At 72.3% G+C, this 56703-nt stretch carries 48 protein-coding genes (1 of these 48 only partly in view); 20 read left to right on the top strand and 28 right to left on the bottom strand.

Annotated features, from left to right (window positions below):
- On the top strand, window positions 1-812 hold the 3' portion of the coding sequence (locus ACQKQD_RS00240) for a hypothetical protein (protein WP_020091038.1). The gene continues 49 nt to the left of window position 1, outside the view; 812 of the gene's 861 nt are visible here — the last part of the coding sequence; its start codon lies beyond the left edge, outside the window; the stop codon is at window positions 810-812.
- Window positions 813-827: 15 nt separating this feature from the next.
- Here ACQKQD_RS00240 and ACQKQD_RS00235 read toward each other — a convergent pair whose 3' ends face one another.
- From ACQKQD_RS00235 to ACQKQD_RS00210, 6 genes are all read right to left on the bottom strand, one after another.
- On the bottom strand, window positions 828-1208 hold the full coding sequence (locus ACQKQD_RS00235) for a response regulator (protein WP_427507180.1): 381 nt from the start codon (window positions 1206-1208) through the stop codon (window positions 828-830).
- Between the two features lie 128 nt (window positions 1209-1336).
- Window positions 1337-2701, bottom strand: a complete 1365-nt coding sequence (locus ACQKQD_RS00230) for an LLM class flavin-dependent oxidoreductase (RefSeq protein ID WP_427507179.1) — start codon at window positions 2699-2701, stop codon at window positions 1337-1339.
- Window positions 2702-2720: 19 nt separating this feature from the next.
- Window positions 2721-3281 carry a cupin domain-containing protein gene (locus tag ACQKQD_RS00225; protein WP_100251562.1) on the bottom strand — a complete coding sequence of 187 codons (561 nt, stop codon included), beginning with the start codon at window positions 3279-3281 and terminating at the stop codon, window positions 2721-2723.
- 19 nt (window positions 3282-3300) lie between these two features.
- Window positions 3301-4239, bottom strand: a complete 939-nt coding sequence (locus tag ACQKQD_RS00220; RefSeq protein ID WP_427507178.1) for an ABC transporter substrate-binding protein — start codon at window positions 4237-4239, stop codon at window positions 3301-3303.
- A complete protein-coding gene (locus ACQKQD_RS00215) occupies window positions 4239-5333 on the bottom strand; it encodes an LLM class flavin-dependent oxidoreductase (protein ID WP_427507177.1) in 1095 nt (364 codons plus the stop codon). Before ACQKQD_RS00215 ends, ACQKQD_RS00220 begins: the two co-directional genes overlap by 1 nt.
- 27 nt (window positions 5334-5360) lie before the next feature.
- Complete coding sequence (locus ACQKQD_RS00210) at window positions 5361-6506, bottom strand: acyl-CoA dehydrogenase (protein ID WP_427507176.1); 1146 nt, start codon at window positions 6504-6506, stop codon at window positions 5361-5363.
- 490 nt (window positions 6507-6996) lie between these two features.
- Between ACQKQD_RS00210 and ACQKQD_RS00205 the strand changes: the two genes are divergently transcribed.
- The 3 genes from ACQKQD_RS00205 to ACQKQD_RS00195 are packed head-to-tail and all read left to right on the top strand — an operon-like array spanning window position 6997 to window position 9895.
- Window positions 6997-8097, top strand: a complete 1101-nt coding sequence (locus tag ACQKQD_RS00205) for an ABC transporter substrate-binding protein (RefSeq protein WP_427507175.1) — start codon at window positions 6997-6999, stop codon at window positions 8095-8097.
- 8 nt (window positions 8098-8105) lie between these two features.
- Window positions 8106-9110, top strand: a complete 1005-nt coding sequence (locus ACQKQD_RS00200) for an ABC transporter permease (RefSeq protein ID WP_091977921.1) — start codon at window positions 8106-8108, stop codon at window positions 9108-9110.
- Window positions 9104-9895, top strand: a complete 792-nt coding sequence (locus ACQKQD_RS00195; RefSeq protein ID WP_056522794.1) for an ABC transporter ATP-binding protein — start codon at window positions 9104-9106, stop codon at window positions 9893-9895. The genes ACQKQD_RS00200 and ACQKQD_RS00195 overlap by 7 nt, the downstream gene beginning before the upstream one ends.
- A gap of 12 nt (window positions 9896-9907) precedes the next feature.
- On the opposite strand, the gene ACQKQD_RS00190 is transcribed toward ACQKQD_RS00195, so the two are convergent.
- The 4 genes from ACQKQD_RS00190 to ACQKQD_RS00175 all read right to left on the bottom strand — a co-directional run bounded on the left by ACQKQD_RS00190 (window position 9908) and on the right by ACQKQD_RS00175 (window position 14279).
- Window positions 9908-11266, bottom strand: a complete 1359-nt coding sequence (locus ACQKQD_RS00190) for an MFS transporter (RefSeq protein WP_056522792.1) — start codon at window positions 11264-11266, stop codon at window positions 9908-9910.
- Between the two features lie 40 nt (window positions 11267-11306).
- Window positions 11307-12212: an amidohydrolase family protein gene (locus ACQKQD_RS00185; protein ID WP_427507174.1), complete on the bottom strand. Its 906-nt coding sequence runs from the start codon at window positions 12210-12212 to the stop codon at window positions 11307-11309.
- 4 nt (window positions 12213-12216) lie between these two features.
- On the bottom strand, window positions 12217-13452 hold the full coding sequence (locus tag ACQKQD_RS00180) for an MFS transporter (RefSeq protein ID WP_427507173.1): 1236 nt from the start codon (window positions 13450-13452) through the stop codon (window positions 12217-12219).
- Between the two features lie 86 nt (window positions 13453-13538).
- Window positions 13539-14279, bottom strand: a complete 741-nt coding sequence (locus ACQKQD_RS00175) for a GntR family transcriptional regulator (protein WP_100251555.1) — start codon at window positions 14277-14279, stop codon at window positions 13539-13541.
- A 223-nt stretch (window positions 14280-14502) separates the two neighbouring features.
- On the opposite strand from ACQKQD_RS00175, the gene ACQKQD_RS00170 reads away from it, so the two are divergent.
- Both ACQKQD_RS00170 and katG read left to right on the top strand, forming a co-directional pair.
- Complete coding sequence (locus ACQKQD_RS00170; protein WP_234081819.1) at window positions 14503-14682, top strand: hypothetical protein; 180 nt, start codon at window positions 14503-14505, stop codon at window positions 14680-14682.
- Between the two features lie 408 nt (window positions 14683-15090).
- Window positions 15091-17409, top strand: coding sequence for a catalase/peroxidase HPI (gene katG / locus ACQKQD_RS00165; protein WP_427507172.1), 2319 nt, complete (start codon window positions 15091-15093; stop codon window positions 17407-17409).
- 61 nt (window positions 17410-17470) lie between these two features.
- On the opposite strand, the gene ACQKQD_RS00160 is transcribed toward katG, so the two are convergent.
- From ACQKQD_RS00160 to ACQKQD_RS00130, 7 genes are all read right to left on the bottom strand, one after another.
- The gene (locus ACQKQD_RS00160) at window positions 17471-18625 is read right to left on the bottom strand and encodes a M20 aminoacylase family protein (RefSeq protein WP_427507171.1); all 1155 of its coding nucleotides are present in this window, start codon (window positions 18623-18625) and stop codon (window positions 17471-17473) included.
- 79 nt (window positions 18626-18704) lie between these two features.
- On the bottom strand, window positions 18705-20075 hold the full coding sequence (locus ACQKQD_RS00155; RefSeq protein ID WP_427507170.1) for a DUF3100 domain-containing protein: 1371 nt from the start codon (window positions 20073-20075) through the stop codon (window positions 18705-18707).
- 107 nt (window positions 20076-20182) lie between these two features.
- Window positions 20183-21721: an aldehyde dehydrogenase family protein gene (locus ACQKQD_RS00150; protein WP_427507169.1), complete on the bottom strand. Its 1539-nt coding sequence runs from the start codon at window positions 21719-21721 to the stop codon at window positions 20183-20185.
- Window positions 21721-22605 (bottom strand): NAD(P)-dependent oxidoreductase, encoded by an 885-nt coding sequence (locus ACQKQD_RS00145; protein WP_427507168.1) that lies wholly within the window; start codon window positions 22603-22605, stop codon window positions 21721-21723. The genes ACQKQD_RS00150 and ACQKQD_RS00145 overlap by 1 nt, the downstream gene beginning before the upstream one ends.
- A 101-nt stretch (window positions 22606-22706) precedes the next feature.
- Window positions 22707-23618, bottom strand: coding sequence for a LysR family transcriptional regulator (locus tag ACQKQD_RS00140; protein ID WP_020091058.1), 912 nt, complete (start codon window positions 23616-23618; stop codon window positions 22707-22709).
- On the bottom strand, window positions 23615-24856 hold the full coding sequence (locus ACQKQD_RS00135) for an amidohydrolase (protein WP_427507167.1): 1242 nt from the start codon (window positions 24854-24856) through the stop codon (window positions 23615-23617). The genes ACQKQD_RS00140 and ACQKQD_RS00135 overlap by 4 nt, the downstream gene beginning before the upstream one ends.
- 13 nt (window positions 24857-24869) lie before the next feature.
- On the bottom strand, window positions 24870-25319 hold the full coding sequence (locus ACQKQD_RS00130) for an Lrp/AsnC family transcriptional regulator (RefSeq protein WP_427507166.1): 450 nt from the start codon (window positions 25317-25319) through the stop codon (window positions 24870-24872).
- Here ACQKQD_RS00130 and alr point away from each other — a divergent pair.
- From alr to ACQKQD_RS00115, 3 genes are all read left to right on the top strand, one after another.
- Window positions 25215-26600 carry an alanine racemase gene (gene alr, locus ACQKQD_RS00125; protein ID WP_427507165.1) on the top strand — a complete coding sequence of 462 codons (1386 nt, stop codon included), beginning with the start codon at window positions 25215-25217 and terminating at the stop codon, window positions 26598-26600. The genes ACQKQD_RS00130 and alr overlap by 105 nt on opposite strands.
- An 8-nt stretch (window positions 26601-26608) precedes the next feature.
- A complete protein-coding gene (locus ACQKQD_RS00120) occupies window positions 26609-27868 on the top strand; it encodes a D-amino acid dehydrogenase (protein WP_331300150.1) in 1260 nt (419 codons plus the stop codon).
- A gap of 343 nt (window positions 27869-28211) precedes the next feature.
- Window positions 28212-28547: a hypothetical protein gene (locus ACQKQD_RS00115; protein ID WP_427507164.1), complete on the top strand. Its 336-nt coding sequence runs from the start codon at window positions 28212-28214 to the stop codon at window positions 28545-28547.
- A gap of 25 nt (window positions 28548-28572) precedes the next feature.
- Here ACQKQD_RS00115 and ACQKQD_RS00110 read toward each other — a convergent pair whose 3' ends face one another.
- The 7 genes from ACQKQD_RS00110 to ACQKQD_RS00080 form a co-directional block, all read right to left on the bottom strand.
- Window positions 28573-29658, bottom strand: coding sequence for a chemotaxis response regulator protein-glutamate methylesterase (locus ACQKQD_RS00110; protein ID WP_331300146.1), 1086 nt, complete (start codon window positions 29656-29658; stop codon window positions 28573-28575).
- The gene (locus tag ACQKQD_RS00105; RefSeq protein ID WP_020091065.1) at window positions 29655-30503 is read right to left on the bottom strand and encodes a CheR family methyltransferase; all 849 of its coding nucleotides are present in this window, start codon (window positions 30501-30503) and stop codon (window positions 29655-29657) included. The genes ACQKQD_RS00110 and ACQKQD_RS00105 overlap by 4 nt, the downstream gene beginning before the upstream one ends.
- A gap of 13 nt (window positions 30504-30516) precedes the next feature.
- Window positions 30517-30990: a chemotaxis protein CheW gene (locus ACQKQD_RS00100; protein ID WP_103984596.1), complete on the bottom strand. Its 474-nt coding sequence runs from the start codon at window positions 30988-30990 to the stop codon at window positions 30517-30519.
- Between the two features lie 115 nt (window positions 30991-31105).
- Window positions 31106-33298 carry a HAMP domain-containing methyl-accepting chemotaxis protein gene (locus tag ACQKQD_RS00095; protein ID WP_091977937.1) on the bottom strand — a complete coding sequence of 731 codons (2193 nt, stop codon included), beginning with the start codon at window positions 33296-33298 and terminating at the stop codon, window positions 31106-31108.
- Window positions 33299-33350: 52 nt separating this feature from the next.
- The gene (locus ACQKQD_RS00090; protein WP_427507163.1) at window positions 33351-33860 is read right to left on the bottom strand and encodes a chemotaxis protein CheW; all 510 of its coding nucleotides are present in this window, start codon (window positions 33858-33860) and stop codon (window positions 33351-33353) included.
- The gene (locus ACQKQD_RS00085) at window positions 33860-35983 is read right to left on the bottom strand and encodes a chemotaxis protein CheA (RefSeq protein WP_427507162.1); all 2124 of its coding nucleotides are present in this window, start codon (window positions 35981-35983) and stop codon (window positions 33860-33862) included. Before ACQKQD_RS00085 ends, ACQKQD_RS00090 begins: the two co-directional genes overlap by 1 nt.
- A 629-nt stretch (window positions 35984-36612) precedes the next feature.
- Window positions 36613-37860: a methyl-accepting chemotaxis protein gene (locus ACQKQD_RS00080; protein ID WP_427507161.1), complete on the bottom strand. Its 1248-nt coding sequence runs from the start codon at window positions 37858-37860 to the stop codon at window positions 36613-36615.
- Between the two features lie 319 nt (window positions 37861-38179).
- On the opposite strand from ACQKQD_RS00080, the gene ACQKQD_RS00075 reads away from it, so the two are divergent.
- Both ACQKQD_RS00075 and ACQKQD_RS00070 read left to right on the top strand, forming a co-directional pair.
- The gene (locus ACQKQD_RS00075; protein ID WP_427507160.1) at window positions 38180-38461 is read left to right on the top strand and encodes an STAS domain-containing protein; all 282 of its coding nucleotides are present in this window, start codon (window positions 38180-38182) and stop codon (window positions 38459-38461) included.
- A 33-nt stretch (window positions 38462-38494) separates the two neighbouring features.
- Complete coding sequence (locus ACQKQD_RS00070) at window positions 38495-38860, top strand: response regulator (protein WP_427507159.1); 366 nt, start codon at window positions 38495-38497, stop codon at window positions 38858-38860.
- A gap of 64 nt (window positions 38861-38924) precedes the next feature.
- On the opposite strand, the gene ACQKQD_RS00065 is transcribed toward ACQKQD_RS00070, so the two are convergent.
- Both ACQKQD_RS00065 and ACQKQD_RS00060 read right to left on the bottom strand, forming a co-directional pair.
- Window positions 38925-40049: a hypothetical protein gene (locus ACQKQD_RS00065; protein ID WP_427507158.1), complete on the bottom strand. Its 1125-nt coding sequence runs from the start codon at window positions 40047-40049 to the stop codon at window positions 38925-38927.
- A 77-nt stretch (window positions 40050-40126) separates the two neighbouring features.
- Entirely contained in the window at window positions 40127-41083 is a 957-nt protein-coding gene (locus tag ACQKQD_RS00060) for an antibiotic biosynthesis monooxygenase (protein WP_427507157.1), read from the bottom strand.
- A gap of 1138 nt (window positions 41084-42221) precedes the next feature.
- Here ACQKQD_RS00060 and ACQKQD_RS00055 point away from each other — a divergent pair.
- Together ACQKQD_RS00055 and ACQKQD_RS00050 are read left to right on the top strand one after the other, a co-directional pair.
- Entirely contained in the window at window positions 42222-42704 is a 483-nt protein-coding gene (locus ACQKQD_RS00055; protein WP_056529845.1) for a nucleoside deaminase, read from the top strand.
- 87 nt (window positions 42705-42791) lie between these two features.
- Window positions 42792-44180: an FAD-binding oxidoreductase gene (locus ACQKQD_RS00050; RefSeq protein WP_056529842.1), complete on the top strand. Its 1389-nt coding sequence runs from the start codon at window positions 42792-42794 to the stop codon at window positions 44178-44180.
- A gap of 12 nt (window positions 44181-44192) precedes the next feature.
- On the opposite strand, the gene ACQKQD_RS00045 is transcribed toward ACQKQD_RS00050, so the two are convergent.
- Window positions 44193-45287 carry a DUF4272 domain-containing protein gene (locus ACQKQD_RS00045; protein ID WP_091977941.1) on the bottom strand — a complete coding sequence of 365 codons (1095 nt, stop codon included), beginning with the start codon at window positions 45285-45287 and terminating at the stop codon, window positions 44193-44195.
- A 458-nt stretch (window positions 45288-45745) separates the two neighbouring features.
- On the opposite strand from ACQKQD_RS00045, the gene ACQKQD_RS00040 reads away from it, so the two are divergent.
- From ACQKQD_RS00040 to ACQKQD_RS00010, 7 genes are all read left to right on the top strand, one after another.
- Window positions 45746-47866, top strand: a complete 2121-nt coding sequence (locus ACQKQD_RS00040; protein ID WP_427507156.1) for a M48 family metalloprotease — start codon at window positions 45746-45748, stop codon at window positions 47864-47866.
- Between the two features lie 7 nt (window positions 47867-47873).
- Window positions 47874-48380: a hypothetical protein gene (locus ACQKQD_RS00035; protein WP_427507155.1), complete on the top strand. Its 507-nt coding sequence runs from the start codon at window positions 47874-47876 to the stop codon at window positions 48378-48380.
- A gap of 175 nt (window positions 48381-48555) precedes the next feature.
- Window positions 48556-48831, top strand: a complete 276-nt coding sequence (locus tag ACQKQD_RS00030; protein ID WP_427507154.1) for a CsbD family protein — start codon at window positions 48556-48558, stop codon at window positions 48829-48831.
- A 567-nt stretch (window positions 48832-49398) separates the two neighbouring features.
- Window positions 49399-49677, top strand: coding sequence for a hypothetical protein (locus ACQKQD_RS00025; protein WP_244534873.1), 279 nt, complete (start codon window positions 49399-49401; stop codon window positions 49675-49677).
- A gap of 65 nt (window positions 49678-49742) precedes the next feature.
- Window positions 49743-50915 (top strand): efflux RND transporter periplasmic adaptor subunit, encoded by a 1173-nt coding sequence (locus ACQKQD_RS00020; RefSeq protein WP_427507458.1) that lies wholly within the window; start codon window positions 49743-49745, stop codon window positions 50913-50915.
- Window positions 50916-51046: 131 nt separating this feature from the next.
- Window positions 51047-54235: an efflux RND transporter permease subunit gene (locus tag ACQKQD_RS00015; protein WP_427507153.1), complete on the top strand. Its 3189-nt coding sequence runs from the start codon at window positions 51047-51049 to the stop codon at window positions 54233-54235.
- A 211-nt stretch (window positions 54236-54446) separates the two neighbouring features.
- Window positions 54447-55394: a hypothetical protein gene (locus ACQKQD_RS00010; protein WP_427507152.1), complete on the top strand. Its 948-nt coding sequence runs from the start codon at window positions 54447-54449 to the stop codon at window positions 55392-55394.
- Window positions 55395-55573: 179 nt separating this feature from the next.
- Here the strand turns inward: ACQKQD_RS00010 and ACQKQD_RS00005 are convergent, their stop codons facing one another.
- Window positions 55574-56542, bottom strand: a complete 969-nt coding sequence (locus ACQKQD_RS00005; RefSeq protein WP_427507151.1) for a family 16 glycosylhydrolase — start codon at window positions 56540-56542, stop codon at window positions 55574-55576.
- Window positions 56543-56703: the final 161 nt, after the last annotated feature.

The raw sequence follows: 56703 nt of genomic DNA, 5'->3' as shown, positions 1-56703 counted from the left end.
CCCTGACCTACCAGCGGACCTTCGGCAGCCGGGAGCCGCGCTACGCCGAGATCATCGAGGCCGCGGCGCGCCTGACGATCGAGCGGATCGTCGGGAGCGACGCCCTCTACCATGACGGCGACCACACGGCCCTCGTCACCCTGGTCGCCCAGGACATCCTCCGCGGCCGCTTCCTGCAGCAGGGCATCACGCCCGAGGACTGGCTGCACATGATCCTGGCCGCCCTCTACCACGACATCGGCTACGTGCGCGGCGTCTGCGCCGGAGACCGGCTGCAGGCCTTCGTCATCGACGCGCAGGGCACGACCGTCAGCCTGCCCCGGGGCGCCTCTGACGCGGCGCTGGCACCCTACCACGTGGAGCGCTCGAAGCTGGCCGTGCAGGAGCGCTTCGGCACGCACGATCTCGTCGACGCGTCCCGGGTCATCCGGGCGATCGAGCTGACCCGCTTCCCGGTCCCCGAGGACGATTCCCATCGCGAGACCGGGACCGAGGCCGGCCTGCTGCGGGCGGCCGACCTGATCGGTCAGCTCGGCGACCCGCTCTACCCGCGCAAATTGAACGCCCTGTTCCACGAATTCGCCGAGATCGGCGTCAACGCGGAACTCGGCTACGACAGCCCGGCCGACCTCGCGGAGCGCTACCCGTCGTTCTTCTGGGGCAAGATCGAGCCCGTGATCGGAGACGCGATCCGGTTCCTCGACCTCACGGTCGAGGGGCGGGGCTGGGTCGCGAACCTCTACGCCCACGTCTTCGCCATCGAGCACGACCGCCGGCGCATGGGCCCGCATCCCGGGCCGGGCCCTCTCTGAGGCGGCGCGGCGGCCTCAGGCGGCCGCGACGAGCCTGGTCACGGCCCGGACCAGCTCCGCCGCCACGAAGGGCTTCTCCAGGATGGGCCGGCTCGCCTCGGCCGGGGCGCCGGTAACCCGCACGTCGCCGGTGGCGAACAGGTACGGCACGCCGAGGACGCCGAGACGCTCGGCGACCGGATAGACGCTGTTCCCGTCGCCCAGATTCACGTCGAGCACCGCGGCGTGGGGCGTCTGCTCGGCGATCAGGTCCAGGGCGAGATCCGCGCGCGGGACCGGGCCGATCACCTCGGCCCCGGCGCTGTGCAACCAGCGCTTGACCTCGCTGGCGATGAGATACTCGTCCTCGACGACGAGGACGCGGCACCCGGACAGGGGCGGAACAGCCTCGGGCACGATCCCCTCCCATCGGCGCGCGACGATCCGAGAATAACCGCGCGACACGACCGGAGGTTCGCGCCGTTCGCATGATCCGCCACGCACCCCGACGGCGCGGGACCGCGCCGGCCCGCGCGGCGGGTCGATCAGCCCCCTGGCCGAGCCGGGGCGTCGGGCGGGGCGTCGGGCGGGAAGAAGCGGTTGGCCGGCCGCGCGAGGCCGAGATGGTCGCGCAGCGTCGTCCCCGCGTAGTCCCGGCGGAACAGCCCGCGCCGCTGCAGCTCCGGCACCAGCCGGTCGACCACGTCGTCGAGACCCTCGGGCACGAACGGGAACATCACGTTGAAGCCGTCGCAGGCGCGGGTCTCCAGCCACTCCTCCATCCGGTCGGCCACCTGCGCGGGCGTGCCGACCATCTGCAGGCCGCCGTAGCCGCCGACCTTGCGGGCGAGTTCCCGCACGGTCGCGCCGGTGCGCCGGGCGTAGTCGACGATCTGGGCCTGCCCGCTCTTGCTGGCGTTGCTCTCGGGGAGCTCCGGGAGCGGCGCGTCGAGGTCGAAGCCGGTCGCGTCGACGCCGAGGCGGACCGAGAGGTTGGCGAGGCCGCTGTCGGGATGGACGAGGTCGTCGAGGCGCGCCTTCTTGGCCTGCGCCTCGGCCTCCGTCTCGCCCAGGACGATGAAGCAGCCGGGCAGGATCTTGAGCTGGTCCGGGTCGCGCCCCGCCGCCGGCATCCGCCCCTTCACGTCGGCGTAGAAGGCCCGCGCCGCCTCCAGGGTCGAGGCCGCGCCGAACACCATCTCGGCGGTCTCGGCGGCGATCTGCTTGCCGGCCTCGGAGGCGCCGGCCTGGACGATCACCGGCCAGCCCTGCACCGGCCGGGCGACGTTGAGCGGCCCCTTCACCTTCAGGAAGTCGCCGCGGTGGTCGAGGACGCGCATCTTCGCCGGGTCGAAGAACAGGCCGCTCTCCGGATCCATCGTGAAGGCGTCGTCGGCGAAGGAATCCCACAGGCCGGTCACCACGTCGAAGAACTCGCGCGCCCGGGCGTAGCGGGTGGCGTGCTCCAGATGCGCGTCGCGGCCGAAGTTCAGGGCCTCGTCCGGGTTGCCGGAGGTGACGAGGTTCCAGCCGGCCCGCCCCTTCGAGATGTGGTCGAGCGAGGCGAACTTGCGGGCGACGTGGTAGGGCTCGTTGTAGGTGGTCGACGCGGTGGCGATCAGGCCGATCCGCTCGGTGAGCACGGCGAGCGCCGGCAGCAGGGTCAGCGGGTCGAACGACGTCACGGTGGCCGAGCGGCGGAGCGCCGCCACCGGCATGTTCATCACCGCGAGGTGGTCGGCCATGAAGAACGCGTCGAACTTCGCGGCCTCCAGCCGCCGGGCGAAGTGCGCCAAGTGCTCGAAGTTGAAGTTCGCGTCCGGATAGCCGCCCGGATAGCGCCACCACGCGGTGTGGATGCCGACCGGGCGCATGAAGGCGCCGAGATGCAGCTGGCGGTCCCGGCTCATCGCTGCCGTCTCCGGTCTCTCACGGATGCTTGTGGATCGGGTCGACCCAGTACACCGTCTCGGGCGCCTCGGCGGCCTCGACGTCGGGCAGGTTGACCACCACCGCCTCGTTGTCGGAGCGCACCAGCACGCAGTGCAGCGGCTCGTCGGTCGAGGCGTTGATCTCCTGGTGCGGCACGAAGGGCGGCACGAAGATGAAGTCGCCCGGCCCGGCCTCGGCGACGTATTCGAGCCTGTCGCCCCAGCGCATCCGGGCGCGGCCCGAGACCACGTAGATCACGCTCTCCAGTTCGCCGTGGTGGTGCACGCCGGTCTTGGCGTCGGGCTGGATCGCCACCGTGCCGGCCCAGATCTTCTGGGCGCCGACCCGGGCGGCGTTGATCGCGGCCTGCCGGTACATGCCGGGCGTCTGCGCGGTGTTGGCGTCGAGCCGGTCGCCGGGGATCACCCGAACGCCGTCGTGCTTCCAGCGCTCGGACGCCCCGTGATCGTGGGCGTGAGCATGGGCGTGAGCATGGGCGTGATCGTGGGCGTGGCCATGATCGTGGCTGTGGCCGTGGTCGTCGCCGTGGTCGTGCATGTCGGGTCCTCCCGCGCCATCATTGCACGGCGGCGGCGGTTTGCGAGACGCTCGTGTCGAGGATCGCCTCGGCCCGCGGCGCGCGGGCCTTCGGGATCAGCCCGGCGCGGACGTAGAGATCGATGTTGCGCTGCTCGTCGGCGATCACGGACGCGTCGATCGGGACGGCCCGGTAGGCGGCGCGGCCGAACCAGCGCAGCGGCACCGCCTCCGGCAGGCCGATGAGCTTCGACCAGACGGACGCGTAGGGCGCCGGATCCTTCAGGGCCCAGGCCCGGGCGCGGGCGAGGCGCGAGCCGAAATCGGCGAGCAGCGCCCGCTTGATCCGGATCGCGTCGTCGCTCGCCACCGCGAAGGTCAGGCCCGGGGTGATGCCGTTGCCGTCGCGGATCACCCGGACGAGGCCGGCGAGCTCCGCCGTGGAGGTGTAGGGCTCCCAGGTCGCCCAGGCGTCGACCGCCCCGGAAGCCAGCGCGATCTTGGCGTCGGCCGGCGGCAGGAAGCTGAAGGTCACGCTGTCGGCGGGCAGCCCCGCCTCCTCCAGCGCCGCCAGGACCACCTGATGGCCGATCGAGCCGCGGTTCGTCGCGACGCGCTTGCCCTTCAGGTCCGCCACGGTGCGGAGGGGCGATTCCTTGAGCGCCAGGATCGCCAGCCCGTCCTGCCGGTTGCGGAAGGCCAGGAACGCCTTCACCGGCACCCCGGCGGCCGCCGCGAAGGTGAAGGGCGCGTCGCCGACGCCGCCCGCGTCGATCGCGCCGGCGTTCAGCGCCTCGAGCAGGGGCGCGGCCGCCGGGAACTCGCTCCAGTCGAGCCGGTAGGGCAGCCCGTCGAGCACGCCGGCCGCCTCCATCAGCGCGCGGGCGTTGCCGCGCTGGTCGCCGACCCGCAGCACCTCCTGCGCGTGCGCCGGCCGGACCACCAGGAGCGCCAGCAAGGCGAGGATGACGGCGCGCATCAGGCGGCCTCGGCGGCGCCGCGGCGCCCGAGGGCGGCGCGGACGGCGGGCAGCAGCGACCGGCCGTACTGGAGCGCGTCCTCCAGCGGGTCGAAGCCGCGGATCAGGAAGGTCCGCACGCCCAGGTCGTGATAGTCGAGCAGGGCGTCGGCGACCTGCTCGGGGGTGCCGACCAGGGCGGTCGAGTTGCCCGCCGCCCCGGTCTCGGCCGCGATGGCGGTGAACAGGCGCTTGTCGTGGCGCGGCCCCGCGGCCGCGGCCGCGAGGAGCCGCCGGGAGCCCTCGTTCTGCGGCGTCGCCGCCGGGCCGAGGCCCTTGGCGGCCCGGACGGCCCGGGTCCGGGCCAGGATGTCCTCGGCGCGCTCCCAGGCCCGCGCCTCGGTCTCGGCGAGGATCGGCCGGACCGACAGGCTGAAGCGCGGCGCCCGCCCGTGGGCCGCGGCCGCCGCCCGCACCCGGGCGATCAGCTCGGCGACCTGCGCGTGCGTCTCGCCCCAGAGGGCGTAGGTGTCGGCGTGGCGGCCGGCCACCGCCAGCGCCGCCGGCGAGGCGCCGCCGAAATAGACCGGGATCGCGTTGACCGGCTTCACCTCGGAGAAGCCGCGCTCCACCCGGTAGTGATCGCCCGCGTAGTCGAACGGCTCCGCGGCGGTCCAGCTCTGCCGGACGATGTCGAGGAACTCCCGGGTGCGGGCGTAGCGCGCGTCCTTGGTGAGGTGGTCGCCGTCCTGGGCGAGTTCCCGGTCGTCGCCGCCGCTGATCACGTGGATCGCGACCCGGCCGCCGGTGAGCTGGTCGAGGGTCGCGAATTGCCGCGCCGCCACGGTGGGCGCCGTGAATCCGGTGCGGTGGGCGATCATCAGTCCCAGCCGCTCGGTCACGGCGGCGACCTGCCCGGCGAGCAGGAGCGCGTCCGGCGTGGTCGCGTGGAAGGCCACCAGCACCCGGTCGAACCCGCCCCATTCGTGCGCCTGCGCCAGGAGCTTCAGGTAGTCGCGGTCGATGGACGGCCCCGCCGCCGGGTGGATCTCGGAGGTGTGGCGGGGGGCGACGAAGCCGATGAACTCGACGGCATCGGGGGGAAGCAGGCTCATGGTGCGATCTCCGGGTCGAGGGCGGATTCAGGCGCCGAGGGCGGCCCTGCCGGCGGCGGCGCGGACGGCGTCCCCTTGCGGCCAGTGGATGCGCGCGCACAGGACGTCGCGCAGGTGCCGCTCCAGCGGGTTCGCCCGGGACAGGCCGGCGTTGCCGGACAGCTCCGCTGCGCGCTGGACCGCCGCGACGGCGTTCTCCGTGGCGGTGAGCTTCACGAAGCCGGACTCGCGCGGCGGCGGGGGATGTCCCGCATCGACCTCGGCGGCGAGCCCGGCGACGAGGCGCGCGTTGACGGCGAGCAGCCGCTCGTTCTCGCCGACCGCCTCGTGGAAGCGCGGCAGGCTCGCCAGCGGCGCCCCGAGGCTGCCGGGCCGGCGCGCCCGCAGGAAGCCGGTGAACCAGTCCTGCGCCGCCCGGGCCACGCCGTCGTAGAGGGCGGCGAGCAGGGTGCAGCTCCAGGCCTGCTGCCAGGGATCGGGCCCCGACCAGCCGCCCGGCGGCCGCAGGTCGACGGCGTGGTCCCCGGGGATCGGCACGTCCGTGAAGTGGACGTCGTGGCTGCCGGAGGCGCGCAGGCCGAGATGGTCCCAGGTCTCGGCGATGCGGATGCCCGGCGCGTCGAACGGCACCAGGACGGTGCCGGTGCGCGGCTCCGCCTCGTCGGTGCGGACGAAGACGAGGCCGTAGGCGAGCCCCGGCGCCCCGGTCGCGTAGATCTTGTGCCCGGAGATCCGCCAGCCCGCGCCGTCGCGGCGGGCGACCGTGGCCGGCAGGCCGCCCCGCGAGGGCGTCCCGAGTTCGGGCTCGACCCGCAGGGCGTTGATCAGCGCCCCCCGCGCCACCGCCGCCGCGCCGACCGCGTCGGCGAGCGCGCGCGGCCACGGGGTGTCGGGCCCGTGGATCAGCCCGTGCAGGAGGTACTGCATCGCCACGACCAGGGCGGTCGCCGGGTCGGCGGCGCCGAGCGCGCGTACCAGAGCGGCGGCCCGCGCGAGACCCGCGCCGCCACCGCCGAGACGCCGCGGCACGGTGACGGCCAGGAGCCCGGCCTCCCGGAGCGCCGCGAGGGAGTCGTGCGGGAAGGTCCCCGCGCGGTCGTGGTCGGCCGCGCGGGCGGCGAGCCGTCCGGCGAGGCTGCTGACGATGTCGGGGGGCGGGACGGCGACGGTCATGGGGTGTTCGGCGACGTGATCGGCGGGCGGCCGCGCGGCACCATCCCGGGAGCCGCGATGGTCCGCCCGGACCCGGGTCGCGTCAACGGAATGCCGTTCCGAATATTCATGGATCGGAAGGAGGATGTTGCCGCGTCGTCGGACGGTGAAGAAGAACGTGTTTCCGCCCCCCGGGGGCAGGAATCGATCGTTCTCCCGGTCGTCGTTCGGGATCCCGCCATCGAGAGACAGACGAGCGACGCTTCTCGCCGATGAGCCGGGGCGCCTGAGCGCCGTGCGACGGCGCCGATCCGTGAATGATCTTACCCGATCGCGCGAAAATAGAGGAAACGCTTTCGTTGACTCGGTCCTGCAGCGATCGAATACTCGGCACCCTGATCCCTCGACGGATCATTCCCGAAGACGAGGACGCCAGATCCGCCCGGTCGCGCCACCGGTGCGGTGACGCGCGCCGTTCCCGCCGCGCGGTCGCGCGGCCCGGAGACCCGAGATGACCGAAGCGCCCTCCCGACCGGGCAGCCCCTCCTCCGATCCCTCGCCCTCCCGGCGGCGCCTGCTGCAGGTCGGCGCCGCGGCCGCCGCCCTGCCGCTCGGCCTCGGCATGGGCACCGGCCGCGCCTGGGCACCCGGACCGAGGGCGCCGTTCGACCCCGGCCCGCTCTGCCGACCCGCCGCCGCGGAGGCGCCCGCGGGCCCGCTCCGGACGGTCAAGCTGGCCTGGAACGCCACGGCCATCTGCACGGCGGCCGCGCCGCTCGCCAAGGAGCAGGGGATCTTCGCCCGGCACGGCCTCGACGTGGAGTTCGTCAATTTCGGCGGCTCGACCGAGGCCCTGCTGGAGGCGATCGCCACGGGCAAGGCCGATGCCGGGATCGGCATGGCCCTGCGCTGGCTCAAGCCCCTGGAGCAGGGCTTCGACGTGAAGATCACCGCGGGGCTGCACGGCGGCTGCCTGCGGCTGCTCAGCGCCAAGTCCTCCGGCATCGCCGACATCGCCGGGCTGAAGGGCAAGACCATCGCGATCAGCGATCAGGCGAGCCCGGCCAAGAACTTCTTCGGCCTGCTGCTCGCCAAGGCGGGGATCGATCCGGAGAGCGGGGTGGAGTGGCGGCAGTACCCGGCCGACCTGCTGAATCTCGCGGTGGAGAAGGGCGAGGCGCAGGCGCTGGCCGATTCCGACCCGCGGACCTGGATCTGGCTGAAGGACCCGCGCTTCACCGAGGTCGCCACCAACCTGTCGGGCGAGTTCGCCACCCGCACCTGCTGCGTCGTCGCCGCCCGCGGCAGCCTGATCCGGAACGACCGCGCGGTGGCGCGCGCGCTGACCCGGGCGATCCTAGAGGGCGGCCACGCCGTCCACCGGGATCCCGAGGCCGCCGCCCGGGCCTTCTCCGGCTACGGCGGCAAGGGCTCGATCACGGATCTCGCCGCGATGCTGCGCAGCCAGCAGCACGGCGACAGCCCGGTCGGCGGCGATCTCAAGCAGCAGCTCGCGCTCTACGGGGACGAGCTGAAGCAGGTGAACGTCCTGCGGCGGTCCACCGACACGGCGAAGTTCGCCGAGCGGATCTACGCCGACGTGCTGAGCTGAGGCGCGCCATGTCCGGAAGCATCACCGCCGGCGTCGCCCCGCGGGCCGCCGCCCCGTCCCGAAGGCTGCCGCGGCCGCCCTGGCGGATCGTCCTCGCGGGGGGCGCCTGGCTCGCCCTGGCCGGCGTGACCCTCGGCCTGCCCGAGGCGGACGACCTGCCCGAGACCGCGGCCTTCGCGTCCGGCGCGGCGGCGCTCGGCCTCGCCCTCCTGACGCTCGCGCCCCTGGCGACCCGCCTCGGCCCTCTCGGGTCGCGGCTACGGTACTGGAGCCCCTGGCTCACGGTGCTGGCGGTGGCGCTGCTGGTCTGGGAGGCGGTCACGGCGAAGTTCGCCCTGCTGCCGATGCCGTTCTTCCCGTCGCCCCAGGCGATCCTGGAGGTCTTCCTCGACGACTGGCCGAAGCTCGGCGGCAGCATCCTCAACTCCCTGATCCTGCTCTCCGGCGGCTACGCCATCGGGGCGGCGACCGGCTTCGTCCTGGGCGTCGCCATCGGCACCTTCCGGGCGGTGGGCTACTGGGCCCACCCGGTGCTGCGCTTCGTCGGGCCGCTGCCGGCCACGGCGTGGCTGCCCCTCGCCTTCTTCGTCTTCCCGTCCTCGTGGTCGGCCAGCACCTTCCTGGTGGCGCTGGCGACCGGCTTCCCGGTCACGGTGCTGACCTGGTCGGGGGTGGCGGGCGTCAACAAGGCCTATTTCGACGTGGCGCGGACGCTCGGCGCCTCGCGCGGCTTCCTGATCCTGCGCGTGGCGATCCCGGCGGCGCTGCCGCACGTCTTCGTCGGGCTGTTCATGGGGCTCGGCGGCTCCTTCGCGGTGCTGGTCGTCGCCGAGATGCTCGGCGTGAAGTCTGGCCTCGGCTGGTACCTCCAGTGGGCGCAGGGCTGGGCCGCCTACGCCAACATGTACGCGGCGCTGATCGTGATGGCGCTGATGTGCTCCTCCCTGATCACGCTGCTGTTCCGCCTGCGCGACCGCCTGCTCGCGTGGCAGAAGGGGCTGGTGCAATGGTAGCCGCCGCGACCCTCGAACGCCCCGCCGCCCAGAGCGCCGGGGCCCGCCTGGCGGTCGAGGCCGTCAGCCACGCCTTCGCGATCCGCGGGGCGCCGCTGCCGGTCCTCGACCGGGTGAGCCTCGACGTGGAGCCCGGCGGCTTCGTGGCGCTGCTCGGCCCCTCGGGCTGCGGCAAGTCCACCCTGCTGCGGCTCGTCGCCGGCCTGGAGCCGCCCGACCAGGGCGCGATCCGGGTCGACGGCGACCTCGTCGAGGGGCCGGACCCGTCCCGGCTCCTCGTCTTCCAGGACCCGACGCTCTATCCGTGGCGGACCGTGCGCGGCAACGTCGCCCTGGGGCTGGAGGCCCGCGGCGTCGGGCGGTCGCGGGCGGCCCTCGTCGACCAGGCGCTGGGGCTCGTCGGCCTCACGGGCTTCGCCGACGTCTACCCGCACCAGCTCTCCGGCGGCATGGCGCAGCGGGCGGCCCTCGCCCGGGCGCTCGTCAACGCGCCGCGGCTGCTGCTCCTCGACGAGCCGCTGGGCAAGCTCGACGCCCTGACGCGGCTCGCCATGCAGGCCGAGATCCTGCGGCTCTGGCAGGAGAAGCGCTTCACCGCGCTCCTCGTCACCCACGACGTCGAGGAGGCGCTGGTGCTGGCCGAGCGCGTGATCGTGCTCTCCGACCGCCCGGCCGCGATCCGGGCCGAGCTGCCCGTCGCGGCGCCCTATCCGCGCCACCGCGACGATGCCGAGATCGTGCGGCTGCGCCGGGAGATCCTGGGGATCCTCGGCCAGCCGACCTGACGGGCCGCCGCCTCAGCCCCGGGCGATCGACGGGGTCGCCCCGACGGTCGCCGCCCGCGGCTGGTGCCGGCCGATCCAGAAGACCAGGGCGCAGCCGACGCCGGTGAGCGCGCAGAGCGGCAGCAGGGCGACGGGGAAGCTGCCGGTCTGCTCGCGCAGCACGCCGATCAGCGAGGTGATCGCCCCGGTGCCGAGATGCGCCAGGGTGTTGATCGCCGCGATGCCGGCGGCCGTCTGGGCCGGCGGCAGCGTCTCCGTGGCGAGGGCGAAGAACGGGCCCTTGATCGCGTAGTTGCCGAGCAGGACCAGCGAGAGCAGGACCAACGTCATCCAGAGCGAGCCCGTCAGGAGCGTCAGGGCGAAGCTCACCGAGGTCAGCGCCAGCGGCAGGGCCGTGCTCCAGATCCGCTCGCCGCTGCGGTCCGCCCGCAGGCCCCAGACGATCATGAAGACCGAGGCGATGCCGAACGGGATCATGTTCAGCAGGCCGGTCTGCAGGTTGCTGAGGCCGAACCCCTTGAGGATCTGCGGCATCCACAGCGACAGCGTGTTGCTGGTGGCCGAGCTGCCCGCGTAGATCACGGCGAGCAGCCAGACCTGCCGGCTCGCGAGCACCGCCCAGACCGCCGCGAGGCCGTGAGCGTGGTGCCCGGCGCTCGCCTCGGCGGCGCGCCGCTCGGTCTCCAGCCGGTCCGTCAGCCAGCCGCGCTCCGCCGGGCTCAGGAAGGTCGCCTCGGCCGGCCGGCTCGGCAGCAGCGCGAGGGCGGCGACGCCGAGCAGGACGGCCGGGACCGCCTCCATGATCAGCAGCCACTGCCAGCCGCGCAGGGACGCGGCGCCGTCGAGGGTGAGCAGCGCCGCCGAGAGCGGCGAGCCGAAGAAGCTGGAGAGCGGGATCGCGACCATGAACATCGCCACGATCCGCGCCCGGTAGGCCTTGGGGAACCAGTAGGTCAGGTACAGGATCACGCCGGGGAAGAACCCGGCCTCGGCCGCGCCGAGCAGGAAGCGGGCGGTGGCGAAGCTCAGCGGACCTGTGACGAAGGCCGAGCCGATGCCGACGAGCCCCCAGGTGATCATGATCCGCGCGATCCAGATCCGCGCGCCGACGCGCTCCATGGCGAGGTTGCTCGGCACCTCGAACAGGACGTAGGCGACGAAGAACAGGCCGCCGCCCAGGCCGAAGGCCGCGGCGGAGAGGCCGAGATCGTGGTTCATGGTCAGCGCCGCGAAGCCGACATTCACCCGGTCGACGTAGGCGATGAAGTAGCAGAGCACGAGGAAGGGGATCAGGCGCAGGCCGACCTTCCGCATCGTTCGGCTCTCGAAGGCGGCCGCGTCCGCCGCGTGTGGCGTGGTCGGTGTTGCCATGGTCCTGTCCTCGCTGGAATTCGGGCGGGGCCGCCTCGGCCTAGCGGTCGAAGCGGAAGAGTTCGGCGGGCGTCTCGGCCAGGACGATCCGGCGCTCGGCCGGGTCCGGCACCCAGGCGTCGAGATCGCGCCGGGCCTCGGCGGGGCTGGCCTGGGTCTCGAACTGCGTGTGCGGCCAGTCGCTGCCCCAGAGCAGGCGCCGCGCCCCGAAGGCGCCGCGCAGGCGCTCGGCGGCCTGCACCGCCGTCTGCCGGCCGGCCTCGCCGCTGCCGATGCGGTAGGCGCCCGAGAGCTTGACCCAGACGCGGCCGCCGCGGCCGAAGCCGAGCAGGTCGGCGAAGCCCGGATCGGCGATGCCGAGGGCGGGGTCGATCCGGCCGAAATGATCGACCACCACGGGGACGCCCGCCGCGACCAGCGGCGGCAGCAGCCGCGCGAGGCGCCGCGCCTCGGCCTGGACCTCGATCTGCCAGCCGAGATCCGCGACGCGCGCGAGGTGGGCGCGCCAGACCGGGCCGGCGAAATCCGGGTCCGGCCGGCCGATCAGGTTGAGGCGCAGGCCGACGACGCCCTGCCCGGCGAGGTCGCGCAGGGTCGCGGTCTCGGCCTCCGGGGCCAGCACGGCGATGCCGCGCAGCCGCTCCGGCGCGGAGCGCAGGGCCGAGACCATGTAGCCGTTGTCGGTGCCGAGGAAGCTCGGCTGGATCAGCACGCCGCGGGCCATGCCGTTCCGGTCCAGCATGGCGCGGTAATCGGCGATGCTCGCGTCGTAGTCGGGGGCGTAGCGCCGGTCGCCCGTGAGGGTGAGGGAGCGGGTGAAGACGTGGGCGTGGGTGTCCACCGCAGCGACGCCGTCGTTGGCGGTCCCGGCCGCGCGGCCGCGGGCGGGGAGTGCGAGCGTGACGCTGCCCGCGAGCAGGGTGCGGCAGAAGAGGCGCCGGTTCATCGGATCATCTCACGGTCTGGGGGATCAGCGCGCCGCCGGGCTGCCGATCCGGCAGGAGCGCGACGGCGAGGAGGACGAGCCCGTAGGCGCCGAGGGCCGACAGGCCGATCGCCGGGCCGAGGCCGCAGATCTCGCTGAGCAGGCCGACGCCGAGGGGCAGCAGGCCGGAGGCGAGGCGGCCGGCGTTGTAGCAGAAGCCCATCCCGGTCCCGCGCAGCCCGTCCGGGAAGAGCTCGCTGAACAGCGCCGCGAGACTCGCGGGGATGCCGGCCGTGCAGAAGCCGAGGGGCGCCCCGAGGAGGAGCAGGCCCGTGCCGCCGACCGGCAGCAGCAGGTACAGGACGACCAGGGCCATGCAGCCGGCGGCGTAGAGCGCCACGGTCCGGCGGCGGCCGAGCCGGTCCACGAGGCCGCCGGCGACGAGGCAGCCCAGGCCGAAGGCCGCGATGATGATGGCGAGGTAGAGCCCGGTCCCGAGGACCGAGGCGCCGCGCTCGACGCTCAGGTAGGTGGGCAGCCACGTGAACAGGGCGTGGAAGCCCCCGTGGGCGCCGAGGCCGAGCAGCGTCGCGAGCACCGTGATCCGGCGCAGGCCGGGCGCGAAGATCGCGAGCGATCCGGCCCGTGACGGCGCCGGCCCTGCCACGGACCGGACCGGCTCGGGGACGGAGCGGCGGAGGTAGAGCAGGAGGAGTGCCGGCGCGAGGCCGCAGGCGAACAGGGCTCGCCAAGCGGTCTCCTGATCCAGCACCGAGAACGCCGCCGTGGACAGGAGCACGGCCGCGCCCCAGCCGAGCGCCCAGCCGCCCTGGACGGCGCCCAGCGCCCGGCCGCGGTGCTCGGGCCGGATCGCCTCCGCCATGAGCGCGGCGCCGGCCGCCCACTCGGCGCCGAAGCCGATCCCCTGCAGCGCCTTCAGGGTCAGCAGCTGGGCGAAGCTCTGCGCGAAGGCCGCCAGGAAGGTCGCGACCGCGAACCACAGCACCGTGATCTGGAGGGTCCGGACGCGGCCGATCCGATCCGCCGCGAGGCCGCCGAGCCAGCCGCCGATCGCCGCCGCGACGAGCGTGACCGCGCCGATCAGGCCGGCATCCGAGCGGCTCAGGCCGAAGCTCGCGACCAGCGCGGGAATGGCGAGGCTGAACATCTGCACGTCCAGGGCGTCGAGCGACCACCCGCCCAGACAGGCCCAGAAGGTGCGACGCTCGGCCGGACCGACCTCTCGGTACCAGCGGAACACAGGCTTTCCTCCGTCCTCCGAAGAGGACTAGTCATTTATATGAATAGATGAGCACGCGAGAGTCGGCACGTCAAGGCGCCTGCCTTTCAGCGTATGTCGACGTGATACCGGAAGTCCCGGGCGGCGCCGCGCGTCACCCGCCACTCGATCGGGCGGGCATCGAAGCCATAGGCGAGGCGCTCGATGACGACGACCGGATCCCCGTCGGCGATCGCGAGGTGCCCCGCGTCGGTCGCGTCGGCGATGCCGACGGTCAGGGTCTCCTCGGCGCGGGCGACGATCTCGCCGCAGAGACGCTCGTAGGCGGGGTAGAGGAGGTCGCCGATCTCCGTCAGCGGGGCTTCGAGGAGCGGCGCGAACCGCGCGGCCGGCAGCCAGATCGTCTCGGACAGGATCGGGCGGCCCTGGAGGTGGCGTGTCCGGATCAGCCGGATCGCGTCGCCGCGCGCGTCCAGGCCGAGGGCCTCGCGGACGGTCGCGGGGGCCGGACAGGCCTCGCGCGACAGGATCCGGCCCTCCGGCACCGCCTGGGTGCCGTCCGGGCCGAGATGCCGGAAGAACCGGAACAGGGACCGGTCGAAGCGCGGCCGCCGCACGAAGGTGCCGCGGCCCTGCTGCCGCTCGACGAGGCCGTCGGCGACGAGGACGTCGATCGCCTTGCGCACGGTGCCGATGGCGACGCGGTGGGTCGCCGCCAGTTCCGCCTCCGTGGGGATCGGTTCGCCCGACCGCCAGACGTTGCGGGCGATCTGGAAGGCGATCTCGTCCCGCAGGCGCTGGTAGAGCGGCAAGCGGAGATCGGGCTGGGGTGCGGTCACGACGGTCATGTGTATGACTGTATGACTATCGCCGGCAGGCGCCAATGGGCGACGGAGCGGTGCCGGCGCGCGCCGATCCCCTGGTCCACAGCGTCGCAGTACAGGACCCATTCGCCGGGCCGCGGGTTTCCGCCGGGATTTCCCGGTATCATGGTCCAGCGAGGCGCGGATGGTCGAATATCGTACGTCTCGAGAGACCCGTCAGGGTCGGCGCGGCAGGCCGGTTCTGGTCGTGCTCCTCGTCAGTGTGGGGTTGATGGTCGCCGCCCTGGCCGGCCTGATGATCTGGCAGGGTGAGACCGCGCCGCCCGACTACGCCAGCCAGAGTCAGGCCGCCGCCCGCAAGGTCGTCACCGGCTCCGAGAGCGGATCAATCAGCGCCCCGCCGGCCGGGACGCGATCCACGCCCTGACCGACGTCGACCGACGTCGACCGGCGCCGGCCGTTTCGATCGGTCCGCGCGGGGACAGGACCTCCCCCCGCGAGACGACCATCATGACGGTCGGCCCACAGCTCCAAGACGAAGGGCAATGCCCGGGCGCGGGCCGTTGTCGACGTCGAGTCGATGCCGGCTCTCCGCGACGGCGGCGACAGGGCAGATCGCGACAACGTCATCGCGGTCTCTGCGGGAGCCTCCACCGCAAGCCCGGCAAGACTTCGACGCCCCGCGCTTGATCCAGCCGGAGACCGCCTCATTTCGTCACGAGTCTCGAGCGCGACGGGAATCGCCTGAGGGTTCGGACCGCCTGCACCGCCCACCGCCTTCGACGTCCGGGCCCCGCGCGCCCGGCCGTCGTGCAACACCAAGGGGGACCACCCGATGAGCGAGACGATCGACAAGACGGACACGACGTCGTTTCACATGGCAGGCCAGTGTCCGTTCGGCGGCGACCGGATCGGCGGCGCCCACGGCAACCGGCCGACGCTGGAGAACTGGTATCCCCACCGCCTGCGGGTGGAAGTGCTCCACCAGAACGGGCTGGCGGCCGATCCCCTGGGCCCGGATTTCGACTACGCGGCCGAGTTCGCCAAGATCGACTTCGACGCGCTCAAGCGCGACATCAAGCAGTTCCTGACCTCGTCGGTGGAGTGGTGGCCGTCCGACTACGGCAATTACGGCCCGCAGATGATCCGCATGGCCTGGCACTCGGCCGGCACCTACCGGATCGCCGACGGGCGCGGCGGCGCCGGCACCGGCATGCAGCGCTTCGCCCCGATCTCGAGCTGGTGGGACAACGGCAACACCGACAAGTCGCGGCGCCTCCTGCAGCCGATCAAGCACAAGTACGGCAACGCCCTGTCGTGGGCCGACCTCATGGTGCTCACCGGCAACTGCGCCCTCGAGATCATGGGCCTGCCGACCTACGGCTTCGCCGCCGGCCGCCTCGACGCCTGGGAGGCGGACGACGCGACCTACTGGGGACCGGAGGTCGTCGAGATGGGCTCGGTCTCGAGCTTCGACGACATGGTCAACCGCGACAAGCGCTGGCGGGGCAAGAACGGCGACGCAGACTACGACCTCGAGAACCCGCTGGCCGCCTCGCACCAGGCGCTGATCTACGTGAACCCGGAGGGCCCCTACGCCAGCGGCGATCCGCTGGCCTCCGCGCGCGACATCCGGATCACCTTCACCCGCATGGCGATGAACGACGAGGAGACCGTGGCGCTGATCGCGGGCGGCCACGCCTTCGGCAAGAGCCACGGCATGGTGCCGGCCAAGGAGATCGGGCCGCCGCCCGAGATGGCGCCGATGGAGGCGATGGGGCTGGGCTGGCACAATCCGAAGGGCACCGGCTCCGGCAAGGACACGATGACCAACGGCATCGAGGGCAGCTGGACCCCGGATCCGACGAAGTGGGACAACGCCTACCTGGAGAACCTCTTCAAGTTCGAGTGGGAGCAGACCAAGAGCCCGGCGGGCGCCCTGCAGTGGACGCCGAAGGATCCCGCCGCGCCGAAGACGCCGGACGCCCACGTCTCCGGCCAGATGCACCCGCTGATGATGATGACGTCCGACATCGCCCTGAAGGTCGATCCCGACTACCGCAAGGTCTGCGAGAAGTTCCTCAACGACTTCGACGCCTTCACCCAGGCCTTCTCCAAAGCGTGGTACAAGCTTACCCACCGCGACATGGGTCCGAAGCACCGCTACCTCGGCCCGGAGGTCGTGATCGAGGACGGGCTCCTGTGGCAGGACCCGCTGCCCGAGCGGGACTACGACCTCGTCGGCGAGGCGGAGATCGCCGCGCTGAAACAGGCGATCTCCGGCACGGGCCTGTCGGTCTCGGATCTCGCCTTCACGGCCTTCTCGGCTGCCTCGACCTACCGCGACAGCGACAAGCGCGGCGGGGCCAACGGTGGCCGCCTCGCCCTCGCGCCGCAGAAGGACTGGGCCGTCAACCGGCGGGCCGCGCCCGTGGTCGAGGCCCTGAGCGGCGTGATGGCGACCTTCAACGGCGGCCGCAGCGACGGCAAGAAGATCTCGCTGGCGGACCTGATCGTGCTGGGCGGCTGCGTCGCCGTGGAGAAGGCGGCCCGCGATGCCGGGGTCGAGACGCCGGTCCCGTTCACGCCGGGCCGGGTGGACACGACCCAGGCGCTCACGGACCTCGAGATGTTCGAGTGGCTCAAGCCGGTGGTGGACGGGTTCCGCAACTACGTCGACGACGGCTTCGGGCAGATGACGCGCAGCGTCTCGCCGGAGGAGATGTTCCTCGACAAGGCCAACCTGCTGACGCTGACGGCCCCGGAATGGACCGTCCTGACCGGCGGCCTGCGCGCGCTCAACGCCAACCACGACGGGTCGAGCCGGGGCGTCCTGACCGACCGGGTCGGGGCGCTGACGACCGACTTCTTCCGCAACCTGACCGACGTCGATCTGGTCTGGGAGAAGGCGGATGCGGAGGGGATGACCTTCGCGCTCAAGGACCGCGCGAGCGGGCAGACGAAGTTCGAGGCGACCCGCAGCGACCTCGTCTTCGGCTCGAACGCGCAGCTCCGGTCCATCGCCGACGCCTACGCGGGCAGCGACGGCCAGCGGCGCTTCGTGGCGGACTTCGTCAAGGCCTGGGACAAGGTCATGATGCTCGACCGCTTCGACGTGAAGGGTCACCGGCGTTACGGGCCGATGGCGGCCTGACGCCCGCCATCGGGATCGCCCGCGCCTCCGGCGCGGGCGATCTCTCAGGGTGCGCGCCGCGTCACGGCCTGAGGCTGTGCGCCCCCAGCGCGGCCCAGTAGGCGGCGCCGACCGGCAGGGCCTCGTCGTTGAAATCGTAGCCCGGATTGTGGAGCGGCAGGCTCTTGCGCGTCCCGTCGGTCCCGATCCACGCGTAGGCGCCGGGGCAGGCCTCCAGCATGTAGGCGAAATCCTCCGACGCCATGGAGGGGCCGACCTCGCCCCGGCGCGCGGTGATGTCCGGGACGGCCCCGGCCGCCTCCAGGGCGGTGCCGACGGCGTCGGCGGTGTTGACGGTGGCGGGGTAGCCGAACCGGTAGTCCACCTCCGCACGGGCGCCGTGCGTGGCGGCCGTCCCGCCCGCGATCGCCTCGACGAGTTCGGCCACGCGCTTGCGCACGGCCTCGTCCAGGCAGCGGACCGTGCCGCGGATGACCGCGCGCTCGGGGATGACGTTGTAAGCATCGCCGCCGTGAATCTGCGTGACGCTGAGCACGACCGGGTCCGTGGGGGCGATCCGGCGGCTCACGATGGTCTGCAGGGCCAGGACGATCTCAGAGGCGACCACCAGCGTGTCGGTGCCGCGCTCCGGCATGGCCGCGTGGGTACCGAACCCGGTGACCGCGATCTCGAACGTGTCGAGGGAGGCCATGATGGCGCCGACCCGGGTCGCGAAGGTCCCGAGCGGCAGGCCCGGCCAGTTGTGCAGGCCGTAGACGGAATCGCACGGGAACAGCCGGAACAGGCCGTCCTCGACCATGGCGCGCCCGCCGCCCTCGCACTCCTCCGCCGGCTGGAAGATGAAGTGCACCGTGCCGGAAAGGTCGGTGCGCGACGCGAGGTGCCGGGCCGCGCCGAGCAGCATCGCCACGTGGCCGTCATGGCCGCAGGCATGCATCACGCCGGGCGTCCGGGACGCGTAACTGGCGCCCGTCGCCTCCTGGATCGGCAGGGCGTCCATGTCGGCGCGCAGGCCGATGGTCGGGCCGTCGCCCCGGCTCAGGGTCCCGACCACGCCGGTGCGCCCGAGTCCGGTCTTCACCGACAGGCCGCAGGCGGCCAGTTCCCGGGCGACGAGATCCGCCGTGCGGACCTCCTGGAAGGCCAGCTCGGGATGGGCGTGCAGGTCGCGCCGCCACGCGACCATCCGCTCCACGGTCTCCGCCTCGATGCGCATGCGATCTCTCTCATGATACGGGAGGCTGCCGGAGCGCCTCGATCCCCCGCCCGGACCCTACGCGGATCGGCGCGGCGGTTCACCCCAGCGGCGGGTGCATGAAGAACTGCGCGATGAGGGTCGCGCCGAGGAAGGTCCCGGCATTGGCCATGAACGAGACCACGACGATCCGCCAGCCGAGGCGTCGGAAGGCGGGCACGTCCTTGGCGACCGAGAGCCCCGCGAAGGTCAGGATCGGCGTGGCCAGCGCCAGGAAGTTGAGCTTGCCGGTCAGGGCGGCGATCTCGGCCGCGTAGGGCGTCCCGGGATAGGTCAGCGCCATGCCGATGATCGACACCCACAGGACGGCAGGCAGCCGCCGGCCGAGGAGCAGGTAGAGGCCCCATCCGGCGAGCACGGTGCCGATGATGATCGCCATCCCGGCGACGACCTGCGCGTCCGGGACGATTCCGTAGGTCAGCCAGTTGCCGATGAGCCCGTAGGCGCCGATCAGGATCCAGGCGAGCACGGTCTCGCCGAGGCCGATCCGCACCTCCTCGTGGGCCGGCTGATGGGCCGGCGCCTGCGGGTCGGCGGCCGCCGGGCGGGCGGCGTCCGGCCGGTTGCGGCCGAGGATCGGCTCCAGCTTGCCGTAGGCCCAGATCGTGAAGGGCAGCGACAGGAACAGGGTGAAGTACGTGCCGATCGTGGTGGTCACGAGGTTGCTGGCGGCCGCGAAGGTGGCGACGTCCTTGGCGACCTCGGGCGTCTGCTGGGCCGCGATCGCCCCCGAGGCCGCGGCCATCATGCTGCCGGAGCCGACCCCGGCCCCCATCGCCAGCGCCAGCGGGTTGAAGATGCCGAGGCTGGTGATCAGCCCGGCCAGCAGGGCGATGAACACCGCGCCGAACACCGTGCCGGTCAGGTACTCGGCCAGCACGCCGCGCCCCTCCGGCGAGTCCATGCCGTAGCGCTCGCCGATGATGGCGAGGCTGGGCTCGCGGCCGACCGAGAAGGTCGCGCCGATCGCCTCGCGCTTGATGCCGAGCAGGAGCGCCACCGGCAGGCCGAACACCATCGTGCCGAAGAAGTGGCCGAATTCCTGGAAGGCCAGGGCCCAGCCCGAGGCGAGGATCTTCGGCAGCGAGCCGCCCACGAGCAGGCCGAGCTTGGCGATGAAGATCAGGAGCGCCGGCTGCAGGTAGGCGCCGGCCGCGTTCTGCAGGGCGCCCGACAGCCGCAGCGGCCCGGGCAGGCGCGGGCTCATCAGCCCCAGCGCGCCGCCCAGCAGCAGGGCCCAGAGCAGCGGGAGCAGCACGATCTTGCCGGCGCCCACCGGGATGCTGACGTTGCCGATCGCCTCCGCGATGACGACGATGACGAGGGCGAGCAGGAACAGCGTCAGCTTGCCCCCGCCCGAGACGGGCGGCGCGACCGGCCGCGTGTTCGTCGCAAACAGTTCCCCCGCCATCGTCATCCTCCTTGGCCCCCCTCGGGGCTGCCCGTTGCTCCGCCTGCCGGTCTTGAGCGCCGGCTTGGCGTTAGATCGTCTCGGTCATTGCGCCCGTGGCGTCGGGCTCAGCCCACGTAGCCGAAGGTCACGGCCGGCGCGGCGGCGGTCTCGACCCAGACGCTCTTGGTCTGGGTGTAGGCCATCAGCGCCTCGCGGCCGGAGGAGCGGCCGAAACCCGAGCGGCCGAAGCCGCCGAACGGCGAGGCCACGTTGATGGTCTTGTAGCCGTTCACCCAGACGGTGCCGGCCCGCAGCGCCGCCGCGACCCGGTGGCCGCGCCCGCCGTCGCGGGTCCAGACCGCGCCGGCGAGGCCGTAGGGCGTGCCGTTGGCCAGCGCGACCGCCTCGTCCTCGCCGTCGAACGGCAGGACCGTCAGGACCGGGCCGAACACCTCCTCGCGGGCGATCGCCGCGTCCGGCGCGACGCCGTCCACGATGGTCGGGCCGTAGTAGAAGCCGCCCGTGTCGCGTAAGGCGGCGGGGCAGGCCCCGCCGGTCGCGATCGTGGCCCCCGCCCCCGCGGCGGCCTCGACCATGTCGGCGATCTTGTCCCGCTGGCGCCGGTTGTTGATCGGGCCGATCTGCGTCTCCGGGTCGGTCGGCGCGCCCACCGGGATGCGCGCGGCGGCGCGGGACAGGCGCTCGACGAAGGACGCGTGGATCGAGCGGTGCACGAGGAGCCGGGAGCCCGCCACGCAGCTCTGGCCGGCGCCGCCGAAGATCGCGGCCTGCGCGCCGATCAGCGCCCGGTCGAGGTCGGCGTCGGCGAACACGATGTTGGCCGACTTGCCGCCGAGCTCCAGCACGCTCGGCACGATGGCGCGGGCCGCCGCGGCGGCGATCTGCGCGCCCGCCTCGGCCGAGCCGACGAACACGACGAGCCGCGTCTCGGGATGGGCGACCGCGGCGGCGCCGGTGGTCGGGCCGGCACCGGCCAGCACCGAGACGAGGCCGCGGGGCATCCCCTCGGCGCGGTCGCAGAGCAGGCCCAGCGCCAGCGAGGTCAGGGGCGTCAGCTCGGAGGGCTTCAGCACCACGGCGTTGCCGGCGCAGATCGCCGGCGCGATCTGCCAGCCCGCGGTGAAGATCGGCGCGTTCCAGGGCGTGATCTGCACCACGGTGCCGAAGGGCTCGTGGCGGGTGTAGTTCAGGTGCGAGGTCGGGACCGGGATGACGTCGCCGTGCAGCTTGTCGCACCAGCCGGCGTAGTACTCGAACATCTCGGCGACCTTGGCGACCTCGCCGCGGGTGTCGCGGATCGGCTTGCCGGCCGAGAGGGTCTCCAGCTCGGCGAGCGCGCCGGCATGCTGCCGGACCAGGGCGGCGACCGCCCACAGCGCGCGGCCGCGGGCGGCGGCGCTCATGCCCCACCACGCGCGCTGGGCGTCGCTTGCCGCCGCCATGGCGGCCTCGACGACCGACGGGCCGGCATCGGCGAAGGTCGCGAGCACGCCGCCGTCGGCGGGGTTGGTGAGATCGAGGGCGGCGCCGGTCCCGGCGAGGACCTCGCCGGCCACGACGCTGCCGATGCGGCCGCCCGGCAGCAGGTCGGCCAGGAGGGCGGCGACCCGGTCGGCGGCGGGCGAGTGCGGCGTGCCGGACATCAGTGGGCTCCCTTGGGATCGCGGTAATCGGCCATGCGGGTGAAGTCGGCCGTGTCGGGGATGGCGGCCTGCGTCGCCTGCCAGATCCGCTTCACCTCGGCGGAGAGCGGCAGGTCGATCCCGCATTCGGCGGCGAGTTCGAGGGCGAGGCGCACGTCCTTGCGCATCAGGCCGGCCGAGAAGCCGCTGTCGAAGGTGCCGGACTGGACCCAGCGCGGGACCATGATTTCGCTGATCGCGCTGCGGCCGGTCGCGGTGTTCACGACCTTGACCGCCTCCTCGGCCGAGAGACCCGCGGCCTCGGACAGGCGCAGGGCCTCGCCGGTGGTAACCAGATGGGCCGCCACCAGCAGGTTGTTGACGAGCTTAACGATATTGCCGGCGCCCGACGGCCCGACATGGGGGGCGCGGGCCGACATGGCCTCGAGGACCGGACGGGCCAATTCGTAATCCGCCTCGGCGCCGCCGATCATCATGGTCAGGGTGCCCTCGGCGGCGCCGGACGGGCCGCCGCTCACCGGGGCGTCGAGGAGGGCGTGACCGGCCGCGGCGAGACGCTCGGCGAGGCGCCGGGTCGTGCCGGGATCCGAGGTCGAGGTGTCGATCACCACGACCTTCCGGTCGGTCCGGGACAGGAGCCCGCCCTCCGCGGTGACCACCGCCTCCACGTCCCGCGCCAGCGGCAGCGAGAACACCAGGGCGTCGGCCCGGCCGAGCACGTCGTTGAGGGCGTCGAGGACGGTCACGCCGGCCGCCTCGGCGGCAGGGCGCCGGGCCGGACTGAGGTCGTAGCCCAGGACCGCGAAGCCCTTGCGGGCCAGGGTCGCGGCCATGCCCAGACCCATGTTGCCGAGCCCGACGACGCCTACCGTTGCGATGGTCATGCCGATCCGTCCTCACGAAGCGGCACGATAGTTCCGGCAAACGAGCGTTGCGACAACAACCGATTTCTGCACGAGGCGTGCGGAAAATCCGCACGCTCGCGTCACGCCGGCGGCGGCCGGAACGCCACCATGTGGTCGGCCAGCCAGCCGAGCAGCCGCGCCGCGCCCTCCGGCAGGCGCCGCCCCGCGCGGACGACGAGGTGGGCGCTCGCCTCCGACAGGATGGCGTCGCGCAGCGGCAAAGCCGCGAGGAGGCCGTCGCGCAGCTCGGCTGCGACCACGAAGCGGGGCAGGAACGCGACGCCCATGGCGGCCATCACGAAGCGGCGGTGCAGCTCGAAGGACGCCGTCTCCAGCCGCGGCACCAGCCGGAATCCGCCGTCGGCCTCGACGCGGCCGATCAGCTGCCGGACCCCGTGGTCGGGGGGCAGGAGGGCGGCGGGTTCGGTGGCGAAGCTGCGCAGCGGGACGGGGGCCGCCCCGTCGGCGAGGGGATGCCCCATCGGCAGGACGGCGAGGAGCGGCTGCCGGGCGGAGACGATCCCGCGGACGTCCGGGTGCGCGGGCGGGTTGTAGACGAGGCCGATATCCGCGTCCCCCCGGGCGATCGCCGCGAGGATGCCGTCGGTCGTTCCGATCTCGACCTGATAGGCGATGCCCGGATGGTCCTGGGCGAAGCCGGCCAGGGCGTTGTCGAGGAGGTCGATCAGGAAGCCGGCGCCGCAGCGCAGGCTGACCGTGCCCCGCTGCACCCCGCGCAGGCGCTTCAGCTGGTCCTCCAGCAGGGCCGCCTCGTCGGCTTGCCGCTGCGCGTGCTCGGCGACGAGGCGGCCGGCCTCGGTGGGGACCACGCCCCGGGGCAGGCGCTCGAGCAGGGTCTCGCCGACCTGCGCCTCCAGCTCGATGATCTGCCGGCTCACCGCCGAGGCGGCGACGTTCAGGACATCGGCGGCCGCCCGGACCGAGCCCGCGCGCACGACGGCCAGCAAGTAGCGCAGCGCGCGGTCGTTCACGGCGGCGGGTCCCCGGCGGCCGCGCCGCGCCGGTCGACCGCGACGGCGCCCCGCGCCACGACCAGCACGGGCTCCTGGCGCTCCACGATCACCTGCGGTACGCCGCCGGCCGCGAAGGCGATCAGGTCGGCCCGCGCGCCGGGCGCCACCGCGCCCGGACCGAGGCCCAGCACCCGCGCCGGGACGGCGGTGATCGGCGCCAGCAACGCCGCGAGGTCCGCGTCGGTGCGCAGGTCGAACCGGTAGGCGGCGAGCTGGGCGCGGGCGATCATGCTGGTCACCGTGGCGGGATTCCAGCAGTCGCGGACGTTGTCGGTGCCGAGGCAGACCGGGACGCCGAGCGCGCGCAGCCGCGGGATCGGCGGGCATCGGGCCCCGCCCGGCACGCTGCTGAGGATCGCGACGCCGGCCCGGTTCAGGGCTTCGGCGATCCGGCCGAGTTCCAGGTCGTCGGCCTCCGCGAGGGCGAAGGCGTGGCTGATCGTGACCTGCCCGCCGAGCCCGGCTGCCGCTGTCCGGGCCGCGATCGCCGCGATCGTGGCGAGTCCGGCCGCGCCGCCCTCGTGGAGATGGATGTCGATGCCCCGCCCGTGCCGCTCGGCCAGGGCGAAGACGATGTCCAGGTGACCGTCGCGGTCTCCGTCGATGCCGACGGGATCGAGGCCGCCGACGAGGTCCGCGCCCATCCGCAGGGCCGCGCCCAGGTCGTCGGCGACCGGCGGGCAGCCCAGGATCCCGCTCTGCGGGAAGGCGACGATCTGGATCTGCAGGCGGTCGGCCCAGCGCGCCCGCAGGTCGAGGATCTGGGCGAGGTGGTCGAGCCGCGTGACGTCGTCGACGTCGACATGGGTCCGCAGGCTCGTCGTGCCGCCGCGGAGCATGCGTTCGAGCAGCGCCTCGGCGCCCTGCTCGGCGAGCGGGATCCGCGTGGCGCGGCGGAACGCCTTCTCGTCGTCGATGATCGCGCGGACGGACCCCGCCGCCGCGTGCGGGCGCCACGGCAGGCCGAGCAGGCACTTGTCGAGGTGGACGTGCCCGTCCGACAGGCCCGGCAGCACCAGGGCGCCGCCGAGATCGATCGTGCGGCCGGCGGGCGGGAGCGGCGCGCCGGGATCCCGCAGCGCCGCCACGCGGTCGCCCCGGATGTCGATCGTCGCCCGGCTTCCCTCGGCGAGCGCGGCGTCGTGGAGGCGCAGGTCGCAGGGGGCGTCCCAGCGCGGTTCGGTGCTCGGCGTCATGGCGGGGCTTCCTTCAGAGCGGCCGGCCGGCGGCCACGACAGTCCGGATCGCGAAGCTCGATTGCAGCCGGGCGACCCCCGGCAGCCGCGACAGGACATCCTTGTGCAGCCGCTCGTAGTCGGCCGCGTCGATCACCTTGAGCTTCACGAGGTAATCGGCCGCCCCGGTCATCAGATAGCAGTCCTGCACCTCGGGACAGCGCCGGACGGCCGCCTCGAACCGGTTGAGATAGTCCTCAGTCTGGCGGTCCAGGGTGAACTGCGTGAGGACCACGAGGCCCGGCCCGTCGACCGCGCCGCCGATCAGCGCGGTGTAGCCCCGGATGACGCCGGATTCCTCCAGCAGCCGCACGCGGCGATGGCAGGCCGAGGCCGACAGGCCGACCGCCGCGGCGAGATCCGCGTTGCTGATCCGGCCGTCGCCGCGCAGGGCCTGGATGATGCGGCGGTCGATCGCGTCCACGCGCACCTCGCAGGATCTTCGAACTGGCCGCAGATACTTCCACAGCCAAGCTCGAAATTCAAATCTCTTCGACAGGATGCACGCTCGTTCGACGATCCTTCGTGTAGCCTTTTGGCACTGCATCCGAGCGCCGCCCCGAGGGTCGACATGAGCATGATCGATCGTGATCTCCGGCCCGATGCGGGCCCGGCCGGGACGGCCTCGGCGCTCCTCACCATCGATCTCGCGGCCATCGCAGAGAATTACAGCCGCCTCGCCGCCCAAGCCGGGACCGCGAAATGCGCGGCCGTCGTCAAGGCGGACGCCTACGGGCTCGGCGCCGACCGGGTCGCGCCGGTCCTGGCCGCCGCGGGCTGCCGGCACTTCTTCGTCGCCCAGGTCGGCGAGGGCGTCGCCCTCCGGTCTATCCTCGGCCCCGGCGCGGTGATCGCCGTGCTCAACGGCGCCGCCCCGGGCAGCGAGGCGACCTGCGCGGACCACGATCTCGTGCCCGTCCTCAACGACCGGTCCCAGCACGACGGCTGGCAGTCTCTCGCCCGGCGCCTCGGACGGCGCCTGCCGGCGATCCTCCAGGTCGACAGCGGCATGGCCCGCTTCGGCTTTGCGCCGGAGGAGGTCGGCGCGCTGCTCGACGACCCAGACGCGCTTGAGGGCCTCGACCTGCGGCTGGTGATGAGCCACCTCGCCTGCGCCGGCGAGCCGGACAGCCCGGTCAACGCCGCGCAGCTATCGGTCTTCCAGGCCGTCCGGCGGCGTCTGCCCGCGGTGCCGACGAGCCTCGCGGCCTCGTCCGGGATCTTCCTCGGTCCGGACTTCCACTTCGACCTCGTGCGCCCCGGCGCCGCCCTCTACGGGATCGCCCCGCAGGAGGGCGCGGCGAACCCGATGCGGCCGGTAATAGGCCTGCGGGCCCGCGTGATGCAGACGCGCAGCGTCCCGGCGGGGACGCCGGTCGGCTACGGGCACGCGGCCACCGTCGCCCGGGACAGCCGCCTCGCCACGGTCGCGATCGGCTACGCGGACGGGTTCTTCCGCAGCACGGCGGGCGGCGCGGCGTGGTTCGGCGGCGTCCGGCTGCCCGTGGTCGGGCGCGTCTCGATGGACAGCCTCGTCCTCGACGTCACCGACGTGGCGCCCGGCACCCTCGGGCCGGGGGCGCTCGTCGACATCGTCGGGCCGGAGCGCGACGTCGACGCCGTCGCCGCGGCGGCCGGCACGATCGGCTACGAGGTCCTGACCAGCCTCGGCCACCGCTTCCACCGCATCTATCTCGGAGCCTGAGGCCCGCCATGCACGTGATCATCCTCGGCGGCGGCGTCGTCGGCGTCACCTCGGCCTACTACCTCGCCCGGGCCGGCCATCAGGTCACCGTGCTGGAGCGCCAGCCGGGCTCCGGCCTGGAGACCAGCTTCGCCAATGCCGGGCAGGTCTCGCCCGGCTACTCGGCCCCCTGGGCGGCGCCCGGGATCCCCGTGAAGGCGCTCAAGTGGCTGATGATGCGGCACCGCCCCCTGGTGCTGTGGCCGCGGCTCGAGCCCCGCCTCTACGCGTGGCTCACGCGCATGCTCGCGAACTGCACCGAGGAGGCCTACCAGCGGAACAAGGGCCGCATGGTCCGGCTCGCCGAGTACAGCCGCGACGCTTTGCGCGACCTGCGCACCGAGACCGGCATCGCCTACGACCACCGGGAGAAGGGCACGCTCCAGCTCTTCCGGACGCAGAAGCAGCTCGACCATGTCGGCGACGACACCCGCGTCCTCGACGCCTACGGCGTGCCCTACACGGTGCTGGACCCGGCCGGCTGCGTCAGTGCCGAGCCGGCGCTCGCCGCCGTGCGCGACGTCTTCGTCGGCGGCCTGCGGCTGCCGGGCGACGAGACCGGCGACGCGCACCTGTTCACGCAGCGCCTCGCCGCGATCTGCGAGGGCCTCGGCGTCACCTTCCGCTACCGCACGGCGATCGCGCGCCTGCATCACGTCGGGGACCGGGTGACGGCGGTCGAGACCGCCGACGGCGACCTCCTGCGGGCGGATGCCTACGTGGCGGCGCTGGGCAGCTACACGCCGGCCCTGCTGCGCCCCCTCGGGATCGCCCTGCCGGTCTACCCGGTGAAGGGCTACTCGCTCACGCTCCCCATCACCGATCCGGCGGCCGCGCCGGTCTCGACGGTGATGGACGAGACCTACAAGGTCGCGATCACCCGGCTCGGCGACCGCATCCGCGTCGGCGGCACCGCCGAGCTCGCCGGGTTCAGCAGCGCCCTGCGCCTGCCGCGCCGCGAGACCCTCGCGCGCTCGGTGCAGGACCTGTTCCCGGCCGGCGGCGACCTCGACCGAGCCGCGTTCTGGACCGGCCTGCGGCCGATGACGCCGGACGGCACGCCGATCGTCGGGAGCACACGGGTCGGGAACCTGTTTACCAACACCGGTCACGGCACGCTGGGCTGGACGATGGCCTGCGGATCGGGCCGCCTGCTCGCCGACCTCGTGTCCGGACGGGCGCCGGAGATCGCGAGCGACGATCTGGCCCTCGACCGCTACGCCGCGTGAGCCGGCCGGCCGGATCGGCCCTGACCGGTCCGACTCCCCGTCGCCCGGTCACTGAACCGCCGTCGCGCTGCGCAGCGCGTGCCGTGGCGCACCAGCACAACTCTGCCCGGTATCGCACCGAACGCGATCCGACCGTGCGTTGAGCAAGACTCCGGGACTCGTCGCGAGTCGCCGTCACCACCGGGCACAATCATTCATTATTCACCGAGATACGACCACCAGTTGATTACATGACGTTCATGACGTGCGGATTCGCATGATCGTCGGATGACTTCCGACAGGCCCAGGCAACCCTTAGCAGCGTGTCGAGTTGAGGACCTGAACGAACCATCCGGGTGCGCAGATGAGTTTCATCGTCGTACAGGGCCAGGACGATCACGAGCAGGCAGATGCCGTTCTCCGGGGCGTCGCCGACGGGCTGGCCCGCCTGTTCCGCGTGCCCGATCACCCGCCCGGCGTTCAGGACCTGCTGGATTCTGGACCCCGGGACGGGGGTGACCGTCCCGGGCAGGTCGCCCAGCGCGGCGCACGGCGGGGCGGGAGCGAGGGGCTTCCCGGAGCCCGGCCGGTGAAGGCGGGCCCCCGCGGGACGCGGCGCGGCGCGGCGCAACCGTCCAGCCGCCCGCGCGGACGCCGGGCGAAGGCCGAGGCGCAGCCCGGGCAACGCGACCAGTCCTGAGCCGGCACCGGCCCTCGGCGCGGCTTCAGCGCCCCGCGGGCAGGCCGAAGCGCCGGATCTCCAAGTGCATCTGCTCCAGCGGCAGGATCTTGGCGGCCGCACCGCGGTCGATCGCCTCCTTGGGCATCCCGAACACGACGCAGCTCGCCTCGTCCTGGGCGACCGTCTGCGCCCCGGCGCGACGCATCTCCAGCAGGCCGTTGGCGCCGTCGTCGCCCATGCCGGTCAGCAGGATGCCGAGCGCGTTCGCGGCCGCGGCCCGGGCGGCCGACCGGAACAGGACGTCGACCGACGGGCGGTGGCGCGCGACGAGGGGACCGTCCTTCACCGACACCGCGTAGCTGCCGCCCCGGCGCTCGACCATGAGGTGCCGCCCGCCCGGGGCGATCAGGGCGCGGCCGCGCACCACGGGATCGCCGTCCTCCGCCTCCTTGACGGCGATCGCGCAGAGGCCGTTCAGGCGCTTGGCGAACGCCGCCGTGAAATGCTCCGGCATGTGCTGCACGATGACGAGACCAGGGGACTCGGCGGGCAGCACCTCGAGCACGTCGCGCAGCGCCTCCGTGCCGCCCGTCGACGCGCCGATGCAGACGATCCGGTCGGTCCCGGCCACGACGCGCCCGGGCACGGGCGGCGGCAGGACGACGTCGGCCGAGAGCTTCGCCTCCACCAGCGGCCGGGACGGCCGGCTCCCGCGCAGCTTGGCCCGGGCGGCGGCCCGGACCGCGTCGCAGACCCGGACCGTGGATTCGAGCAGGAACTGGCGGGTGTCGACGCGCGGTTTCGGCAGCACGTCGACGGCGCCCGCCTCCAGCACCTCGAACAGGATCCGGGACCCGGCCTCGGTCAGGGTCGAGCAGACGATCACCGGGAGCGGCTTCTGCGCCATGATCTTGCGCAGGAACGTCAGGCCGTCCATGCGCGGCATCTCGAGATCGAGGATGATGACGTCCGGGATCTCCTCCTGGATGCGGCGCGCCGCGATGAACGGATCGGCGGCGGTGCCCAGGATCTCGATGTCGGGCGCCGTCCCCAGGATGCTGCACAGCGTCTGGCGGACGGAGGCCGAGTCGTCGACGATCAGGACGCGGATCGGTCTGGACGCGCTCACCGGCCGGATTCCCGCAGCTTGCCGAAGACGGTCGAGGAGATCTGGTCGAGGCCGGCCACGCCGACGCCCGCCATGGATTCGGAATGGCCGACGATCAGGTAGCCGCCGGGGCGCAGGTGCCCGGCCAGGCGCGCGACCACCGCCCTCTGGGTCGGCTTGTCGAAGTAGATCAGCACGTTGCGGCAGAAGATGAGGTCGACGTCCCGGTCGATCGGGTAGGTCTCGTCCATCAGGTTGAGCCGCTGGAACCGCACCCGGGCGCGCAGCTCCGGCACGATCCGCCCCTCGCGCCGGGCCGGATCGCGCGCGACCATCACGTAGCGGCGGCGCAGGTCCGCCGGCACGGCGTCCAGCATCTCGGCCGGGTAGATCGCCGTCCGGGCACGGTCGAGGACCTCCGAGGAGATGTCGGTCCCGAGGATGGCGTAGCGGAACCGGTCGGCGGCCATGTCGTGCAGGACCATCGCCAGCGTGTAGGCCTCGGCACCGGTCGAGGCCGCCGCGCTCCAGACCTTGAGCAGCGGCCGGTCGCCCCGCGCCGCCAGCCGCGGCACGATCGTCTCGCGCAGCAGGTCGAAATGCGCGGGCTCGCGGAAGAAGTCGGTCTTGTTCGTCGTCACGCAGTCGACGAGGTGCGGGAACTCGTCCGCGAGGTGGCCGGCCTCGAACAGGTGGCGGCCGTAGGCCTCCAGGGTCGGGAGATCGAGGGCGCGCATGCGCTTGCGCAGCCGCCCCTCGACCATGGTGCGCTTGGCCGGCGGGAGCTGGATGCCGGCATGCTGCTGGACGAGGTCGGCGACCGAGCGGAAGTGCCGGTCGCTCAGGTGACCCGGATCGGCCTCCATGGTGTCGGATCCCTCAAGCGGCCTGCGGGGTCTCGACCAGGGCCGGGCCGTCGCCGTCCATGAGCGCGACGAGGTCGAACACCACCACGAAGGCCTCGCCCCGGCGGCCGATCCCCGCGATGTAGCGGGCGTTCCAGCGCCCGCCGACCTCGGGCGCCGCCTCCATCTCGGCCCGGTCGAGCTCGGTCACCTCGATCACCCGGTCGGCCACGAACCCGACCCGCAGCGCCCGGCCGGGCATCGGCACGTTGAGCAGGATGATCCGGGTGGCCGGCGTGCGCGCCACCGGCGGCAGTCCGAGCTTGGTCCGCAGGTCCACCACCGGGTAGCTCTGCCCGCGCACGTCGATCATGCCGAGCAGGAAGGCCGGCGCCTGCGGAAGCGCGGCCGGGACCCGGTAGTCGAGGATCTCGTGGACGTGCTCGACGTCGATCCCGAAGGTCTCGGCCCCGAGGCCGAGGGTCAGGTACTGCCACACACTGGACATGCAGGATCTCCGGCTGGAGCGCGGCGCGCGACGGCGGCTCGCGACGGCGGCTGACGACGGCGGCGGGATCCGCGCGGGCACGGGCACCGCGCGGATCCGGGCCTCGGGCGAGGTGTCAGGCGACCCGGGTGAAGGCGGCGTCCTGCGCGTCGCCCTCGCCCATGTCGAGGGCGAAGCCGCCGCCCCCGGCCGGGCCGCGCGCGCCCGCCCGCTTCGGGCTCGGGGAGCGGATCGCCGCCGAGGGCGTGCCCATCCGCGCCGCGGTCGCGCGCAGCCGCGTCACCGCCTGGTCGACACCGGCCACCGGCGCGGCCGCCTCGGTGATCCGGAAGTAGGCGATCGTCGCCTGCAGCTTCTCGGCCTGGGTGGCCAGCTCCTCGGAGGTGGCCGAGACCTGCTCGGAGGCGCTGGCGTTCTGCTGGGTCACCTTGTCGAGCTGCTGGATCGCCTGGTTGATCTGGCCCGAGCCGACATCCTGCTCGCGGCAGGCGGCGGTGATCTCCTCGACCAGGCTGGCGGTCTTCTTGATGTCGGGCACGAGCTTGCCGAGCATGTCGCCGGCCTGCTGGGCGGCCTTGACGGTGTCGGACGAGAGCGTGCCGATCTCGGCCGCGGCCGCCTGGCTGCGCTCGGCGAGCTTGCGCACCTCGCTGGCGACCACCGCGAACCCGCGACCGTGCTCACCGGCCCGGGCCGCCTCCACGGCGGCGTTGAGCGCCAGCAGGTCGGTCTGGCGGGCGATCTCCTGCACGATGGTGATCTTCTGGGCGATGGTCTGCATGGCCTCGACGGCGCGGCCGACGGCGATGCCGCTCGCCTCGGCGTCCTGGGCCGATTGCCGGGCGATCGTCTCGGTCTGGCTGGCGTTCTCGGCGTTCTGCTTCACGTTGGCGGCCATCTCCTCCATGGAGGCCGAGGCTTCCTCGGTCGACGAGGCCTGCTCGGTCGAACCCTGCGACAGCTGCTCGGCCGAGGCCGAGAGCTCCTGGGACCCCGCCGAGACGTTGCCGGCCGCCGCGGTCGCCTCGGCCACGACGGTGCGCAGCTTCGACAGCATGGTCTGCAGGGCGAGGCCCATCGTGTCCTTGTCGGAGAGCGGCCGGGCCTCCACGGTGAGGTCGCCCTGGGCGATCGCGTTGGCGAGTGCCGCGGTCGCGTTCAGGTTCTCGGTCATGCGGCCCATGGCGCCGACGAGGTCGCCGAGCTCGTCGTTGGTCGTGACCGTCGCGGTCTGGCTCAGGTCGCCCATCGAGACCGCGTCGGCCAGCGAGACGGCACGGCCGAGGCCGCGGGAGATCGAGAGAGCGAGCCAGGTCGCGATGCCGAGGCCCATGAGGAGCGCGGCCGCCGCCACGCTCAGCAGGATCGTCTGACCCTGTGCGGATTCCGCGGTGGCCTGGGCCGCGGCGTCGTCCATGAACCGTTTCTGCCGATCCGCCAGCGCCTCGAACGCGTTGATCGCCGTCGTGCTCACCGTCGCGTACTCGCCCGAGGCGACTTCGGCCGCCTTCACCGAGCTGCCGATCTCGACGAGGGCGATCGCCCGCTGGAAGGAGGACGCCCAGGTCCCGAACCGCTCGCGGACGGCCGTCACGGCGATTCCCGCCGCCTGGGCCGCCGCCGCGAGCTCGTCCACCGACCGGTTGATCTCCTCGCGCGACTGCTTGGCGAGGGCCACGCGCTGCTGGAGCGCCTCGACGCTCGTCGTCCCGGTGGCCGAGGTCAGCTGCCCCCAGGCCCGCTCGACCCGGCTCTTGAACACCGCGGCGACCCGGGCGAGCCGCTCTCCAGCGGGGCTCTGGGCGTCGGTCGCCGTGTTGATCAGGGCGTCGAGGTCCGTGCGCAGGGCGGCCAGCGCCGGGCGACCCGCCGCATTGATCTCGGCCCAGGTCTTCCCGTTGGAATTGTCGCGGGTCAGCTCCAGAGCCCGGTTCCCCAGCGCGTTCTGCTTCTCGTACTTGGCCGACAGGTCCTCGTAGAGCCTCCTGCCCTCGTCGGTCATGAGCAGAGTCTTCACCTTGGCCAGGGACGCCATGGCGTCACCGTGGTTGGTCGCCGAGCGCTTGGCGAACTCCGTCATCTGCGTCTCGTCCGGGCTGATCAGGGCTCCGCGGACGTTGAACGCGCTGCGGATGGCGTGCGCCTTGCCCTCAAGGACCTGCTTCTGGATCTCGGCGCGGCTCAGGACGTACTTCATCGTCGCGTCGGCGGCCGTGAGCCTCTGGTAGCCGACCCCGCTGGCCGTCCCCAGGAGAACGAGGATCGCGCCGAAGCCGACCCCGAGCTTGGCCTTGATCGAGAAACGCATCGCCCTTTACCCCTACGCAAACACGAGATTCTGACAGGACTTCGGAAAGACTTCAGTCGAGGATCTGCTCGAGCTCGGGGACGATGATGAATTCGTCCCCCGCCTTGACGATCGAGCGGATGTACTCCGGGCGCCAGGTCGTGCCGACGGGCGGCACCGCCTCGCACTGCGCCGGATCGACCTCCGTGACCGCGAACACCTTGTCGGCCACCAGCGCGACGACCACGGGGTCGCCCGCCACCGCCACCTCCAGGACGAGGAAGCGCGTGTCCGGGCTCGCCGACGCCGCCGGCATCCCGAACCGCTCGCGGATGTCGGCCAGAGGCACGACGTTGCCGCGCACGTTCACGATCCGATCGATATGCGGGCGCGCCCCCGCCACCCGCGTCGCCGGGATCGGATCGATGATCTCGCGCACCATCCCGGCCTCCAGCGCGAAGCTCTCCGAACCGATCCGGAACATCACCACCTGCTGGTCGCCCTGCCGACCGTCCCGCTGGCCGCCGTCGGCGGCCGCCTGCGGGCCGGGCTCGACGACTCCGCGCGCCACGCCGCCGCTCATCACGCCACCTCCTGGTACTCGCGCACGCCCTCGGCGCGCCCGCCGCTCACGAGGCGGCCGACATCGATGATCAGCGCGGCCGTGCCGTCACCCAGGATCGTCGCCCCGGAGAAGGTCGCCACGTCCGCGTGCAGCTTCGACAGCGACTTGATGACGGTCTGGTGGTTGCCGATGATCTGGTCCGCCACCAGGCCGACCCGCGCCTCACCGGCGGCCACCACGATCACCTTCTGGTGCAGGTCCGGCTCGCCCGCGGCCCCGAACAGGCTGCGCAGCCGCAGGAACGGCACCAGCGCGCCGCGGATGTTGAGGAAGTCCCGCCCGCGGCCGCCGCGCTCGCTGGCGGGCAGCTCGACGCATTCCTCCACCGCGGCCAGCGGGATGACGTAGCGTCCCTCCCCCACCCGGATCAGCAGCCCCTCGATGATCGCCAGCGTCAGCGGCAGGCGCAGCGCCACGCAGGTGCCGCCGCCCGGCTCGGTCGCGATGTCGATCGTGCCGCGCAGGCTCTCGATCGTCTTCTTGACGACGTCCATGCCGACCCCGCGCCCCGACAGGGCCGAGATCTCCTGCGCGGTCGAGAAGCCCGGCGCGAACAGGAACTGGTAGATCTGCTGGTCGGTGAGCACCGCGCCCGGCGCGCACAGGCCCTTCTCCTCGGCCTTGGCGCGGATGCGGGCCGCGTCGAGCCCGGCGCCGTCGTCGCGCACGCTCACCAGCACCTGCGCGCCGACATGCTCGGCGGTGAGCGTGATCCGCCCGGTGGCGGCCTTGCCGCCGGCCGCGCGGCGCTCGGGCGCCTCGATGCCGTGGTCGATCGCGTTGCGGATCAGGTGGACGAGCGGGTCGGCCAGGCGCTCGATCACGGTCTTGTCGAGCTCGGTCTCCTCGCCGGCGGTGACGAACTCGACCGGCTTGCCGAGATCGCGCGAGAGGTCGTGGACGAGGCGGCGGAAGCGGCCGAACAGGGCGCCGATGGCGACCATGCGGATGCTCATCGTGGTGTCGCGCAGCCGCGCGGACAGGCGCTCGATCTCCTCGGCGATGGCCTTGAGGCCGGGATCGGCATGCAGGCCGGCGAGCTGGCTGAGCCGCGCCTGGGCGATGACCAGCTCGCCGACCCGGTCCATCAGCTCGTCGAGCCGCTCCGCCTCGACCCGGACGCTGCTGGCCGGCCGCTCCTCGGCCCGCCGGGCCGGGACGCGCTCGGCGGCCCGGGCCGCGGGCTCGACCGCCCCCGGCCCGGCCGGTCCGGTCTCGCCGGACGCGCGAACGGCGAGGCCGGCAGCCGGAGCCGCGCCGGACGGCAACCCCGACGGCGGCCCCGACGGCGGCCCCGACGGCGGCCCCGACGGCGGCCCCGACGGCGACGGTGCGGCCCCGGCCGGCTCGGGCGCGGCGTCCGATGGCGCGGCCGAGACCGGGACGAGCGTCAGGGTCATCTCGTCCCGGACGAACAGGAAGACGTCCTCGATCGCCTCGCGGGGCACGGCCGCGCGCAGCGTGACGTCCCAGCCGATGGCGAGGCTCTCGGGGTCGAGGGCCGGCAGCTCGGGCAGCGCGTCGAGGCGCGGCACGATCGTGCAGGCGCCGAGGTCGCGCAGCTCGTCGAGGAGCGCCAGGGGATTGGTCCCGTTGCGGAGGATCTCGGGCGCGAACGCGATGCCGATCTGCCAGCCCCCCTCCCCCGCCGCAGCGGGCTCGGCGGCCGGCTCCGGGAGGAGCGCGGACGGGGCGGCCGGGCGGGACGCGGCGCCGAGCAGCTGCTCGAGTTCGGCCAGGATGGCCTCGCCGATGATCGGGGCGCTCGCCTCGGGCTCCTCGATGAGGCCGCGGATGTAGTCCTTGGCCGAGAGGGAGACGTTGACGAGGTCGCGGCCGACCGGGACCTCGCCGCGCCGGACGCGGTCGAAGGCGGTCTCGAAATCGTGGGTGAAGGCGGCGACCTGCTCGAAGCCGAACATGGCGCCCGAGCCCTTGATGGTGTGCAGGGCCCGGAAGGCCGTGTCGATCAGGGCCCGGTCCTCGGGCCGGTCGCCGAGGTCGAGCAGCGTCGTCTCCAGGCGGGCGAGCAGCTCGGCGGCCTCGGCGCGGAAGATCTCCGCGGGATCGAGAGCAGTCATGGGACGAACGGACCCCCGGACACAGAACGCAGATACAGAACCAACCGCCCGATCCCGAGCGCGAACGGACGCGCCGATACCGGAGACCGGCCGCGTCCTTCGCGATCAGGCAGTCGAACAGACTGTCCCGGCGCGCGGCGACCGCGCGGTGACGGGACACGACGCGAAGCCACCGCCTGACTTCGTGGGTTGTATATAATCGGACCAGAAATTTTCGGTTAACGAACAGATTTGAGTCCTGAACGGGAAGTATATCCACATCGGGTTCGAAGAGCTTGATTATCGGATACTGCGATCGTGTGACACGCGGATCACAGGATCTCGGGCGCGCGGTGCGGCACGGCTCCGGCCATCACGGCGCGTCGACGCGCGTCGACGAACATCGATGGACTCGGTCGGACGTGAACGGACGCGGACGGGCGTGGACGAACATCGACGTCCACCGGCGCGCAGCCGCGCCGATGCGGGCCGCGGCAGGTCCCTGCGGGCGGCGCGCGGATCGCGACGGGACTGGAACCGGGAACGGGGCCGGACGCGGCCGGTCCGGCGCGGGAAGGCCCGGCCGCGGCGCGACCGCCGACCGGGCCCGAACGGGCTGCCCTCGGCGCGCGCCGGCGCGGCGGGCGCGCTCAGAACAGGTCGATGCCGTCCAGATCGTCGGCGGCGTCGGCGGCCGGCGTCTCGGAGGCCGGAGCCCCCCCGAGCAGGCGCTCCGTCAGGCGCGCGCGAACCTCCCCCAGGGTGCAGCCGGCGATCGCCGCCGCGATCCAGGCCGGATCGGCCGCGGCGCCGGGGGCCGCGGCGCGGTCCGCGCTGTGGTCGGCGAGCCGCCCGAGTTCCGCGCCGGCCGAGCGCAGCAGGCCCTCGACGTTCTGGATGCGCTGCTTGGCCCGGTCCTGGAACTGCATCGCCACGATCGCCGCCGACACGTCCTGCGTGATGGCCTGCGTGGTCTCGGCGGTCTGCTGCAGGATGCCCGCGACCTGCGCGTTCTGCTCGACCAGCGCCCGCATCACCATGCGGACGCGCGTCTCGGCGGTCCGGCTCTCCTCGGACATGTCGATCGCCGCGATGTCGCCCAGCAGGGCATGGCTGCCGCGCAGGCCGGCCGCCATGGTGCCGATCTGCTGCTTGATCACGTCCGACAGGGCGTTGATCGTCGTGGCGAGGCCGCGTACCTCGTCGGCGACCACCGCGAAGGCCGCGCCGCTGGCGCCGGCCCGGGCCGCCTCGATCTTGGCGTTCAGGGCGAGGAGGTTGGTCTGGCGGTTGATCCGCTCGATCTGCGCGACGCTCCCCTCGACCGACGACAGGCCCTCGAGCACCCCGGCCAGACCCTGCGCGAGGGTCGACCCGCGGGACGACATCAGGGTGATCCGCTCGATCAGGGCGGTGAGCGTCTCGCCGAGGCCGGCGGCGACGTCGCCGAGCTGCAGGGTCCGGTCGTCGATCCGGACGGTCTGGACCGAGGCGACGAGCCCCCGGACGATCTCCGACTGCTCGCAGGTCGTGGCGGCGATGCTCTGGAAGCGGTTGGACAGGCCGTGGACGTTGGCCTCCACGTCGGTGGAGACGATCCCGAGCTCGGCGACGAGGGCGTCGAGCAGCGTCCGCTGCTGCGCCGAGAGGCCGAGCCAGGCCTGGAGCAGGTCGGCCGCCTGCGCGGCGGGCACCGGCTCGGCCACGATCGCGGCGGGTAGCGGCGCGGGCTCGCTGGACGACGCGGCCGCCTCCGGGAGCGGGGCGGCCGGGATCGCCGCGCCCGATCCGCGCCGGTCATCGAGCCCCACCTCGGACCCCACCTCGGGCCGCATCCTGGGCCGGCGGAACCGGTCCGGGACCTGCCTGAGGATGTCGTGGGCGACTTGGAAGGCCATCGGCGGGCGGGTCTCTCGGCGTCGTCCGACGCGCGCGGGTCATGCAACAATCCCACGGTCGGCACCCGACCGAGGCTAAGGATCGCCGTTGAAGAAAGCGTTATCGCCCGGCCGATGGCCGCTGCGGCCGGCAGAGATCACAGTATTAGCCAATCAACACTGTCCGAGGCCGGGCAGACCTCCGTCCTGTGCTGCGTCTGCGGCCGCGTCGGCCGTCCGCGATTGGCCGAACCTTCAGGAAGAATTTACCCGCCGCGGTGTTGACTCGGGCGCGGCGGCGCGTCGCACCGCACATCCGTCGTCGAGGTCACGAACCCGCATGTCCGAGGCTCCCGTCCTCACGCTCGGTCCCGACTGCACCATCCGGACCGTCCGGGCGCTGCAGGACACGCTGTCGGGGGCGCTCGCCGGCGGGGAGGGCCTCACCCTCGACTGCGCGGCGGTCGAGCGCGCGGACGTCACCTTCGTCCAGGTCGTGCTCGCGGCCGACCGGACGGCGCGGGGTCGGGCCGCCGGGATCGCGCTGGTCAACGTCCCCCCGGCGGTCGAGAGCGCGTTCCGGCGCGCCGCGATCGAACACCCCAGCGCGCCGCTCCTCTAGGCGCGCGTCAGGCACAAGAACGGAATCCGTGTCATGGCCACTGTCCTCGCCGTCGACGATTCGCCCAGCATCCGGCAGATGATCAAGGTGGTGCTCGGCCCGGCCGGCCACACGGTGATCGAGGCCGGCGACGGCGCCGAAGGCCTCGCGAAGGCCAGGAGCGAGAGCGTCAACCTCGTCATCACCGATCTCAACATGCCGGTGATGAACGGGCTGGAGATGATCAAGCAGCTGCGGACGCTGCCGAGCTACACCGGCGTGCCGATCCTCTTCCTGAGCACGGAATCCGACGAGGCGATCAAGCAGCAGGCGAAGGCGGCCGGGGCGACCGGCTGGATCACCAAGCCGTTCAAGCCCGAGCAGCTGCTCGCCGTCGTGGGCAAGCTCGTCCGCGCCTGAGGCCGCGCTTCTTCGGGCCCGACACCGGGCCCGTCATGTCCCCGACCGCGCCGATCCGGCGGGCTCATTTCAGGTGGTAGGCCACCCCGGCGATCAGCGCCTTCTCCTCGGTGTTGAGCGTGCGCCGCGGGTCGCCCCCGAACTTGTTGTGCCAGTACTGGAACCCGGCGAAGACCTCGACCCGGTTGGGCGTGCCGGCGACGAGCTGCCCGACATCGAGCACGAGATTGGTCTGGGAGACGAATTCCAGCTGGGTGTCGTTCTCGTTGAATCGACCGTAGCGCCCCTTGGGCAGCACGATCGTGTTGAAGCCGGCGAGCGACAGCGGCAGCCCGGTGAACGGCAGCGGGATCGTGTAGGTGATCTCGAATTCCGGCGTCATCTTGAACTCGACGCTGCGGAAATGCGCGTAGTCGAAGCCCGGCACCGGCCCGTATCCGGCGAAGCCGTTGCGGGAGAACTCCTTGTAGCCCTGGACCTTCAGGTTCACGAACCCGGCCGGCACGTCGAAGGCGAAGCTCAGCCCGAAGGTCCCGGCGCGCTTCTCGGAATCGAAGGTCGTGTCCTTGGTGTTGACGTCGGCCCCGAACGACAGGCCGACATCCTTCACGAAGCCGGGGATGGCCAGGGCCTGCGTGTCGAAGACCTTGTTGAGGCTCAGGACGCCCCGGTAGATCAGGTAGAACTCGGTGGCGCCGACGCCCTCGAACCGGCCAACCTGATTGCCGGCCGGATCCTGGGATCCGGACCGGAGGATGTCGAGGGAGAGCAGGTTGGTGCCGTAGGCCCACGCGTTGGCGTGGAACAGGTTGATGACGGTCTTGGGGACCTCGCGCCCCACGAACTGGCCGTCGGGACGCTGGACCCGGAGGCCGGGCTCCGCCGAGGGTCCCTGGAAGCGGTAGCTCACCACAGTGTCGGAGAAGTTGAAGAAGGACGGCGGCGGCGCCGCCATCACGGTGGCGGCCGCGACGGCAACGGCGGCCTCCTGGCGCCGCGCGCGGGCCGCGGCCGCGACGGGCGTCCCGTCGGCCGCACCCGTCCCCGACGTGGCCGAGGAACTGGCCGCGGCCGTGGCCGGAGCGGGCGCCGGCTCGGCGCGGGCGGGCCCGGCCAGACCGACCCCGCAGGCCAGGATCAGCAGGCCGGCCGCCGGGCGCGGGCTCGCCCGGGACACCGACCGGAGCATCGCGCATCCTGTCCCCGCGCCCGGCCCCTGCCCACGACGGCGCCGCGCGGGCCGCGACCGCCCGGGCGCGCCGCCGGTCAAAACAGCTTCCAGAACACGAGGATCATGAGCCCGTAGGCGGCGATCAGCAGCGCGGCGCCCTGCAGGTTGACCCGGGTCCGCCGCGCCGGATCCGGCGTCAGCCACCAGCCCAGCCGCTTGGCCGTCCAGGGCACCATCAGCGAGGTGAGCAGCACGCTGAACACGTTGCCGATGAACAGGGCGACCGGGAAATCCACCTTCAGCATGCCGGCCAGGATTGGCGCGCCGACCAGGACGCCCCACAGGAACACGGTCGGGTAGAGGGTCAGCACGACGATCATGTTCATCTTCCACGCCGCGGGCGCGCCCTCTCCGGGCGGCGCGACGTTGCGGAACCACTGCTCGAAGCCGCTCTGCACCGTCCGTGTGTGGAATTCCGCGGTCATCGGCGCCGCCTCGGCGACCAGGGCCCGCCGCTCGGGCGAGTCCATCCAGGTACGCAGGTTCGCCTCGCTGTCGAAGCGCAGGATCGCGACGTAGTCCTCCTGCACCCCCGGCACGGCCGGCTCGAACCGGTAGCCCTGCATGCCGGGCGCCCGCGACTGCGCGGCCGCGATCTTCTGCTCCCACCGGAGGTAGGCGGCCTCCATGCCGGGCTTCACGCGGGTGCTGATCACCGCGCTGACCGGCGAGGTCCGGGCCGCGCTGGCGTCGTCCTTGACGATGTGGACGTCGTCGCGGCCGACGAGCATCGGCGTGGCGCCCTGGATGCGGGCCTGCCGCTCGGGGGAGGCCATCCAGGTCTTGGCCTGCTCCAGGCTGTGGAACCGCTGCACGATCACCCAGTCCACCTGCAGCGGCGGGCGCGGCGGGATCAGCTGCTGCTCGATGAAGCCCGGGAAGGCCGCGACGACGGCGCTGGTGTCGACCTGCCAGCGGGCGAAGGCGTCCGCGCTCTCCGGCCGGATGGTCGTCTGCGTCACGATGCTGACGGACGATGTGGCACCGCTCATGAACCGACGCGCTTCCGTTGCACGGCTGCCTGCACTCGCGCGTTGGCTTCGCGCGGCCCCCGGCGGCGCGCCCGGTCACCGCCCGGCGGGTCCGGGGCGGTGCCGAGAGGCGCCACCTCCGGCGGCCCGGACGGCCGGTCCGTGGACCGCGGCACCGAGGCGGCGGCGGACCCGCAGGGATCTGCCGCGCCGCGGAACACGAGGATGAACAACCGAAAATTGATCTTGCATCGAGCGCCCGCCACTCCATTGGCAGCACTGCTCTGCATGCCTGTATCAGCGGGCAATCTTCGACCGGAGTCAAGACCTCAGCGCGGAGGTCGAGTATTTTAATTGTAAATACATCACGTTCTCTACGGCGATCGTCTTTTAAGCGGAAACGCTTGCACGATATTTATCTTCCGCGCGCGCGGCCCGGAATGCCGGACTTTTTCGGCGCCCGCTCCGCCCGAGCCCCGCCGAGCTGGGACGGAGCGACAATGAAAAGACGGGGCGGAGACGATCGTCGCCGGGTGTGGCGCCGGGTGTGGCGCAGGGTCGGGGCGCAGGGTCGGGGCGCCCTGCCATGACGGGACGGATTATTTCTTGTCCGTCCGTCTCAGGCGGGGCGCCGCCGTCCCGATCAGGAGCCGCCGCCGCGACCGCGACGCGCCATATGTGCTGCTCGGATCGGGCCGGAGAGCCTGATCGATCATCTCTTCACGGTCGTTTTATTGCATTTCCCTATATTTACAATTCGACTGCCGACGATCGCGGGCCGGCGTTGACGCGGCACTTCCGCCCCTGTCTATTCTGTCGCCAAGCCGCGGGTAGCCGCTCGTTACTGGCTGACGACCATGCGTTCGCAGGACGCACGGTTTCAGCGGAACGTCCCGATCCGCGCGCGGCCCCGTCGCCGATCCTGCCCGCGCGGCTCGACGGCGGTCGCGCTCCGTGACACCCCGCACCGCTCGGCCGGACCGCGCGGCGACATCGCTCAACCCGAAGCCAATGCCGGTCGGCCGACCCGGAGTTGTTAAGCACGCCGCGCGAAGTCTAGTGCGGTTCGACACAACAATCGGGACCGCCCCTCGATTAAGAAATCTCCGCGGTTCATAGTCCCGACCAACCGACCCGTTTCGCGACGACAGAGGTTCCAATGTCTGACAACCACGAAAAGTTCATGGCCCGGGCGATCGCCCTGTCGGAGAAGACGTCGCTGGTCGACAGTGCCGGCGGCGTGTTCGGCTGCGTGATCGTCCAGGACGGCGAGATCATCGCCGAGGGTGCCAATCGCGTCGTCGCCGAGAACGACCCGACCTGGCACGGCGAGATCGAGGCGATCCGGAAGGCCTGCAAGGCGCAGGGCAGCTTCAAGCTCCGGAACGCGACGCTCTACACCAGCGCCGAACCCTGCCCGATGTGCATGGCGGCCGCCTACTGGGCCGGCGTCAAGAACGTCTACTACGCGGCGCAGGTCGAGGACGCGCTGGAATACGGCGGCTTCGACGACAGCATGATCTACGCCGAGCTCAAGAAGGATGTCGGCGAGCGCTCCATCCCGACCCAGCAGATCATGCGCGCGGAGGCCGTTGAGGTCTGGAAGAAGTACGCCCAGAAGGCGGACCGCGTCCCCTACTGAGGGCCGGATCGCGAGACCGGCCGTCCTGCTCCGCCCGCTCAGGCCGCGTCGCCCGAGCGGGCCTCCACGCCCGCGCAGTGCCCAGTCATGAATGCTGAGACCTTGAGGACGGCCTGCAAGGGCCCGGTCATCGACGCGGGCGACCCGCAGTTCCGGGAGGCGCTTCACGGGAACCTGTGGAACAGGTTGATCCCCGACCGGGCGCCGCAGATGATCGTCAGGGCCGCCGACGAGGACGACATCGTCGCCACCGTGAAGTTCGCCCGCGCGCACGGCCTCAAGGTCGTCGTCCGCGGCGGAGGCCACAACTGGTGCCAGCCGACCCTGCGCAACGGCGGGATCCTGATCGACCTCGGGAGCCTCGACAGGATCCTGGCGATCGATGTCGCGCAGCGCCGGGCGGTCATCCAGCCGATCGTCAGCAACCGCGACATCCAGAAGGCGCTCAACGCCCACGGACTCGCCTTCCCGACCGGCCACTGCCCCCAGGTCAAGGCGAGCGGCTACTTCCTCGGCGGCGGCATGGCCTGGAACCCCACGGTCTGGGGCTACGGCACCGAGAGCCTCGAGGCGATCGAGCTCGTCACCGCCCAGGGCGAGCGGATCCGGGCCAGCGAGACCGAGAACCCGGACTTCTTCTGGGCCGCGCGCGGCGCCGGCCCGGGCTTCTTCGGGATCGTCACGAAGTATTTCCTCAAGCTCCACGCGCTGCCGAAGGCCATTCACGGGAGCGAGTATTTCTATCGCCTCGAGGATGCGCCGGCCGTCGGCACGTGGCTCGGCGAGGCGGCGCCCACGATCGCGCCGAGCGTCGAGCTGACCCAGTTCCTCGTGAAGGCGCCGCCCGCGCTGGCCGAGGCGGCGGCGGACCGGAACGGCTGGGTCTGCATGGTCACCGCCACCGCCTTCGAGGACACCCCGGAGGCGGCCCGGCGCGCGCTGGCGCCGCTCGATGACGCACCGGTCGCGCCCCTGTCGAGCGCGCGGGTGACGCCCCTCGACTTCGAGCAACTGTTCGACGCGTCCGGCGCGCTCTTCCCGGAGGGCGTGCGATCCCGGGTCGAGGCCACCTTCTCCAATCACAGCCCCGGCGCGGTGATGGCGGCCATCCTGCCCCTGTGGCAGCGGGCGCCTTCGGCGACCTCGGTGTTCCTGTCGACGATCTTCTGCGGACCCGACGTCCCGGGGCCGCAGCGGAACATGGCCCGCTCCATGACCTCGAAGGTCTATGGCGGCCCCTGGACCATGTGGCACGAGGCGGACGACGATCAGGCCAACGCCGCCTGGCATCGGGCGGTGATCGCCGCGCTGAAGCCGCTCAACATCGGCTACTACATCGGCGAGACCAACACGGTCGAGCAGCCCGAGATCGTCGCCCAGGCGTTCACGCCCGAGAAGTGGCAGAGGCTGTGCGCGCTGCGCGACGAGCACGATCCGGACCGCGTGTTCTTCGACTATTTCGACGGTCTGCGCTGAGCCGCGGCGCGGTCACGTCGGCGTGTCGGTCGCGTCCCAGGGCGTGTCGCGGTCGTTCTGGAATCCGGTCAGCCAGTTCAGCGCGACGTGGCGCTCCGCCACGACGTCGCCGTTGAGCCCCGCGGGGGCTGTCCCCTTCTGCCGCGCCTGCCGGACGACCCAGTGCGCCCGCCACGCGCGGTCCAGCGCCTCCAGGATCTCGCCGGGCGGCCGCAGCCGCGCGGCGTCGGCCGCGCCCGCGTCCCGGGCGAGCGGCGCGACCGCCCGCCAGAGCGCGTCGACGTCGACCGTGGCGTCGCTGTCGGCGATCCGGGCCGCGCGCACGCCGAGCGCCCACAGCAGGGTGTTCGCGGCCTCGTAGCGCCAGGACGCCGCCGCGGCGTCCTTCGGGTCCGCCGCCTCGATCTGGGCGCGCTCGGCCGGCGACAGGGCCGCGAAGCCGATCGGATTCAGCGTCCTCTGCCCCGGCTCGCGCAGCGTCGTGCCGGCGCCGAAGGCCTGCCCCCAGGCCGCGATGTAGAGCAGGGCCAGAGCCCGCCGGAGCACCTCCGCCGGCGGTCGCAGCGCGAGTTCCGCCTCGCCGAGCGCGGGGGGCATGCCGGCGGGCGGCTTCGGGTCCAGATCCTCCAGGCGCTCCAGGGTCCGGGCGCGGCGCGCGACGGCGTCGGGCGGGTAGGGCAGACGCGCGGCCGGATCCGTCTCGCCCGCGGCCGACAGGAGGAGCGCCATGTCGGGCGCCCGCACGGAGCCGTCGGGCAGGAAGAGGACGGCGTTCGCCGCGAGCGCCCAGGCTTCCACGCGGGGCAGGTCGGACGCGGCGACCGCGAAGCTGACGTGGTTGCGGACGCGCTGCAGGTGGCGCCAGAGATGGTAGCGGTGGGCGGTCATCTGCCCGTCGCCCCGTCCCATGACGTAGCCGATGAACCCGTCGAGATGCGGCTGCAATTCGGGGTCGGACAGGTCCCGCCGGCCGTTCAGCGCGTGGTCGAAGGAGAGCGCGGGCAGGTCGCGCACGGTCGCGTAGGCGTTGACGAGAAGCGGTTCGTCCGGCGCCGCCTCCGCCGGTGCCGCATCGGCGCGTCCGAACAGCCGCTTCAGCAGATTCATGGTCTCTCCCTTCCGGTCTTCCCGCGGAGCGGCGCCTCCGAGGCTGGCATCCAAACCGGGCCCGGTCGCGCCGGGCGCGAGCGCGGAAGCGCCCAGAGTGGGGCGGGCGCACCGGCCGGGCAAGGCGCGCCGCGCCCGGAGCCCTCGGAGGCCGGACCGCAGCATTCGGTTGACGTGGCCGTTCGGCCGGTTAGAAAACCGGCCGTCGAATCGGTTATCGATCCGGTTGCGCCCAATCTTTGTCGCTCGGAAGCTGTAGCTCGACCGCATCTATAGCCTCCTGGACCGAGACTGTTCGCTGCGCCGGCTCGATACCGGGACGCCGACCCGACCGCAATCCTGCCGCGCCCGCCCTGCCGCGCCGGCGTCTCGCTATCCAGGAGCCGACCATCGCCGAAGCAGCGCCCCCGCGCGACCGCTCGCGACCGCGCGCCCTCGCCGGGCTCCTGGCAGCGACCGTGCTGCTGCCGCTCGCGATCCTGCTGATCGGGCTCTGGCAGGGCCAGCGCGGCCTCGACGACTGGCGGGCCTTCGCGGCCGAGCGCGACCGCCTCGGCGCGGTCGTGGCGGATCTGGAGGCGCGGTCTCCGCGGGACGGGCGCCCCGATTTCAGCCTGCAGTTCCGGCACGACGGCCGCCTCTACGGCGGCCCCTACGCCGCGGTGAAGGCCCGCGAGATCCGCGACCACGCGGGGACCCTCGCCGCCGTGATGGACTGGCGGCGCAGGCTGCCGGCGGTCGCGGTCGCGGGCGGCGGAATCGCGGCGGCGCTCTCCGTGCTCGTTCTGCTCGTCGGCGGCCTGCTCGGGCAGCTGGGACGCGGGTCGCGCGACGCCCTGGTCCGCGGCTTCTCGCTGGTGCGGCGGCTGCTTCCGCCCGCCCTCGCCGCCCAGATCGTGGCGGCGACCGCCGGCCTCGTGGCGGTGGTCCTGTTCGAGGCCGGGCTGCTCGTCGACGGCGGCCTCAGCGGCGGCGGCGTGAAGCTCCTGGCGATCGCGGCCGGCGCGGTCGGCGCCACGATCCTCGCCGCGTGCGGCGCCCTGATCGGCCTGCGCCGGGCCCTCGTCGCCTTCGCGCCCGAGCCGCTGCCGATCCTGGGGCGGCGGATCGCGCCGGCCGAGGCGCCGGGTCTCTGGCGCCTCGTCGAGGCGCTCGCCGACCGGATGGGCGCGCTGAAGCCCGAGGCCCTGGTCGTCGGCCTCACCGAGGGCTTCTTCGTCAGCGCCGGCCCGGCCGTGCTCGAGCCCGGCGGCGCGCGGCTCGACGGCCGGATCCTCTACGTGCCCCTGCCCTATCTCGCCCTGCTGCGCGTCGACGAGACGGCGGCGATCCTCGGGCACGAACTCGCCCACTACGCCGGCGGGGACACCGCCTACAGCCAGCGCTTCCTGCCGATCTACGCGGGCGTCGGGCGCTCCCTCGACGCGATGGCCGAGCGCGAGCGCGGCGCGCTCGGCGTGCTCGGGCCGTCGATCCGCCTCGGCCTGTTCGTGATGGAGCAGTTCCACCTCGCCGTGCGCCACTGGAGCCGGGTGCGCGAGTTCGCGGCCGACGCGGCCGGCGCCGCCGTGACCTCCCCCGACGCCTCGGCCCGGGCGCTCCTGCGCTACGGCGCCGCGCGCCCGCGCGTCGTCGAGACCCTGGACGCGGCGACCGACGCGCCGGAGACGGCCGCCGCCGACCTCGTGGCGGCGGCGTTCGACGGCGCGATCGCGCGCGGCCTCGAGGATCCGGCGGCGCGCCTCGAGGACGAGCAGGCCCACCCGACCGACACCCACCCGCCGACCCGCGACCGCGTCGCGGCCCTCGGGCTGGCGATCGACGCGGACCTGCTGGCCGCGGCCGGAACCGCGCCGCCGGCCCGGGCCCGCGACCAGCTCGCCGCCTACTTCGCCGACCCCGACGGCCTGTGCCGGGCCGCGACGCGGGACTTCCTCGGCGCGGTCCGCGCGCGGGAGGCCGCCGCCCGCGCGCATCTGGAGGCGACCGCCGCGGAGATCGGAACCGAGGAACGGGTGCTGCGCGCCAGCCACCGCGCCCGCGGCCTCACGCTGGCCGCCAGCGCCGGCCTCTTCGCCGCCGCGGCGCTCGGGCTCGCCCTGTTCCGGATCCCGGGCCTGTCGCCGTACGAGGCCCGTATCGTGGCGGCCGTGGCCCTGGCCCTCGCGGCCGCCTTCGGCGGGGCGGGCGCCTTCGTCCTGTCGCGGGGCGAGCCGATCGCCCTGATCCTGAGCCCCGCGGGGCTGACGGCGCCCGGTCTCGACAGGGTGATCCCCTGGGAGGCCGTCGCCGATCTCGACATGTCGCTGAGCCGCGGCGGCATCGTCACCCGCCTGCTGCTGCCGCCGGGCGCGGACTGGCCGGAGCGGGCCCCGGGGCGACACCCCGTGAAGCTCGACCCGAAGCGCCGCATCGTGACGCTCACGGTCGGACTGCCGCGCCGGATGAAGCCGCAGGATTTCGCCGACCTGATCGCCCGCTACCAGGCCGCGCACCAAGCCCGCCGCGCCCTGGCCGAGCGCGCCGCGCGCGCGACCGTCGCCGCCCACACCCCCTCTCCCGAAGCTCAGACTGCTTGAGGATCATATGGGATCGCCCGAGACCGCCGAGACCCTGCGCCTGCCGCCCGACCGCGCGAGCTGGACCGTCATCCTGGGCGTGCTGTTCGGCTTCGTGCTGTTCGGCGGCCTCCTGGCAGCCAGCGCCATCTACACGGCGCCCGTGCTGATCTCGGACTGGCAGGTCCGCGAGGCCGCCCGGCCCGTCCCGAACGCCCGCGTGAGCGACGGCAAGTGCAGCACCAAGCTCGTGTTCCACATCTGCGACGCGACGCTCTCGCTGCGGACGCCCGCGGGCAGTGTGACCCGCCGGGTGAACTACGTGTTCACCGGCCTGCACGCGGGCGACTGGACGATCGGGGTGATGGCCGACCCCGCGCATCCCGAGTCCGTCACCACCGATCTCGGCCTCGACCGGCTGTGGAACCGGGCGATCACCCTCCTGGCGATCGACGGGGTGATCCTGGCCGGCCTCGTCGGAGCGCTGATCTCGATCCTCCGCAACGGGCGCGCGGCGTTCCGGTCCGCCGCCTGACCGGCCTCGCGCCGGGATCTCGGCCGCGCAGGGCCGTCCGCGTCACGGGACACGCCCGAACCGGCGGACCGGTGCCGTACCGGTTGCCGGTCCGGCGATCCGGTACGTGTGCGTCATTGCGCCGGCGCGGACGGTCGGTCAGACCGCGCTCCCTCGAATCTCTCGGGAGAACCGGATGAGCAGCACCCGCAAGACGGCGCTTCGTGGCGCCCTCCTCGGCCTCGCCCTCGCAGGCCCGGCGCTGGCCGACGACACGCCGACGACGGCGGGCGCGGTCGACCGGCTCAAGGGCCTCGCCAACGAGGCGGTCGGCGGCGCCAAGCGCGGCGTCGGCAACCTGACGGACGACGAGGCGCTGAAGGCCGAGGGGCACGACCAGAAGCTCCGGGGCCAGGCCCAGCAGGAGCGCGGCAAGGCCAAGGACGCCGTCGAGAACGCCCTCGACAAGTAGGCGGATCGGGTCCCGGCCGCGCCGTGGCCGGGACCCGGCGCACCGATCGAAACGGTCTCGCCGGCCGGCATGACGGACACCGTCAGCGCCTCGGCCTGTCCCGGAGCCGGAGCCACTGGCCGCGCCGGGCGCGACGGACACCGCCAGGCTGGCGCCGGCGCCCGCGGCCCGAGCGATCGTACAGTTGCCCTGCGTACTCGCTCAATCGACCTATTACGCTGGAAAGCTCTCATTATTTTAGCAAACATTCCAATTTTTCATTCTATCTTACTCACTTGGCAGACATCACAGAAATCATACGGCCGCTCTGCCGGACGCCGCCGCTTTAGGTAGTGCGCCGTGGTTGATAACGATTTTTGTTGCAACAACTTAACCGCGACATATGCTATCGATACAGGATAGGCGACCGAATCGGGCCGGTCTTGAGTATCGAACCTGTATTGCTGCAGGGCACGGCAACCGTGCGGGGCCGCCAGAACAAGGATCGACCGGACCGTCCGGTCGACGCGACGCGCGGGTGTGCCGATCATGATGTTTGCTGTCCCCGCCTTGCTGTTGGAGCTGGCGTTGACGACGCCGGTCTCGGACAAGATGCCGGTCTTCGACGTTCGCGGCAGCTGTCGGGCGGCGACGACGGCGATGACCCTCGATCCTGTTCGGCAGAAGCTCTGCCTCCAGGACGAGGGGTCGGCCCGTGCCGAGGTGGCGAAGAAGTGGTCCAGCTTCCCGGCGGTCGATCGGACGCGCTGCGCGGCGGAGGCCCAGCTCGACGGCCTGCCCAGCTACGTCGATCTGCTGGAGTGCCTGACCCTCGCCCGGGAAGCCAAGGCTGAGGACGATCAGTAGTGCGCGTCAGGACCGAGACCGAAGACCGTCCCGTAACGCTCTCAGGTTGAGGGTCGACCGTGCCGATCGTGCTGCAGCTTCCCGGATCCCTCCGTCTCCTCGCCCTGGCGGCCATCGCGGGACTCGCCGCCGGTTGCCGCGATGCGAACCAGTACGTCCCGCCGCCGCCGCCCAGCGTCTCGGTCGCGCAACCGCTCGTGCGCACGGTCACGCGCTACTTCGAACTCACCGGCAACACCAAGGCGTTCGCGGCCGTCGAGCTCGAGGCACGGGTCCAGGGCTTCCTAGAGGCGATCACCTACAAGGACGGCGCCGTCGTGAAGAAGGGCACGCCGCTCTTCTCCATCCAGCGCAACACCTACGAGGCGCAGCTCAAGCAGGCGCAGGGCGCCCTGGCGGCGCAGCAGGCCGCCCTGGCGAATGCCCAGTCCGAGTATCAGCGCCAGTCCACGCTGGGCCGGCAGGAATTCGCCTCGCAGGCGCGCGTCGAGGACGCGAAGACCAAGCAGGACCAAGCCAGCGCCGCCGTCATGGAGGCGCAGGCCAACCTCGACATCGCCGCCATCAATCTCGGCTACACGCAGGTCTCCGCGCCGTTCGACGGCGTGGTCACCAACCACCTCGCGGATGTCGGGGCGCTCGTCGGCATCAGCGGACCGACCAAGCTGGCGCAGCTCGTGCGCATCGATCCGCTCTACGTCTATTTCAACATCAGCGAGCAGCAGGTGCTGCTGGTCAAGGAGCACCTGCTCGCGACGCATCGGACGCTGGGCGACCTGTCCAAGATCCCGGTGGAGATCGGGCTGCAGACCGAGACCGGCTATCCGCATACCGGCAAGCTCGACTACCTCGCGCCGCAGGTTGACCCATCCACCGGCACGCTGATGGCGCGGGCGCTCATCGAGAACGGCGACCACGCGCTCCTCCCGGGCCTGTTCATTCGGGTCCGGGTCCCGGTCGGGCGCCAGGACAAGGCCCTGCTGGTGCGCGACGACGCCATCGGGACGAACCAGCAGGGCAGCTACGTGCTCACGGTCGGCGCCGACGACACGGTCTCGCAGCGGGTGGTGACGCTCGGGCCCCGGGACGGGCGCTACCGGGTGATCGAGACCGGGCTCGCACCCGGCGACTGGGTCGTCACGGACGGCATCCAGCGGGCAATCCCCGGGGCGAAGGTCGCGCCCCAGAAGGTGGCGGTGGCCGAAGCCTTGCCCGACCCGGCACCACTCCCGCGGTGAGCCGTCGTCCGGAAGTCCCGGCGCTGCCGACGAGGCCGACACGCCCGACGATTGGACAGTGATCTCCGCCACCCTGCGTCCCGCCCTGGCGGCGGGCCGCCCCTGAGACGCCGGCACCGAGGGCCAACGGCATGATCTCGCGCTTCTTCATCGAGCGGCCGGTCCTGGCCAACGTGCTGGCCCTGGTCATGGTGCTGATCGGCGCGGTGTCGCTCTTCAACCTGCCGGTGTCGCAGTATCCCAACGTCGTGCCGCCGACGGTCCAGGTCACCACCCGCTACCCGGGTGCGAGCGCCCGCACGGTGGTCGACACGGTGGCGCTCCCGATCGAGCAGCAGGTCAACGGCGTCGAGGGCATGCTCTACATGCAGTCGACCAGCGCGAGCGACGGCACCTACACCCTCACGGTCACCTTCGCGATCGGGACGGACGGCGATCAGGCCCAGGTGCTGGTGCAGAACCGGGTCGCGATCGCGATGTCGTCGCTGCCGCAGGCGGTCCAGGTCCAGGGCGTCACGACCCAGAAGAAATCCACCGCGGTCCTGCAATTCGTCACACTGTCGGCCAGCGACGGGAAGTTCGACAGCCTGTTCCTGTCGAATTACGGCGTCATCAACGTGCAGAACGAGCTGGCCCGGCTGCCCGGCGTCGGCAACGTCACGGTCTTCGGCGCCGGCCAGTACGCGATGCGGATCTGGCTGGATCCCGACCTGGTGCAGGCCCGGGGCCTCACCCCCGACGCCATCATCAACATCGTGCAGCAGCAGAGCCAGGAGGTCACCGCGGGCGCCGTGGGGATGCCGCCGGTCCCGGCCGGCCAGGACTTCCAGTACACGCTCAACGTCAACGGGCGGCTCAACAGCGCCCCGGACTTCGAGAACATCGTCGTCAAGGCGGACGCGCAGGACGGCGGCCGCATCACCCGCTTGCGCGACGTCGGCCGCGTCGAGCTCGGCGCGCAGACCTACAGCCAGTCGTTCACGCTGAACGGGCAGCCCGCCGCCGGCATCGGCATCTACCAGCTGCCCGAGGCGAACGCGTTGACGGTGGCGAACGCGGTCCGCACTCGGATGGCCGAGCTCGCGAAGACCTTCCCGTCGGGCCTCGTCTACGCCATCCCGTTCGACACGACGGAGTTCGTGCAGGCCTCGATCCACGAGGTCTACATGACGCTGTTCGAGGCGGCCGTCCTGGTCCTGATCGTCATCCTGGTCTTCGTCCAGGACTGGCGCGCCATGCTGGTGCCAGCGACGACGGTGCCGGTGACGATCATCGGCGCCTTCGCCGCCATGGCGGCGATGGGCTTCAGCGTGAACCTCTCGACGCTGTTCGCGATCGTGCTGGCCATCGGCATCGTGGTGGACGACGCCATCGTGATCGTCGAGGGGGTCTCCCACCACATCGACGAGGGCCTCTCGCCCCGGGCGGCGGCCGAGAAGGCGATGGAGGAGCTGTTCGGCCCGATCATCGGCATCACCCTGGTGCTCATGTCGGTGTTCGTGCCGGCCGCGTTCCTGCCCGGCCTGACCGGGCAGCTCTACAAGCAGTTCGCCCTGGTGATCGCCGCCACTGCGCTGATCAGCGCGATCAATGCCGCCACCCTGAAGCCGACCCAGTGCGCCCTGTGGCTGCGCAAGCCGGTGCCGCCGGAGAAGCGGAACGTGTTCTACCGCGGCTTCAACCGCGTCTACGGGGTCCTCGAGGGCTGGTACGCCCGGCTGATCGCCACCATGGTCCGGCGCAGCGGCCTCATGGTCGCCGTGGCGCTCCTGCTGATCGGGCTCGCCGGATGGGGGCTGACCCGCCTGCCGACCGCCTTCCTGCCCACCGAGGACCAGGGCTACGTCCTGATCGGCGCACAGCTGCCGGACGGGGCCTCGAAGGAGCGCACCGACGCGGTGATGCAGCGGATCAGCGTCCAGGCGAAGGCGACGCCGGGCGTCGACAACGTGCTCTCGATCAGCGGGATCTCGGTCCTCGATTCGAGCGCCAGCCTGCCCAATGCCGGCGTCGCCTACGTGGTTCTCAAGAACTGGGATGTCCGGGCCAAGGAGAGGGGCCAGGATCTGCGCAGCCTCTACGAGCGCTTCAACACGATGCTGGCGGGCGTCGAGGACGCCGAGACCTTCGTGCTGATCCCGCCGCCGATCCAGGGCATCGGCAACGCCAGCGGCTTCACCATGCAGATCGAGCTGCGCAACGGCGACTTCGACTACCCCCTGCTGGAGAGCCTCGCCCGGACGGTCGTCGCCGACGGGAACTCGCAATCCGGGCTGCGGAAGCTCAACACCTCGTTCCGGGCCGGCGTGCCGCAGATCGCGATCGCGGTGGACCGGGTCAAGGCCGAGGCCCTCGGCGTGACGGTCGGGCAGGTCTTCTCGACCCTCTCGAGCTACGTCGGGTCGTCCTACGTCACGCAGTTCAACAAGTTCGGCCGGACCTTCCAGGTCTACGTGCAGGCCGCGCCCGATTACCGGCTCCGCCCCGAGGACGTCGAGAACCTGAAGGTGCGCGCCGGCAACGGCGTGATGGTGCCGCTCGGCACCGTCGTGGAGATCAAGTCCGTGCAGGGCCCGTCCCTGATCAGCCTGTACAACCTCTACCCGACGGCGACGATCGTGGGCGGGGCGGCGCCGGGCTTCAGCTCCGGGCAGGCGCTGGACCTGATGCAGCAGATCGCCGCCAAGGTGCTGCCGCCGGGCACGGGCTACGACTGGACGGCGATGTCGTACCAGGAGAAGGCGGTCGGCGCGCAGATCTACCTCGTGTTCGCGCTGGCCATCCTCCTCGTCTACCTGGTCCTGGCCGGCCAGTACGAGAGCTGGATCCTGCCGCTGGCGGTCCTGCTCGGCGTGCCGCTGGCGCTGCTGGGCACGGTCGGGGCGCTGCTGCTGCTCGGCGTCGCCAACAACCTCTACACGCAGATCGGCCTGATCCTGCTGATCGCGCTGGCGAGCAAGAACGCCATCCTGATCGTCGAGGTCGCCCGCGAGAAGCGGCAGGCCGGACTCGACATCGCGGCCGCCGCCGTGGAGGCGGCGCGGCTGCGCTTCCGCCCGATCCTGATGACCTCGTTCGCCTTCATCCTCGGCGTGCTGCCGCTCGTCACCGCCTCCGGGGCCGGGGCCGCGGCGCGCAAGTCGATCGGCATCACGGTGTTCAGCGGCATGCTCGCCTCGACCTGCCTGGCGGTGCTGTTCGTGCCGTCCTTCTACGTGATCCTGCAGCGGATCGAGGAGCGCCGCGCGCGCCGGGGGCAGCCCGGGCCTGTCGCGTCCCCGCCCCCGGCCGGGACAACCCCCGAGACCGGACCGGCGTGAGCCGGAGCGCGGACGCGGCGCGGTTCCGCTCCGCGCCCTGCGGTTCACGCCCCGCGCCGCCGTCACCGCGCGACGCCGTTCCCTCCGACGCGCGGCGCCGGATCCGCGACCGGACCTCCGGAGACCACGCGTCCGGCATGCTCGACCGTTGACGGCCTTACATCGCCCACCCTATTAGATATAGCATTAGCTATAATGATGGGTCAGGGCTATGACGCACACCGGCGCTCCGCGTCGCCTCTCGGCTCTAGGATCGGTCCTGTGCGGCCTCGCCGCGGCGCTCGGGTTGGCCGCGGGGCTCTGGGTGGCCGCAGCGCTCGGGCCGGCACTGGCCCAGTCCCTGCCCACCGCCGCCGAGAACCTGACGCCGGGCGACCTCGACAGCGAGCATCTGTTCGGCTTCACCGAGGGGAGCGACCTCGGCGTTCCCGGGGAGGCGGAGCTGGAATGGGAGACGAGCGGGCGACTCGGCCGGCGCGTCGCCCGCTTCCTGACCGTGGACAGTTCCCTGGCCCTGAAGGTGCCGCTGACCAACGATTTCCGCCTGGCCCCGGGCGTCACCTTCAACGCCTACGACATCGGCGCGCCGGGCACCCCGGCCCGGACCACGGGCGGCTTCAACGGCGGCTTCCTCGAGACCCGGGTGCGCCTGATGGATCGCCGGACGGCCCCCTTCGGCCTGACCCTCAACATCGTGCCGGGCTACGGAACCGTCGACGGCGGGACGGGCGTGCCGGCGCGCAGCTTCGGCACCGAGATCGGCCTGCTGGCGGACCGCGAGATCATCCCCGGCAAGCTGATCGCCGCCGTCAATGTCGGCTTCGCGCTCGCGACGACGCGGCTGCCCCTGATGGACGCGCCCGTGCGCGGATCGGGGATCGAGGTGGCGGGGGCGCTGGCCTACTGCGTCCGACCCGGCCTCTTCCTCGGCGGCGAGGCACGCTATGCCCGGACCTACGACGGCTTGGCGCTCGACCGGTTCGCGGGCGAGGCCGTGTATCTCGGACCGACCGCCTACATGACCCTGTCACCACAGGCCTGGGCCTCGTTCACCTGGAGCTTCCAGGTCGCCGGCCAGGCCACGGGCGAGCCCGGCCCGCTCGACCTGTCGAGCTTCGACCGCCATCAGATGCGGTTGCGCGTCGGGTACAGCTTCTGATCGCGGCCCTGTCGCCGCACCGCGGCCTGCGAGCCTCAGGGTGGGCGGACAGGCGCCGAGAACGCGACCCTGGTGGAGCAGTCGAGGGACCGAACCGCCCGTGCCGACGGGCGGGAAGCGGCCCGGTCGAGACGAGAAGTGGGACTGGCTGCCTCGGAGCAGGTCTTCCGGAAAGACCGTTACATGCCGAACATGTTCGTAGTCGGAGCATGCAACGTGAAGGCATGACCCTCATCAATCCAGCCGCTTCCGGCGTGACCTTGCTCGATGTAGCTGATCTCATCGGCGCAGGAAGCGTAGTAGTGCCGTCCGCTCTCGGTGTTGACGAACCGCTCGACAGTCAACGCTTGCGATCCCGCGGCGGTCGAACTCGCGTAGGCGTCGAACGCAACACCGTCATAGTTGTAGCCGGAACCGTCCGAGAGAAGCCCGTCGCGCTCCGCGGTGCTGGTCGTGTAGAAGTGGTCGCCGGTCGTCGGGTTGGTGAATCGAAAGACGTCAGCCGTGGCAGACGACGACACTGGCGCGGCCCAGCCGACGCCCTGATAGGCGTAGCCCGACGGGGCGCTCTCAAGTTGCGCACGTTCTGCGGCGCTTGCCGTGTAGAAATGCCGTCCTGAGGCGGCGTCGTAGAAGTGAAAAACCGGCTCAAGCGCCGCGGCGCCCGGACTGGCCTGATAAGCCCGCATGTAGTCAATATTCATCTGCGCGGGAAATGGCGTCGACGCGTCGGCGTCGCCCGGCCAAGAGCCGCCGACGGCGAGATTCGCGATCATGTACATGGGCTTGTCCAGACCGGCCGGCGTCGGCGTACGATAGATCTCCTGTCCGTCGAAGTAGAAGGTCAGCGTGTCCGGTTGCCAGTCAACGCCGTAGGTGTGGTAGCCGCCGCTCATGTCGGCGACTGCGGAGATCCCCTGGCTCATCGTGTGGTTGCCGGGTGTCTGGCCGGGCGCCAGGCTGTGAACCGTGGTGTAGAGGGTGCCGGGATCGTGCCCGAGCATCTCCATCACGTCGATCTCGGGCGGCCAGGAACCGTCCGCCGGGAGCAGCCAGAACGCCGGCCAGAAGCCCTGACCGGCGGGCAGTTCGGCCCGCATCTCGAAATAGCCGTAGGTCTGGCTGAAACTGTGGAAGGTATTGACCATTCCCGACGTGTAGGGTGAGGGTCCCCCAGATTTTGGTCCGGCCGGAAGGTGAGCTTCCGGATCTCATGAGGGTCCCCCAGATTTTGGTCCGGCCGGAAGGTGAGCTTCCGGATCTCATTCGGCGGCCTGCAGGGCCGCCGCCAGGGCAAATTCCTGGGGCG

This window comes from Methylobacterium sp. NPDC080182 (genome assembly GCF_050281105.1).
GTDB lineage: Bacteria > Pseudomonadota > Alphaproteobacteria > Rhizobiales > Beijerinckiaceae > Methylobacterium.
The sequence above is the reverse complement of the archived record's forward strand: the minus strand, read 5'-3'. Positions and strand labels throughout refer to the sequence as shown.

Bases quoted from the DNA above. Each gene is read 5' to 3' on its own strand.
- ACQKQD_RS00150 (WP_427507169.1), bottom strand. From the start codon at position 21,721: ATGTCCGGCACGCCGCACTCGCCCGCCGCCGACCGGGTCGCCGCCCTC.
- ACQKQD_RS00200 (WP_091977921.1), top strand. From the start codon at position 8,106: ATGTCCGGAAGCATCACCGCCGGCGTCGCCCCGCGGGCCGCCGCCCCG.
- ACQKQD_RS00035 (WP_427507155.1), top strand. From the start codon at position 47,874: ATGGGATCGCCCGAGACCGCCGAGACCCTGCGCCTGCCGCCCGACCGC.
- ACQKQD_RS00105 (WP_020091065.1), bottom strand. From the start codon at position 30,503: ATGGAGGCCGATCCGGGTCACCTGAGCGACCGGCACTTCCGCTCGGTC.
- ACQKQD_RS00065 (WP_427507158.1), bottom strand. From the start codon at position 40,049: ATGCTCCGGTCGGTGTCCCGGGCGAGCCCGCGCCCGGCGGCCGGCCTG.
- ACQKQD_RS00205 (WP_427507175.1), top strand. From the start codon at position 6,997: ATGACCGAAGCGCCCTCCCGACCGGGCAGCCCCTCCTCCGATCCCTCG.
- ACQKQD_RS00155 (WP_427507170.1), bottom strand. From the start codon at position 20,075: ATGGCGGGGGAACTGTTTGCGACGAACACGCGGCCGGTCGCGCCGCCC.
- ACQKQD_RS00100 (WP_103984596.1), bottom strand. From the start codon at position 30,990: ATGTCCAGTGTGTGGCAGTACCTGACCCTCGGCCTCGGGGCCGAGACC.
- ACQKQD_RS00030 (WP_427507154.1), top strand. From the start codon at position 48,556: ATGAGCAGCACCCGCAAGACGGCGCTTCGTGGCGCCCTCCTCGGCCTC.
- ACQKQD_RS00050 (WP_056529842.1), top strand. From the start codon at position 42,792: ATGAATGCTGAGACCTTGAGGACGGCCTGCAAGGGCCCGGTCATCGAC.
- ACQKQD_RS00045 (WP_091977941.1), bottom strand. From the start codon at position 45,287: ATGAATCTGCTGAAGCGGCTGTTCGGACGCGCCGATGCGGCACCGGCG.
- alr (WP_427507165.1), top strand. From the start codon at position 25,215: ATGGCAGGCCGAGGCCGACAGGCCGACCGCCGCGGCGAGATCCGCGTT.
- ACQKQD_RS00015 (WP_427507153.1), top strand. From the start codon at position 51,047: ATGATCTCGCGCTTCTTCATCGAGCGGCCGGTCCTGGCCAACGTGCTG.
- ACQKQD_RS00055 (WP_056529845.1), top strand. From the start codon at position 42,222: ATGTCTGACAACCACGAAAAGTTCATGGCCCGGGCGATCGCCCTGTCG.
- ACQKQD_RS00230 (WP_427507179.1), bottom strand. From the start codon at position 2,701: ATGAGCCGGGACCGCCAGCTGCATCTCGGCGCCTTCATGCGCCCGGTC.
- ACQKQD_RS00160 (WP_427507171.1), bottom strand. From the start codon at position 18,625: ATGCGCATCGAGGCGGAGACCGTGGAGCGGATGGTCGCGTGGCGGCGC.
- ACQKQD_RS00195 (WP_056522794.1), top strand. From the start codon at position 9,104: ATGGTAGCCGCCGCGACCCTCGAACGCCCCGCCGCCCAGAGCGCCGGG.
- ACQKQD_RS00190 (WP_056522792.1), bottom strand. From the start codon at position 11,266: ATGGCAACACCGACCACGCCACACGCGGCGGACGCGGCCGCCTTCGAG.
- ACQKQD_RS00095 (WP_091977937.1), bottom strand. From the start codon at position 33,298: ATGCGTTTCTCGATCAAGGCCAAGCTCGGGGTCGGCTTCGGCGCGATC.
- ACQKQD_RS00085 (WP_427507162.1), bottom strand. From the start codon at position 35,983: ATGACTGCTCTCGATCCCGCGGAGATCTTCCGCGCCGAGGCCGCCGAG.
- ACQKQD_RS00070 (WP_427507159.1), top strand. From the start codon at position 38,495: ATGGCCACTGTCCTCGCCGTCGACGATTCGCCCAGCATCCGGCAGATG.
- ACQKQD_RS00210 (WP_427507176.1), bottom strand. From the start codon at position 6,506: ATGACCGTCGCCGTCCCGCCCCCCGACATCGTCAGCAGCCTCGCCGGA.
- ACQKQD_RS00005 (WP_427507151.1), bottom strand. From the start codon at position 56,542: ATGGTCAATACCTTCCACAGTTTCAGCCAGACCTACGGCTATTTCGAG.
- ACQKQD_RS00010 (WP_427507152.1), top strand. From the start codon at position 54,447: ATGACGCACACCGGCGCTCCGCGTCGCCTCTCGGCTCTAGGATCGGTC.
- ACQKQD_RS00090 (WP_427507163.1), bottom strand. From the start codon at position 33,860: ATGAGCGGCGGCGTGGCGCGCGGAGTCGTCGAGCCCGGCCCGCAGGCG.
- ACQKQD_RS00135 (WP_427507167.1), bottom strand. From the start codon at position 24,856: ATGACGCCGAGCACCGAACCGCGCTGGGACGCCCCCTGCGACCTGCGC.
- ACQKQD_RS00225 (WP_100251562.1), bottom strand. From the start codon at position 3,281: ATGCACGACCACGGCGACGACCACGGCCACAGCCACGATCATGGCCAC.
- ACQKQD_RS00145 (WP_427507168.1), bottom strand. From the start codon at position 22,605: ATGACCATCGCAACGGTAGGCGTCGTCGGGCTCGGCAACATGGGTCTG.
- ACQKQD_RS00220 (WP_427507178.1), bottom strand. From the start codon at position 4,239: ATGCGCGCCGTCATCCTCGCCTTGCTGGCGCTCCTGGTGGTCCGGCCG.
- ACQKQD_RS00215 (WP_427507177.1), bottom strand. From the start codon at position 5,333: ATGAGCCTGCTTCCCCCCGATGCCGTCGAGTTCATCGGCTTCGTCGCC.
- ACQKQD_RS00115 (WP_427507164.1), top strand. From the start codon at position 28,212: ATGAGTTTCATCGTCGTACAGGGCCAGGACGATCACGAGCAGGCAGAT.
- katG (WP_427507172.1), top strand. From the start codon at position 15,091: ATGAGCGAGACGATCGACAAGACGGACACGACGTCGTTTCACATGGCA.
- ACQKQD_RS00185 (WP_427507174.1), bottom strand. From the start codon at position 12,212: ATGAACCGGCGCCTCTTCTGCCGCACCCTGCTCGCGGGCAGCGTCACG.
- ACQKQD_RS00080 (WP_427507161.1), bottom strand. From the start codon at position 37,860: ATGGCCTTCCAAGTCGCCCACGACATCCTCAGGCAGGTCCCGGACCGG.
- ACQKQD_RS00075 (WP_427507160.1), top strand. From the start codon at position 38,180: ATGTCCGAGGCTCCCGTCCTCACGCTCGGTCCCGACTGCACCATCCGG.
- ACQKQD_RS00175 (WP_100251555.1), bottom strand. From the start codon at position 14,279: ATGACCGTCGTGACCGCACCCCAGCCCGATCTCCGCTTGCCGCTCTAC.
- ACQKQD_RS00060 (WP_427507157.1), bottom strand. From the start codon at position 41,083: ATGAGCGGTGCCACATCGTCCGTCAGCATCGTGACGCAGACGACCATC.
- ACQKQD_RS00120 (WP_331300150.1), top strand. From the start codon at position 26,609: ATGCACGTGATCATCCTCGGCGGCGGCGTCGTCGGCGTCACCTCGGCC.